The sequence below is a fragment of the Streptomyces sp. NPDC005752 genome (assembly GCF_040630715.1).
Lineage (GTDB): Bacteria > Actinomycetota > Actinomycetes > Streptomycetales > Streptomycetaceae > Streptomyces.
Genome location: NZ_JBEXYB010000027.1, coordinates 1 through 55837, shown reverse-complemented (window position 1 = coordinate 55837; position 55837 = coordinate 1). Strand labels below are relative to the sequence as shown.

Annotated in this window: 51 protein-coding genes and 6 pseudogenes (1 of these 57 cut by a window edge); 28 read left to right on the top strand and 29 right to left on the bottom strand. The window is 70.3% G+C overall.

Features of this window, described 5'->3' with window-relative positions; all coding sequences use genetic code 11:
- Both ABZ441_RS22860 and ABZ441_RS22855 read left to right on the top strand, forming a co-directional pair.
- A protein-coding gene (locus ABZ441_RS22860; RefSeq protein WP_358977243.1) for a Gfo/Idh/MocA family oxidoreductase crosses the window boundary here: on the top strand, positions 1-266 show its 3' portion. It extends 898 nt beyond the left edge of the window; 266 of the gene's 1164 nt are visible here — the last part of the coding sequence; its start codon lies beyond the left edge, outside the window; it ends in the stop codon at positions 264-266.
- Complete coding sequence (locus tag ABZ441_RS22855; RefSeq protein WP_358977240.1) at positions 263-1192, top strand: PmoA family protein; 930 nt, start codon at positions 263-265, stop codon at positions 1190-1192. Before ABZ441_RS22860 ends, ABZ441_RS22855 begins: the two co-directional genes overlap by 4 nt.
- Before the next feature lie 69 nt (positions 1193-1261).
- Here the strand turns inward: ABZ441_RS22855 and ABZ441_RS22850 are convergent, their stop codons facing one another.
- Positions 1262-1705 carry a nitroreductase family deazaflavin-dependent oxidoreductase gene (locus ABZ441_RS22850; RefSeq protein WP_358977237.1) on the bottom strand — a complete coding sequence of 148 codons (444 nt, stop codon included), beginning with the start codon at positions 1703-1705 and terminating at the stop codon, positions 1262-1264.
- Between the two features lie 322 nt (positions 1706-2027).
- On the opposite strand from ABZ441_RS22850, the gene ABZ441_RS22845 reads away from it, so the two are divergent.
- The 5 genes and pseudogenes from ABZ441_RS22845 (at position 2028) to ABZ441_RS22825 (ending at position 6010) form a co-directional block, all read left to right on the top strand.
- On the top strand, positions 2028-3389 hold the full coding sequence (locus ABZ441_RS22845; RefSeq protein ID WP_358977234.1) for an FAD-dependent oxidoreductase: 1362 nt from the start codon (positions 2028-2030) through the stop codon (positions 3387-3389).
- Positions 3390-3584: 195 nt separating this feature from the next.
- Positions 3585-4205, top strand: coding sequence for an L-threonylcarbamoyladenylate synthase (locus ABZ441_RS22840; protein ID WP_358977231.1), 621 nt, complete (start codon positions 3585-3587; stop codon positions 4203-4205).
- A 113-nt stretch (positions 4206-4318) separates the two neighbouring features.
- Positions 4319-4510 carry a DUF6381 family protein gene (locus tag ABZ441_RS22835; protein WP_358977229.1) on the top strand — a complete coding sequence of 64 codons (192 nt, stop codon included), beginning with the start codon at positions 4319-4321 and terminating at the stop codon, positions 4508-4510.
- Positions 4511-4712: 202 nt separating this feature from the next.
- Positions 4713-5324: pseudogene (locus tag ABZ441_RS22830) on the top strand (sigma factor-like helix-turn-helix DNA-binding protein); the annotation flags it as partial.
- 284 nt (positions 5325-5608) lie between these two features.
- Positions 5609-6010, top strand: coding sequence for a DUF2267 domain-containing protein (locus tag ABZ441_RS22825; RefSeq protein WP_358977359.1), 402 nt, complete (start codon positions 5609-5611; stop codon positions 6008-6010).
- Here the strand turns inward: ABZ441_RS22825 and ABZ441_RS22820 are convergent.
- Together ABZ441_RS22820 and ABZ441_RS22815 are read right to left on the bottom strand one after the other, a co-directional pair.
- The gene (locus ABZ441_RS22820; RefSeq protein WP_358977225.1) at positions 6003-7010 is read right to left on the bottom strand and encodes an MsnO8 family LLM class oxidoreductase; all 1008 of its coding nucleotides are present in this window, start codon (positions 7008-7010) and stop codon (positions 6003-6005) included. The two genes, ABZ441_RS22825 and ABZ441_RS22820, sit on opposite strands and share 8 nt — an antisense overlap.
- 49 nt (positions 7011-7059) lie before the next feature.
- Positions 7060-7446: a metalloregulator ArsR/SmtB family transcription factor gene (locus ABZ441_RS22815; protein ID WP_358977222.1), complete on the bottom strand. Its 387-nt coding sequence runs from the start codon at positions 7444-7446 to the stop codon at positions 7060-7062.
- Between the two features lie 97 nt (positions 7447-7543).
- Here ABZ441_RS22815 and ABZ441_RS22810 point away from each other — a divergent pair, with 97 nt between their 5' ends.
- Entirely contained in the window at positions 7544-9571 is a 2028-nt protein-coding gene (locus ABZ441_RS22810) for a heavy metal translocating P-type ATPase (RefSeq protein ID WP_358977219.1), read from the top strand.
- Between the two features lie 88 nt (positions 9572-9659).
- Here the strand turns inward: ABZ441_RS22810 and ABZ441_RS22805 are convergent, their stop codons facing one another.
- Positions 9660-10550, bottom strand: coding sequence for an endo alpha-1,4 polygalactosaminidase (locus ABZ441_RS22805; RefSeq protein ID WP_358977216.1), 891 nt, complete (start codon positions 10548-10550; stop codon positions 9660-9662).
- A gap of 221 nt (positions 10551-10771) precedes the next feature.
- Here ABZ441_RS22805 and ABZ441_RS22800 point away from each other — a divergent pair, with 221 nt between their 5' ends.
- A complete protein-coding gene (locus ABZ441_RS22800) occupies positions 10772-11392 on the top strand; it encodes a dihydrofolate reductase family protein (RefSeq protein WP_358977213.1) in 621 nt (206 codons plus the stop codon).
- Here ABZ441_RS22800 and ABZ441_RS22795 read toward each other — a convergent pair.
- From ABZ441_RS22795 to ABZ441_RS22775, 5 genes are all read right to left on the bottom strand, one after another.
- The gene (locus ABZ441_RS22795) at positions 11374-12342 is read right to left on the bottom strand and encodes an adenosine kinase (RefSeq protein ID WP_358977210.1); all 969 of its coding nucleotides are present in this window, start codon (positions 12340-12342) and stop codon (positions 11374-11376) included. The genes ABZ441_RS22800 and ABZ441_RS22795 overlap by 19 nt on opposite strands.
- A 134-nt stretch (positions 12343-12476) precedes the next feature.
- On the bottom strand, positions 12477-13856 hold the full coding sequence (locus tag ABZ441_RS22790) for an alpha-amylase family protein (RefSeq protein ID WP_358977208.1): 1380 nt from the start codon (positions 13854-13856) through the stop codon (positions 12477-12479).
- Positions 13857-14322: 466 nt separating this feature from the next.
- Positions 14323-15084, bottom strand: coding sequence for an IclR family transcriptional regulator (locus tag ABZ441_RS22785; RefSeq protein WP_358977205.1), 762 nt, complete (start codon positions 15082-15084; stop codon positions 14323-14325).
- 306 nt (positions 15085-15390) lie between these two features.
- Complete coding sequence (locus ABZ441_RS22780) at positions 15391-15681, bottom strand: hypothetical protein (RefSeq protein WP_358977202.1); 291 nt, start codon at positions 15679-15681, stop codon at positions 15391-15393.
- On the bottom strand, positions 15678-16496 hold the full coding sequence (locus ABZ441_RS22775) for a phytanoyl-CoA dioxygenase family protein (RefSeq protein WP_358977198.1): 819 nt from the start codon (positions 16494-16496) through the stop codon (positions 15678-15680). Before ABZ441_RS22775 ends, ABZ441_RS22780 begins: the two co-directional genes overlap by 4 nt.
- A gap of 70 nt (positions 16497-16566) precedes the next feature.
- Here ABZ441_RS22775 and ABZ441_RS22770 point away from each other — a divergent pair, with 70 nt between their 5' ends.
- Positions 16567-17361 (top strand): AraC family transcriptional regulator, encoded by a 795-nt coding sequence (locus ABZ441_RS22770; protein ID WP_358977195.1) that lies wholly within the window; start codon positions 16567-16569, stop codon positions 17359-17361.
- A gap of 70 nt (positions 17362-17431) precedes the next feature.
- Here ABZ441_RS22770 and ABZ441_RS22765 read toward each other — a convergent pair whose 3' ends face one another.
- From ABZ441_RS22765 to ABZ441_RS22755, 3 genes are all read right to left on the bottom strand, one after another.
- Entirely contained in the window at positions 17432-18094 is a 663-nt protein-coding gene (locus tag ABZ441_RS22765) for a lysophospholipid acyltransferase family protein (RefSeq protein WP_358977192.1), read from the bottom strand.
- Positions 18095-18551: 457 nt separating this feature from the next.
- Entirely contained in the window at positions 18552-20252 is a 1701-nt protein-coding gene (locus ABZ441_RS22760; RefSeq protein ID WP_358977189.1) for an ABC transporter ATP-binding protein, read from the bottom strand.
- Positions 20253-20414: 162 nt separating this feature from the next.
- Entirely contained in the window at positions 20415-22244 is a 1830-nt protein-coding gene (locus ABZ441_RS22755) for an ABC transporter ATP-binding protein (protein ID WP_358977187.1), read from the bottom strand.
- A gap of 499 nt (positions 22245-22743) precedes the next feature.
- On the opposite strand from ABZ441_RS22755, the gene ABZ441_RS22750 reads away from it, so the two are divergent.
- The 6 genes from ABZ441_RS22750 to ABZ441_RS22725 all read left to right on the top strand — a co-directional run bounded on the left by ABZ441_RS22750 (position 22744) and on the right by ABZ441_RS22725 (position 30583).
- Positions 22744-23643, top strand: a complete 900-nt coding sequence (locus ABZ441_RS22750) for an ABC transporter ATP-binding protein (protein WP_358977184.1) — start codon at positions 22744-22746, stop codon at positions 23641-23643.
- A complete protein-coding gene (locus ABZ441_RS22745; protein WP_358977181.1) occupies positions 23640-24620 on the top strand; it encodes an iron-siderophore ABC transporter substrate-binding protein in 981 nt (326 codons plus the stop codon). The genes ABZ441_RS22750 and ABZ441_RS22745 overlap by 4 nt, the downstream gene beginning before the upstream one ends.
- A 6-nt stretch (positions 24621-24626) precedes the next feature.
- Positions 24627-26693, top strand: a complete 2067-nt coding sequence (locus ABZ441_RS22740; RefSeq protein ID WP_358977178.1) for an iron ABC transporter permease — start codon at positions 24627-24629, stop codon at positions 26691-26693.
- 165 nt (positions 26694-26858) lie between these two features.
- Positions 26859-27206 (top strand): VOC family protein, encoded by a 348-nt coding sequence (locus ABZ441_RS22735; protein ID WP_358977175.1) that lies wholly within the window; start codon positions 26859-26861, stop codon positions 27204-27206.
- Positions 27207-27515: 309 nt separating this feature from the next.
- The gene (locus ABZ441_RS22730) at positions 27516-29012 is read left to right on the top strand and encodes a glycosyltransferase (protein WP_358977172.1); all 1497 of its coding nucleotides are present in this window, start codon (positions 27516-27518) and stop codon (positions 29010-29012) included.
- 74 nt (positions 29013-29086) lie between these two features.
- Positions 29087-30583 (top strand): DUF6056 family protein, encoded by a 1497-nt coding sequence (locus tag ABZ441_RS22725; protein ID WP_358977169.1) that lies wholly within the window; start codon positions 29087-29089, stop codon positions 30581-30583.
- A gap of 193 nt (positions 30584-30776) precedes the next feature.
- Here ABZ441_RS22725 and ABZ441_RS22720 read toward each other — a convergent pair whose 3' ends face one another.
- The 4 genes from ABZ441_RS22720 to ABZ441_RS22705 form a co-directional block, all read right to left on the bottom strand.
- The gene (locus ABZ441_RS22720) at positions 30777-31898 is read right to left on the bottom strand and encodes an AI-2E family transporter (protein WP_358977166.1); all 1122 of its coding nucleotides are present in this window, start codon (positions 31896-31898) and stop codon (positions 30777-30779) included.
- Between the two features lie 290 nt (positions 31899-32188).
- Entirely contained in the window at positions 32189-32536 is a 348-nt protein-coding gene (locus ABZ441_RS22715; RefSeq protein ID WP_358977163.1) for a hypothetical protein, read from the bottom strand.
- Positions 32533-32712: a hypothetical protein gene (locus tag ABZ441_RS22710; protein WP_358977160.1), complete on the bottom strand. Its 180-nt coding sequence runs from the start codon at positions 32710-32712 to the stop codon at positions 32533-32535. Before ABZ441_RS22710 ends, ABZ441_RS22715 begins: the two co-directional genes overlap by 4 nt.
- A gap of 27 nt (positions 32713-32739) precedes the next feature.
- Positions 32740-33174 carry a hypothetical protein gene (locus tag ABZ441_RS22705; RefSeq protein ID WP_358977157.1) on the bottom strand — a complete coding sequence of 145 codons (435 nt, stop codon included), beginning with the start codon at positions 33172-33174 and terminating at the stop codon, positions 32740-32742.
- A 54-nt stretch (positions 33175-33228) separates the two neighbouring features.
- Between ABZ441_RS22705 and ABZ441_RS22700 the strand changes: the two genes are divergently transcribed.
- Entirely contained in the window at positions 33229-33516 is a 288-nt protein-coding gene (locus ABZ441_RS22700) for a metal-sensitive transcriptional regulator (RefSeq protein ID WP_205021521.1), read from the top strand.
- A gap of 20 nt (positions 33517-33536) precedes the next feature.
- Here ABZ441_RS22700 and ABZ441_RS22695 read toward each other — a convergent pair whose 3' ends face one another.
- From ABZ441_RS22695 to ABZ441_RS22685, 3 genes are read right to left on the bottom strand one after another with little or no spacing between them, the layout of a single operon-like run.
- Positions 33537-34280: a sulfite exporter TauE/SafE family protein gene (locus tag ABZ441_RS22695; RefSeq protein ID WP_358977154.1), complete on the bottom strand. Its 744-nt coding sequence runs from the start codon at positions 34278-34280 to the stop codon at positions 33537-33539.
- The gene (locus ABZ441_RS22690) at positions 34277-34642 is read right to left on the bottom strand and encodes a rhodanese-like domain-containing protein (RefSeq protein ID WP_358977151.1); all 366 of its coding nucleotides are present in this window, start codon (positions 34640-34642) and stop codon (positions 34277-34279) included. Before ABZ441_RS22690 ends, ABZ441_RS22695 begins: the two co-directional genes overlap by 4 nt.
- 34 nt (positions 34643-34676) lie before the next feature.
- Positions 34677-36041, bottom strand: coding sequence for an MBL fold metallo-hydrolase (locus ABZ441_RS22685; protein ID WP_358977149.1), 1365 nt, complete (start codon positions 36039-36041; stop codon positions 34677-34679).
- Between the two features lie 307 nt (positions 36042-36348).
- Between ABZ441_RS22685 and ABZ441_RS22680 the strand changes: the two are divergent.
- Positions 36349-36668: pseudogene (locus tag ABZ441_RS22680) on the top strand (hypothetical protein).
- Positions 36669-36835: 167 nt separating this feature from the next.
- Here ABZ441_RS22680 and ABZ441_RS22675 read toward each other — a convergent pair.
- Positions 36836-36955 (bottom strand): annotated as a pseudogene (locus tag ABZ441_RS22675) (IS5/IS1182 family transposase); the annotation flags it as partial.
- 25 nt (positions 36956-36980) lie between these two features.
- Entirely contained in the window at positions 36981-38012 is a 1032-nt protein-coding gene (locus ABZ441_RS22670; protein ID WP_358977357.1) for an alcohol dehydrogenase catalytic domain-containing protein, read from the bottom strand.
- Between the two features lie 459 nt (positions 38013-38471).
- On the opposite strand from ABZ441_RS22670, the gene ABZ441_RS22665 reads away from it, so the two are divergent.
- From ABZ441_RS22665 to ABZ441_RS22640, 6 genes are all read left to right on the top strand, one after another.
- Positions 38472-38939, top strand: a complete 468-nt coding sequence (locus ABZ441_RS22665; RefSeq protein WP_358977146.1) for a hypothetical protein — start codon at positions 38472-38474, stop codon at positions 38937-38939.
- A gap of 66 nt (positions 38940-39005) precedes the next feature.
- Positions 39006-39689 carry a CBS domain-containing protein gene (locus ABZ441_RS22660; RefSeq protein ID WP_358977144.1) on the top strand — a complete coding sequence of 228 codons (684 nt, stop codon included), beginning with the start codon at positions 39006-39008 and terminating at the stop codon, positions 39687-39689.
- Between the two features lie 488 nt (positions 39690-40177).
- Positions 40178-41536 carry a nicotinate phosphoribosyltransferase gene (locus tag ABZ441_RS22655; protein ID WP_358977141.1) on the top strand — a complete coding sequence of 453 codons (1359 nt, stop codon included), beginning with the start codon at positions 40178-40180 and terminating at the stop codon, positions 41534-41536.
- Between the two features lie 79 nt (positions 41537-41615).
- A complete protein-coding gene (locus tag ABZ441_RS22650) occupies positions 41616-42506 on the top strand; it encodes a universal stress protein (RefSeq protein WP_358977138.1) in 891 nt (296 codons plus the stop codon).
- A gap of 23 nt (positions 42507-42529) precedes the next feature.
- Positions 42530-43525: a nitroreductase gene (locus ABZ441_RS22645; RefSeq protein WP_358977136.1), complete on the top strand. Its 996-nt coding sequence runs from the start codon at positions 42530-42532 to the stop codon at positions 43523-43525.
- 186 nt (positions 43526-43711) lie between these two features.
- Positions 43712-44158, top strand: coding sequence for a universal stress protein (locus ABZ441_RS22640; protein WP_358977133.1), 447 nt, complete (start codon positions 43712-43714; stop codon positions 44156-44158).
- Between the two features lie 95 nt (positions 44159-44253).
- Here ABZ441_RS22640 and ABZ441_RS22635 read toward each other — a convergent pair whose 3' ends face one another.
- The 3 genes from ABZ441_RS22635 to ABZ441_RS22625 all read right to left on the bottom strand — a co-directional run bounded on the left by ABZ441_RS22635 (position 44254) and on the right by ABZ441_RS22625 (position 47725).
- Positions 44254-44919: a CBS domain-containing protein gene (locus ABZ441_RS22635; RefSeq protein WP_358977129.1), complete on the bottom strand. Its 666-nt coding sequence runs from the start codon at positions 44917-44919 to the stop codon at positions 44254-44256.
- Positions 44916-45818, bottom strand: a complete 903-nt coding sequence (locus ABZ441_RS22630; protein WP_358977126.1) for a universal stress protein — start codon at positions 45816-45818, stop codon at positions 44916-44918. Before ABZ441_RS22630 ends, ABZ441_RS22635 begins: the two co-directional genes overlap by 4 nt.
- A 158-nt stretch (positions 45819-45976) precedes the next feature.
- Positions 45977-47725 (bottom strand): GAF domain-containing sensor histidine kinase, encoded by a 1749-nt coding sequence (locus tag ABZ441_RS22625; RefSeq protein WP_358977123.1) that lies wholly within the window; start codon positions 47723-47725, stop codon positions 45977-45979.
- Between the two features lie 237 nt (positions 47726-47962).
- Here ABZ441_RS22625 and ABZ441_RS22620 point away from each other — a divergent pair, with 237 nt between their 5' ends.
- Complete coding sequence (locus ABZ441_RS22620; RefSeq protein ID WP_358977120.1) at positions 47963-48658, top strand: response regulator transcription factor; 696 nt, start codon at positions 47963-47965, stop codon at positions 48656-48658.
- 54 nt (positions 48659-48712) lie between these two features.
- On the opposite strand, the gene ABZ441_RS22615 is transcribed toward ABZ441_RS22620, so the two are convergent.
- Positions 48713-49792 (bottom strand): alcohol dehydrogenase catalytic domain-containing protein, encoded by a 1080-nt coding sequence (locus ABZ441_RS22615; protein ID WP_358977117.1) that lies wholly within the window; start codon positions 49790-49792, stop codon positions 48713-48715.
- A 384-nt stretch (positions 49793-50176) separates the two neighbouring features.
- Here ABZ441_RS22615 and ABZ441_RS22610 point away from each other — a divergent pair, with 384 nt between their 5' ends.
- Positions 50177-51052, top strand: a complete 876-nt coding sequence (locus ABZ441_RS22610; protein ID WP_358977114.1) for a universal stress protein — start codon at positions 50177-50179, stop codon at positions 51050-51052.
- A 405-nt stretch (positions 51053-51457) separates the two neighbouring features.
- Here ABZ441_RS22610 and ABZ441_RS22605 read toward each other — a convergent pair whose 3' ends face one another.
- Positions 51458-52021, bottom strand: coding sequence for a hypothetical protein (locus tag ABZ441_RS22605; RefSeq protein ID WP_358977111.1), 564 nt, complete (start codon positions 52019-52021; stop codon positions 51458-51460).
- Between the two features lie 319 nt (positions 52022-52340).
- Positions 52341-52505: pseudogene (locus tag ABZ441_RS22600) on the bottom strand (pirin family protein); the annotation flags it as partial.
- Positions 52506-52600: 95 nt separating this feature from the next.
- Between ABZ441_RS22600 and ABZ441_RS22595 the strand changes: the two are divergent.
- Entirely contained in the window at positions 52601-53755 is a 1155-nt protein-coding gene (locus ABZ441_RS22595) for a site-specific integrase (RefSeq protein WP_358977109.1), read from the top strand.
- 51 nt (positions 53756-53806) lie between these two features.
- Here the strand turns inward: ABZ441_RS22595 and ABZ441_RS22590 are convergent, their stop codons facing one another.
- On the bottom strand, positions 53807-53992 hold the full coding sequence (locus ABZ441_RS22590; protein WP_358977106.1) for a helix-turn-helix domain-containing protein: 186 nt from the start codon (positions 53990-53992) through the stop codon (positions 53807-53809).
- A gap of 274 nt (positions 53993-54266) precedes the next feature.
- Here ABZ441_RS22590 and ABZ441_RS22585 point away from each other — a divergent pair.
- A pseudogene (locus ABZ441_RS22585) lies at positions 54267-54388 on the top strand (3-hydroxyacyl-CoA dehydrogenase family protein); the annotation flags it as partial.
- A gap of 623 nt (positions 54389-55011) precedes the next feature.
- Here the strand turns inward: ABZ441_RS22585 and ABZ441_RS22580 are convergent.
- Positions 55012-55837, bottom strand: a pseudogene (locus ABZ441_RS22580) (hypothetical protein); the annotation flags it as partial.

Sequence of the window (55837 nt, the reverse complement as noted above, 5' to 3'; positions counted from 1 at the left end):
TCGGGCCCGATGTGCCAAGCTCGCACGAGGCACAGCTCAAGGGCCTGCTGGCGGACCTGCGGGCCGGACGCAGGCCGCGGAGCAGCGGCACGGACGGCCGCAAGAGCCTCGAACTGGTCGCCGCGCTGTACAAGGCGGCCTTCACCGGGTCGACCGTGCGGGCCGGGGAGATAGGTCCCGGCGATCCCTACTACGGGGCGCTGCACGGCAACGCTCCCGGCTGGGCCCCGGAGCACCGGGAGCGGTCGGCGGAGGTCCCGGCATGAATCGGACCGTGGAGCTCGCGCACCGGCACGGTGACCACCTCTCCGTCACGGCGACGGGAAGCGGGGTGGAACTGCTGCGCTACGTCTACCGGGCCGAGGACGCGTGGGAGGCCCCCAAGCCCTACATCCATCCGCTGCGCACACTGTCCGGGCGGGTGGTGACCGGGTACCGGCCCAACGACCACCGCTGGCACAAGGGCCTGCAGATGACAGCCTCGCACCTTTCGGGCGCGAACCTGTGGGGCGGCAACAGCTATGTGCACGGCGAGGGGTACTTGGCACTCCCGGAGCGCGTCGGGTCCATGGCGCACGCCTGTTTCGACGAGGTGTCGGTGCACGACGACGGGGTCAGGTTCTCGGAACGGCTGACGTGGCATCCGCACGGCGGGGAACTCTGGGCCGAGGAGACGCGTCGCATCGAGGTCCACGACGTCGATGCCGTGACCGGCAGCTGGGCACTGACGTGGTCGTCCGCGGTCACCAACCGGCGCGGGGAACCGCTGCGGTTCGGCAGTCCGACGACGCACGGCCGGCCGGCCGCGGGGTACACCGGCCTCTTCTGGCGGGGGCCGCGCGCCTTCCGGGACGGACGGATCATCGCCCCGGACGCCGAGGGGCCGGAGATGATGGGGCAGCAGGCGCCCTGGCTCGCGTACAGCGGTGAGCACGACGAGGCGGACGGGCACGCGACGCTCGTCTTCGTCCACTCCCCCGAGAACGACCACACCGGCGCACACGGCACGCATCCGGCTCACTGGTTCGTGCGCAACTCCAGCTTCGCGGCTGTCGCCCCCTCGTTCGCCTTCCACGAGGAGCTGGTGCTGGCCCCGGGGGCGACCCTGACCCGCCGATACCGGGTGCTGGTCGCCGACGGGGCCTGGGAGCGCGACCGGATCGCCTCCGCGGTCGGGGGCCTGTCCTGGTAGCGGACCGGACCCGGGCAGCAGGTTCCCCCGCATGCTCCGGCTCCGGCCGATCCGCTCCCGGGAGTGCCCTCAGTCCTTCGCGGCCGCGGAGAGCACGAAGACGGGAATCTCCCGGTCGGTCTTGTCCTGGTAGTCGGCGTAGTCGGGGAAGGCCTCGACGGCCCGGCCCCACCAGAGGGCCTTCTCCTCGCCCGTGACCTCGCGGGCGACCATGTCGTGCAGCGCCGTCCCGTCCCGCAGCTCCACCTGCGGGTCGGCCTGCACGTTGTGGTACCACACGGGGTGCTTGGGGGCTCCGCCGAGGGAGGCGACCACGGCGTACTCACCGTCGTGCTCGACCCGCATGAGCGGAGTCTTGCGGAGCTTGCCGCTCTTGGCACCGCGCGTCGTGAGAAGGATGACGGGCATGCCGCGCAGGGTGGTCCCCTGCGTACCGCCTGAGCTCTCGATGAGCTCGACCTGCTCACGGACCCACGTCGTCGGGCTCGGCTCGTACTCGCCCTCGATCGGCATGGCAACTGTCCTCTCGTCGGAGTGGTGCGGTCGTGTGCCCATCATGGCTGCGCCGTGGACCGGGAGCCTGCAGAGACACCGGCGTACAGCCTGCCCACCAGCCGTCGTCTCATTCCCTGGACCTGCGTGAGACGGCGGGGGCGGCCTCCACTCACGGAATCCAGCCCCTTACGGGCCGATACGTCCATATATTTTCGTAAAATCCACTCGCCCCGCCCCGGAGACTCGCGCGCACAGGCCGTACCGTAGGGGCAGCGGAGTAAGCCAAGCCTTACCCCGCTGTACTCTGCCCTTGGTCGTCCGCCCTAAGGAACAACACTCCATGACACGCCCCGTCCGCGTCGCCATCGTCGGAGCCGGTCCCGCCGGAATCTACGCAGCGGACGCGCTTCTCAAGTCCGAGGCCGCCCAGGAGCCGGGCGTATCGATCGACTTGTTCGAGCGCATGCCCGCTCCCTTCGGCCTGATCCGGTACGGAGTGGCTCCGGACCACCCGCGGATCAAGGGCATCGTCAAGGCGCTCCACCAGGTGCTGGACAAGCCGCAGCTGCGGCTCTTCGGCAACGTCGCCTACCCGGACGACATCTGCCTGGACGACCTGCGGTCCTTCTACGACGCCGTGATCTTCTCCACCGGCGCCGACGCCGACCGCGCCCTCGACATACCCGGTATCGAGCTCGGGGGTTCCTACGGGGCGGCGGACTTCGTGGCCTGGTACGACGGGCACCCCGAGGTCCCCCGCACCTGGCCGCTGGAGGCCGAGAAGGTCGCCGTGCTCGGCGTCGGCAACGTGGCCCTGGACGTGGCGCGCATCCTCGCCAAGACGGCGGACGAGCTGCTCCCGACCGAGATCCCCGCGAACGTCTACGACGGGCTCAAGGCGAACAAGGCCCTGGAGGTGCACGTCTTCGGACGGCGCGGGCCCGCCCAGGCGAAGTTCAGCCCGATGGAGCTGCGCGAGCTGGACCACTCGCCGAACATCGAGGTAATCGTCAACCCCGAGGACATCGACTACGACGAGGGCTCGATCGCAACCCGGCGGGAGAACAAGCAGGCCAACATGGTGGCCTCGACGCTGGAGAACTGGGCGATCCGCGACGTGGGCGACCGCCCGCACAAGCTGTTCCTGCACTTCTTCGAGTCCCCGGTGGAGGTCGTCGGCGAGGACGGCCGCGTCGTCGCCCTGCGTACCGAGCGCACGGAACTGGACGGCACCGGCAACGTCAAGGGCACGGGCCGCCACACGGACTGGGACGTTCAGAGCGTCTACCGTGCGGTCGGTTATTACTCGGAGGAGCTCCCGAAGCTGCCCTTCGACGTGGTCTCCGGCACCGTCCCTCACGCGGCCGGACGTGTTCTGGCCGGTGACGAACCGATGCCCTCGGTGTACGTCACCGGGTGGATCAAGCGCGGTCCGATCGGCCTGATCGGCCACACCAAGGGCGACGCGAACGAGACCGTGGCCTGCCTGCTGGAGGACCACGCCGCAGGACGACTGCCCGCCCCCGCGCAGCCCGGGCCGGACGCGGTCGTGGACTTCCTGGAGCAGCGCGGTATCCGGTACACCACCAAGGAGGGCTGGCACCGGCTGGACGCCCACGAGCAGGCGCTGGGCGCCGAGCAGGGCCGTGAGCGCGTCAAGGTCGTCGAGCGCAGGGCGATGCTGGACGCCTCCGGGGCCTGACCCCCGGCCGCAGGCACCGCGCCCCCGTACCCGCGTCGAACGGGCACCGGGGGCGCGGTGCTGTCCGGAGCAGAAAAGCGCGCCTTGGGTGCCGGCGCGGTCGGCCGCAGACCTGACCGGTCCTGCGCGCCATGCCGCCCTGCACCGGCTCCCGGTGAGCGGGAGGCTGACACTCCGAGGCCGTAGACTCGCCCAATGGCCAAGTACTTCGATGTGCACCCCGAGAACCCGCAGCGCCGCACCATCACCAACGTGGCCGAGAGCATCCGGTCCGGCGCCCTCGTCGCGTATCCGACCGATTCCTGCTACGCCCTGGGATGCCAGCTGGGCAGCCGTGACGGGATCGACCGCATCCGGTCGATCCGTAACCTCGACGACCGGCACCACTTCACCCTGGTGTGCCAGAACTTCTCGCAGCTCGGCCAGTTCGTCCAGGTCGACAACGACGTGTTCCGCGCCATCAAGGCGGCGACGCCCGGGAGTTACACCTTCATCCTCCCCGCCACCAAAGAGGTGCCGCGCCAGTTGCTGCACCCGAAGAAGAAGACCGTCGGCGTCCGCATCCCCGATCACACCGTCACGCAGGCGCTTCTGGCCGAGCTCGGTGAGCCGCTGCTGTCCAGCACGCTGCTCCTGCCGGACGAGGAGGAGCCGCTGACGCAGGGCTGGGAGATCAAGGAGCGTCTCGACCATGTCGTGGACGTCGTGCTCGACTCCGGTGACTGCGGGACCGAGCCGACCACCGTCATCGATTTCTCCGGTGGCGAGCTGGAGGTCGTACGCCGGGGGGCCGGCGACCTGACGCGGTTCGAGTAGGACACCGCTCCTCACGGTCACTCCGCGCTCGCGGCGTCCTCGCTGAGATGCGCGCACCCCCGGGTGCCTGGTTCGGTGGAGGGGTCCGCTCCGCCCAGCGCCAGGGAGTGATCATGAGCGAGTCAGAAGATGTCCGGGGCCGTCTCCAGCAGATGCGCGGCCGGGCCAAGGATCTCGAGAAGGCCGCCGAGCAGGCCACCGACCCTGCGGAACGGCGGCGTCTCAAGGACGAAGCACGCCGACTCGAATCTCAGAGCGTGCAGGTCAGCGGCATGGCGAGCGGGGACATCTACCCCATGGAGTAACCAGCGGCGCGGCTTCGCGGTCGACTCCGAACTCCTCGGGGAGCCGGCTTCCACGCCGACCGTGACCGTGTGTGCCACGGCTAAGTGACGAGCGGTGACCGGCGCGGTCCGCTTCCGGTGGGGCTCGTGGCCAAGTGGCCGGGGCCTGATTCTGCTCGTCCGGGGTGGTGCGGGTGCGATGGTGCGCGGGGGCGGCGCCACTGCGGACCCGGTCTCCATGGCCCTGCTGGTCGTGCTGGAGACGCTGAGCCCGCTGGAGCGGGCGGTCTTCGTGCTGAAGGAGGTCTTCGCCTTCAGCCATGCCGAGATCGCGGAGGCGGTGGAACGTACGGAGCCGGCGGTCCGGCAGGCGGCGCACCGCGCCCGCGAGCACGTCCGGGCCCGTCGGCCTCGTTTCACCGCGGATCGCGCCGGCCGGCGTGAGGTCACCGAGCGCTTCTTCGCGGCGGCGACGGGCGGCGACATCAACACCCTCATGGAGGTGCTCTCCCCGGACGTGACGCTGTGGACGGACGGCGGCGGCAAGGTCCGCCAGGCCCTCAAGCCGGTCGTCGGGCTGGAGACCGTGGCCGGTTGGTTCGCCGCGCTCGGCACCGTGACCTACCAGGGCGTCGATCCCGGGCAGATGCGGGCGGAGATCACCTGGATCAACGGCGGCCCGGGGGTGGTCTTCCGCGGACCGGACCGCGTGATCGCCACGATGACCTTCGACTTCGACCCCGAGGGCCGCATCTCGACCATCCACAACGTGGCCAACCCGGACGAGCTCCGCGCCGTCGCCGTCGCCGACGGCACTCGGCACGAACTCTGGTGAGCCGCCCGATCGTTGTCGTCCACCGGCCGGACTCGACCGGTACACGGCCGATCACCCGCAGGAATGCCCTGTTGCGCCGGCCCCCATGATCAACCCCCGGGAGGGCTTCTGGAACCCACACTCGGGAGGCCGCGGGACCGCGCCCCGCTTGCCCTCTCCGCCGACCGATGTTAAGACCGGAAATGAGGCGACATGCGGTGGATACGCGGAGGGCGGGGCAACGGGCTTCCCCTCCCCCGTCCCGCTCTCCGCTCGCGCTCCGCGAAGGGGGCCCGGTGACGTACATGAGATGGCAGGCGTTCCTGGAGGCCGTGCAGGAACGCGGCGCCTATCCATCGGCCCTGGAGGCGGAGCGCGCGTCACGCGTGGTGCTGGCACTGCTCGGAGCGCATCTGGTCGGCGAGGAGCGCAACGAACTGGCCGCCCGGCTCCCCGAGACGTTCGCGCTCGTTCTCCTGAACCCCCTGCAGGCCGCCGAACCACTCAGCTCCGAGCGGTTCGTACGCGCGGTGTCCGCCTGGATCGAGGGCGCGAGTGAGCGGACGGCGGCCTGGGACACCGGCGCGGTGCTCAGTGTGGTGGCCGACGCCTCGGGTGAGGAACTGCTTCAGCGCCTCCTGCTGCAACTGCCCCCGGGGTACGACCTGTTGTTCGGGCACCCCGGAAGCGACCGCTCACTCAGCTGATACCCGCGATACCCGCGAGCCGCCGCATCGAGTCCACCAGCGCCTCACGGTCGTAGGTGCTTGTGGTGACCAGCACCTCGTCCGCACCGGTCTCCCTGACCACCGCCTCGATTCCTGCGGCCACCGCGTCCTCGGTCCCCGCCAGATGTCCGCGCAGCCCGTCCTCGAACAGCGCGCGCTCCTTCTCCGTCATGGCCAGAGCTTCGATCCGCTCGGCCGGGGCCAGCGGCGGGAACGTGCCGTGGGTGCGCGCGTACGCCATGGACCAGGCTTCGGGAATCAGCAGTCGCCGCGCCTCCTCCTCGGTGGCGGCGACCGCCACGGTCCCGGCCACGATCACATAGGGCTCAGCGCCCCACACCGAGGGCCGGAAGTCACTGCGGTAAGTCTCGACCGCCCGGATCAGCTTGTCGCGGCCCCGGAGATCACCCACGACGAGCGGCAGACCTGCCCCGGCGGCGATGGCGGCGCCCCGGCCGGTCGCCAGGACGTAGGGAGGGATGCGCAGCCCCTCGGCCGGAAGGGCATGGACCTGGGGGTGGGTCTGCTGGGTGCCGTCCAGCCATCCGAGGACCTCGGCGAGCTGCCCGGCGAAGGCGTCGGCGTCCTCCTTGTCCCGGCCGAGGGCCCTGCGGATCCCGTCGGTGAAGCCGACCGATCGCCCCAGCCCCATGTCGATCCGGCCCGGGAAGAGAGAAGCGAGCACCCCGAACTGCTCGGCCACGACGAGAGGCTGATGGTTCGGGAGCATCACCCCGCCGGTCCCGACCCTGATGGTGCAGGTCGCGGCCGCGACGGCGGCGGCCAGCACCGTCGGCGCCGAACCGGCCACGCCGGGAACGCTGTGGTGCTCGGACACCCAGAAGCGGTGGTAGCCGAGAGCCTCGGCCGCGCCCGCCAGTGCGACGGTGTCCCGCAGCGCCTGCGGGGCGTCGTGACCCTCGCGGGTGCGGGAACGGTCCAGGAAGGAGAAGCGGGTCGATGCGTTGGAAGAGCTCACACACGGTTCAACGCCGCGGGCGCGGCCAGATTCCCGGGCCGCCCGGAACTCAGCGTCCCGAGGCCGCCGCGGAGGTCTCGGCGGGCATGTCACGAAGTCCGAGCCGCAGGTGCTCGACGTGATAGAGGGCCTGGTCGAGGAGTTCGGCTACGTGATGGTCGTACAGGGAATACACGATGGAACGCCCTTGACGCTCGCCCGCGACCAGCCCCAGGTTCCGCAGGAGACGCAGTTGGTGGGAGCAGGCCGAGGGCTCCATCTCCACCGCCTCGGCAAGGTCGCCGACCGCGCAGGGCCCCTCCTGGAGGCGCGCCAGAATCCGCAGCCGGGAGGGCGTGGCCAGTGCCTGGAGGGTCGAGGCGACACCCGCCGCTCCCACGGCGTCCAGGCGCTCCCGGGTGGTGGCGGTGCTCTGCTCGTCGCGTCCGTGACCCATGACGCCCATTCTACGGATGACACATGAAGACCTGTTCATATATTCCTGTACGGTGAGGACGTTGCCGTTCCCACCGCCTGTGAGGGGTCGTTCCCACATGCCCGCTGATGTCCTCCCGCGCCCCTCGCGCAGCGCCTCGGCCACGCCGGGCGGCGTGCCCCGGCGCCGCACGAGCGTTCTCGCCCTGTCCGAGGCCCGGTGGGCGGGAGCCGCTCTGGCACTGTTCCTGCTCGCGCTCCCACTGGAGCTGGCCGGCGCCCCGGCCTGGGCGTGGGGTCCGCTGTACGCCCTCGCCTACGCCGCCGGAGGCTGGGAGCCAGCCCTGTCGGGCCTGCGGGAGCTCCGGGAGAAGGTCCTGGACGTGGACCTGCTGATGATCGTCGCGGCGCTCGGCGCGGCCTCGATCGGGCAGGTGATGGACGGGGCGCTGCTGATCGTCATCTTCGCGACCTCCGGCGCACTCGAGGCGCTGGCCACCGCGCGCACCCAGGACGCGGTCCGCGGACTCCTCGACCTCGCCCCGGCCACGGCCTCACGCGTCACCGCGGGTGACGAGGAGGAGAACGTCGCCACCGAGGACCTCGTGGTCGGTGATGTCATCCGGATCCGGCCCGGTGAACGCGTCGGCGCCGACGGCCGGGTCCTCGCCGGTGCCAGCGACGTCGACCAGGCCACCATCACCGGCGAACCGCTGCCGGCACCCAAGGAACCCGGGGACGAGGTGTTCGCCGGGACGCTGAACGGTACGGGCACGCTGAAGGTCGCCGTCGAACGGGACGCCTCCGAATCGGTGATCGCCCGCATCGTCGCGATGACCGAGGAGGCCTCCCGGACCAAGGCACCCACCCAGCTGTTCATCGAGAAGGTCGAGCAGCGCTACTCGCTCGGAATGGTGGCCGCGACCCTGGCCGTCTTCCTCGTACCCCTCGCATTCGGCGACGACCTGACAGGCAGCCTGCTGCGCGCCATGACGTTCATGATCGTGGCCTCCCCCTGCGCCGTGGTCCTCGCGACCATGCCGCCCCTGCTCTCAGCCATGGCAAACGCGGGGCGCCACGGCGTCCTCGTCAAGTCCGCAGTCGTCATGGAGCGCCTCGGACAGGCCGATACGGTAGCCCTGGACAAGACCGGAACCCTCACGGAGGGTGCCCCCCGCATCGCCGCCGTCCGCTCCCTGCCCGGAGCGGGACTCACCGACGACGCACTGCTGGCACTGGCCGCCGCGGCCGAGCACCCCAGTGAACACCCCCTGGCCCACGCCGTCGTGAGTGCGGCCCGGGAGCGTGGCCTGCCGCTGCTCCCGGCTTCGGAGTTCATCTCGGCCCCGGGCACAGGTGTCACCGCCACCGTCGGCTGCCACCGCATCGCGGTCGGCTCCCCCACCCGGCTGCTTCACGACACCGGATCGCCCGCGGCGTCCCGAGCCGCAGCCGAAGCCGTCGCACTGGAGGAGACCGGGTGCACGGCGGTACTCGTCCTGCGCGACGGCCTGCCGGTCGGTGTCCTGGGCATCGCCGACCGCATCCGGCGCGACGCGGCGGCCACCGTCACCTCACTGGCCCGGCTGACCGGCGGCTCCCCCATGCTGCTGACCGGGGACAATCCGCGCTCCGCCGCCCGGCTGGCCGTCGAGGCCGGCATCACCGACGTGCGGGCCGGGCTCCTCCCCCAGGACAAGGCGGCCGTCGTCCGCGAGCGTGAGCGGGCCGGCCACAGGGTTCTGGTCCTGGGCGACGGAGTCAACGACGCACCCGCGCTGGCCGCCGCGCACGTCGGGATCGCGATGGGGCGGGCCGGGTCCGATCTCGCCCTGGAGACCGCGGACGCCGTCATCATCCGCGACGAACTGGCCGCCGTGCCCACGGTCGTCGCCCTCTCCCGGGCCACCCGCCGGCTGGTCGTGCAGAACCTGGTCCTCGCCGGTTCGTTCATCTTCGTCCTGGTCGCCTGGGACCTTTTCGCCCACCTTCCGCTGCCGCTGGGCGTGCTGGGGCACGAGGGCTCCACCGTCATCGTGGGCCTCAACGGCCTCCGCCTGCTGCGCGAAACAGCCTGGAGCCGCGCGGCCGGTCAGGGCAGGGCCGGAGCACCGGCGGTAGTCGGGCCGGCCTCGGCCACCGGCTGACGCGACCCCACCCACGGTCAGGAGCTCCGCCCAACACCTCGGGTCGGATCGGGCGCGCCCGGGGCCCTACGGTGCGCGGGTGCCGGAGTCAGCAGGTCCGGAACACATGCCCCTTCTCACCGGCGGGGAGCACATCGAGGTCGCGCAGGACGAGGGAGATCCTGTCGCCCCAGGCGGCACAGCTCTCGTCGAAGCCCACATCGCCCTCTCCCTCGTATTCGATCGCGAACACACGGTCGTCGTACGCGTCGGCGTACGCATCGCATTCGTCGTACTGCGCGCATTCCTCGGTCACCGCGAAGTCGAATCCGATCGCGGCATGCCGGTCGAGCAGGTCGGTGGTGTTCTTCTGGCCGATCGCCAGGCCGTCGCGGTGGGCACGCGCGGCAAGTGCCTGCGCGAACGCGGCGTTGTGCTCCTGCGTGAGCTCGCCCTTCGACCGTTCGAAGGAGTCGAGGTTGTCCGGCTCCACCGCCTGGAAACCGTTCTTCGCGCAGCCGTCGATCCACTCCCCGACGATCTCCGCGAGTTGGGTGCGCCGGTCGGCCGTGGAGGTGTCCAGGAGAGCTTCGCCCCACCCCTCGTCGATGATCAGTTCCCCCTCACCGTCGTGCAGCAGGAGGTCCGGGTGGGTGTCCTTCCACCAGTCCAGTGCGCCGGGCTGGACCTGGAAGGCGTTGACGTAGCAGACGTTGTACTGGCCGGGTACCGGCTCGTCCTCGCGGTCGCGGGACACCGCCCGCACCCCGTCGGGCGGCGTGTAGCCGCCGCCGATCTGATAGTCGAACACCATGCCGGCCGTCGGCAGAAGAACCTCGGCGGCCCTGGTCCGGTGCGGAAGTCCGGCGGCGCCGGAGTCTCCGCCCTCGGCGGAGCAGCCCGCCAGCACGCCCACCGCGAGGGCGGAGGCGAGGCCCGTCGCCACACCGGCGACCACGCGCCTGCGTCGGAAGAACAGGGAAGGGGCGCGGCCGGTCACTCTTGTCTCCAGGTGTCAGGGATCCGGAAGGAAGATCCATTGCTCATCTTCCTTCACCGGCCTGGAGGCCGGGCCGCCGGGTCGGCCGGTTCCGACATTCTTTCGAAGCGGCGAGTTCGCGCGCCCGGGACGGCTCGCCTTCGATAGTGAACACATCGGCAGTGAACGGATCGGCGGCCCACCGCGAGGGCGGCCGAAGGCCCCACGATGAGGACGGCACAGTGACAGAGCGTCCGAGCAAGGTGATCTGCGACCTCTCGGTTTCCGTCGACGGATACGCGGCCGGTCTCGACCAGACCGAGCAGCGCCCGTTCGGTGACGATGCGAGCGATGGGTGGGGCGGCAGACTGCACGCCTGGATGTTCGAGACCCCCGAGCGGCGGCAGGCCGAGCTCGACCGCCTGGCCACGGTCGGCGCCTTCATCATGGGACGCAACATGTTCGGCCCCGTACGCGGCGCATGGGACCGGCAGTGGAAGGGCTGGTGGGGCGATGATCCGCCGTACCACACACCGGTCTTCGTGCTCACCCACCACCCGCGCAGTCCACAGCCGATGGATGGCGGCACCACGTTCCACTTCGTCACCGACGGCATCGAATCCGCGCTGCGGCAGGCCCGCGCGGCGGCCGGGGACCGCTACGTGTCGGTCCACGGGGGTGCGACGACCGTCAACCAGTACCTGGCGGCAGGCTTGATCGACGAACTGCGGCTGCACATCGTGCCGTTCACCCTCGGCGTCGGCACACGGCTCTTCGCCGGGGTGCCACCCCTGGACCTTGAGCAGGTGGAGTCGCGAGCAGCGGAGTCCGTGACCCACGTGACCTATCGCGTGCTGCGCTGAGGGAAGGGCCCTTGGGTGTCCTCCCCCAGGTCCGCCGTCCGCTCGCTCTCGATCCCGGTGACCCTGGCCAAAAGCTCCTCCCGGCCGATGGCGTCGGTACGCGTTGCGGAGACGGTGCAGGCGTGGGCGCCGGCCACGGTCCCGTACAGAGCGCAGCGTCCGGGGTGTTCGCCGTTCAGCAGGCCGAGGACGAACGCGGAGGCGAAGGCGTCGCCGGCACCGTTGGAGTCCACCACCGGAGCGGGAGGTGTGACGGCGGGTGTGTGCGTCACATCGCCGTCGTACAGCAGGTAGGCCCCCTCGGCACCCGCGGTCGCGACGACGATGCGGGCCCGTCCCCGTGCCGCGATGTCACGCATGGTGCGTTCGGGATCGGACAGTGCGGTGGTGGACAGGAACACCAGGTCCGCGTGGAGGGCGAACGCTTCGTGGTAGGGGTCGATGCCGTCCCAGTTGTGCAGGTCCGTGGAGATGGTCACACCGGCCTCGCGGAGCACCGGCAGGGTGTCGGCGCACGGATGCGTGATGACGACGTGGGCATGGCGTGCGCCTGCGGCGAGCTCGCGCACCGTCGACTCCTCGAAGCGGTCCGCGTCGCCGGACCGGGCGGCGTCGTAGAGGGACAGCCGTCGCCCGTCAGGACCGACGAGGTTGACCGCGCGTCTGGTGCCGCCGGGCAGGAGGACCTCCGTCAGCGGGATGCCGCGGTCACGGTGGAAGGCGCGGACGAGGTCGCCCTCGTGGTCGTCGCCGATCATGTCGAGGTGGTGCGTACGCAGGCCGAGGGAGTGGAGCCCGAGCGCGACGAAGTCCCCGCTCTGTCCCGCGCGGGTCTCGATGCCTGGCCGGATCATGTAGCTGTCGGCGAAGGGCAACGGCAGTTCGGGGACATGGACGATGGTGTCCACCCCCGCACCACCCAGCACGAGAACGTCGGTCGCCTTGCGCATGAACTGGTCGCGCCTTTCGGTTCGGGGATGGTGGCGGGGCTCCGGTTCCGGGGCCCGGTCCGGCCACGGCGCGCAGGGCAGAGCGTGCCCGTCCTGCGCGCCGTCGTCCGTGTGGGGTGTGTCCGGGTCCTGTGTCAGTCCGTCCGGGCTCCGGTGTGCAGGGCCAGTGCTGCGCGGGCCGGCACCTCCGCCTGGAGGGTGCCGTCGGAGCCGACCGTGACGGTGTCGGCGTCGCAGTCGTCCGGCGCCGCCGCGGCGACGTTGCAGTACGTGCCACCGGGCAGGGAGGTCGCGAAGGTCTCGGCGAGGGCACCTTCCCCGTTGTTGACGGCGACGAATCCCTTGTCACCACGGCCGAAGGCGATCGCGCTCCCGCCGTTGTCCCACCAGTCGGTCAGCTCGGCCGGGCCCACCTCGTTGCGGAAACCGACCAGTCCGGTGATCGCCTGCTGAGCGTGTGTGTCCGTCCAGCCGTCGGCGCCGCTCGGCGGTCCGGCGTCCTTGTCGGACCACTCGTAGCCGGAGTACACGTTCGGGGAACCGTACGGTGAGGCGAGCATGAAGACGTTGGCGAGGGTGTACGCCGCGCCGTCCTTGTAGGTCAGCGTCGACCCGTTGCGTTCGGTGTCCCAGTTGTCGACGAACGTACGCGCCGAGGCGCTGCTCAGCTTGCCCTCGGCGACGGACCTCAGCTGATCGAGGCCGCCGCCCTGGAAGGCACTCCTGAGGTGTCCCCCGTACCGGAATTCGTCCACGTCACCGATACCCGCGTACTCCTCGGGCTGCACGGCTTCGCCGCCCCCGTGGATGACCTCCGACACCCAGAATCCCGGATCGCTCATCTTCCCCTTGATGGCGGCGACATCGTCGGCGGCCATGTGCTTGGCCGCGTCTATGCGGAAGCCGTCGACTCCCATGGACCGCAGGTCGTCGAGGTACGCGGCGATGGTGGAGCGGACCTCGTCCTTCCCGGTGTCCAGGTCGGACAGCCCCACCAGTTCGCAGTTCTGTACGTCGCCGCGGTTCGCGTAGTCCTTGATGTCGGTGCGGCAGGTGTGGAAGTCCGCATCCTGGAAGTAGCCGGGGTAGTCGTACTTCGTGTAGGCCGTTCCGCCCGTGCCCGTCCCGGAACCGGCGGCCATGTGGTTGACGACGGCGTCGGCGATGACCTTGACGCCTGCGGCGTGACAGGCCTCCACCATGGAGGCGAACGCGTCGCGGTCACCCAGGCGGCCCGCGATCCTGTAGCTGACCGGCTGGTACGAGGTCCACCACTGGTCGCCCTGGATGTGCTCGGTGGCGGGTGACACCTGTACGTAGCCGTAGCCTGCGGGGCCGAGCCCGCCGGTGCAGGCGGACGCCACTTCCGCGTACGGCCGTTCGAACATGGTGACGGTGACGGTCCTCTCGCCCGGCGGTGTCGCCTGTGACTGCCAGGGGGCGAGCGTGGCGAGTCCGGCGACGGTCATGACGCCGGCCAGTGTTCCGCCGATCAGGCGGGATCGGTGCTGCATGTGCGGCTCCTTCGACGACAGGGCACGGCTGTGCCCTCGAAGACAGCCACGCGCCGGGCTGCCGTGGGGGGAACGGTTGGGAGCCTGCCGCTCCGCATGTGCTGTCGTCAAGGATCTCTGCAAGTTCTTCCAGACTTTTGCGCAAGCCCGGTGTTCCCGCCAACTCCTCTCACCCGGTGGGCCGTCGGAGGTGGCCACGGAGCGCCCGCCCATGCCGCACGGCTCGTCGGCAGTCGCACAGGGGGTAGCGCGAGAGCGGCCGGACCTGTGACGGGGAGAGGTCGGACCCATCACGTCGAACGTCACTGCGACGCCGGCCTCGGAGGAGGGGCCGGCGGGAACGGCGCCCGCATCGAGTCCGGCCGGCCGTCTGCCCGGAGGGAGCGAGGACGCGTGCCCGTCGAGCGGTTCTTCCTCGGGTGCGGTGAAGGCAGAGGTGGACGCGGCGGATGCGCCTGGCCACGGGTCAGGCGGGCGGGGCCGGCAGCAGCCCCGCCGCACTCCGCAGTGCCACGGCGTGCCGGGCCAGCTCGGATTCGCCGCCACGGTCCGCCGGCATGGTCGCCATCAGGGCGAGCCTGTCGCGCCAACTGCTGCCGGCGAGCGGCACCGCCACGGCGTTCATCCCGCGCACCGACTCGCCGGCACTCTCGGCCCGGCCCAGAGCACGGACACCGGCGAGTTCGGAGAGCAGCGCGGTACGAAAGGTCTGGGTGCGGCCGGTGACTCCGGGCAGCCGCTCCTCCGGGTAGAGGGCGCATACCTGATCGGTGGTCAGCTGGGCGAGCAGGACCTTGCCCGCCGAGGTGGCGTGCGCGGGGTGCGCACGGCCGGTCTCCAGTACGGAGCGTACGGGGTGCGGCGACTCACGGCCGTCCGTGATGATCACCTGGTCGCCGATCAGGGCGGCGGCACTGATCGTCTCCCCGGTCGCCGCCGCGGCCGCGTCGAGCACCACCTGGAGCCGGGCCCTGATCCCGGGGGCGTATCCGGCCGGGCGGCCCAGCGTGACCAGCTCGGGTCCTGCGGAGTAGCCCCGGCCCGAGGTGTCGCGGGTCGCGAAGCCGCGCGACTCGAGGGTGCTGAGCACGCGGTGCGCGGTGGAGCGGGCCACTTCCAGCTCACGTGCCGCGTCGGTGACCGACAGGGTGTCATGGGTGAGGAAGAGCCGCATGAGCCGCAGCCCGGTGTCCAACGACTCGATGATGTAGTTCCTGGGGTCGGCCACGGGGACCTCTCCTTCGCGTCATGGGGCCGTGTTCGTGGTGCGGCGCCGGTACCCATGATCCCGGAGCCTGCCGACGCCGTGAAAGCCGCCGTCCACGACGCGTTCGGTCCGGGAAAGCCGAACTCGCTTCGTTCCTGGGCAACATGCTGTCCGTGAACGGCCGCAGCCGGGTCGCCGCCCCCGGCCTCCGCCGCTGTCGATTCCGGCCCGTCTCGCAGGCACCTCCGGTGTCTTCCACGGTGGCAGGTCCCACTTGTGCGACGGGGCGCCCCAGTACCGCGGGGCCCCGTCGCACGACCCGCCCTTCTACGACCAGACCTCCTCCGCCGCGGGGTCCTGGTGCAGTTTCTCGAAGATGAACTCGTGCTTGAGGAAGGAGGTGTCGTACTCATGTCCTGGATGCGGCGGGATCAGCTGGGAGGCCTGGATCAGGCGCCAGCCGTCCATCAGGGCGTCCAGGCCGGTCTCGTAGGGCGGCTCGTCGCCGTCGCCCGTGGTCGGACGGGTCCGGCCGGTGCCGTCGTAGGCCGACCAGCCGACCACGTCCGCGTCGAGCGCCGAGTTGGCCAGGAAGAGGATCAGGACCTGCTGTCTCATGCGTGCCTCCCCAGGGCCGGCCGGTTGGTGACCCGCGTGACCCAGTAGTCGATGTCGAAGGTGTCGTCGCCGGTGAGCGCCCGCCAGAGGAGAACCCGGTTGTGGACCTCCAGACGGCCGGCGGCCGCCTCGTACCAGCCGAAGCCGGCCCGGAGTTCGCTCTCCACCTGCGGGGCGCCGAGGTCGTCGGTGTTCCAGAGCCGGACCTGCGGAACCGTCGGGTTGAACCGGATCTTGAACATGTACCGGGGCACGTCGCTGTCGTTCCGGCGCCCGCCGTGCCAGATGCCGTGGTGGAGGAGGACGACCGTACCGGCCGGGCACACGAGCCGGGTCTGGCCCCGAAGGTTCTGGTAGCGGCCCGTGTCGGTCTCGTTGGTACGGCGCAGGTGGCTGCCGGGCACGCTCAGGGTGCCGCCCATGTCCGCGGTGACCTCGTGCGGGTAGTACATGAGCTGGATGTCGAAGGCGTCCGGGCGGACGTCGATGATGGCGTCGCCGTGCAGCGGCTGGGCGAAGCCCTGGTGCGGTTCGCGTACGTGGACGGCGTGGTGGTCGACGGTCGGTTCAGGACCCACGAGGCTCCGGATCGCGCCGGCCACGGCCGGCAGCGAGGTGAGCCGCTGTGCGAAGGATCCTGGGGGGAACGCCTCGGCGAGCGGCGTCCCGTGGGGCACCGGAGGTATCCCCGCGTCCAGGACCCCCACCGCCCGCTCGTTCATCTCGGGCGGCACCACTGCGTCCATGCGCAGGGATCCGCTCGCGACGAAGCGTGCGACCTGGACCGAAGTCAGAAGGTGTGCTCTGGTCGTCATGTGCCAACCGTAGGATCACGCTGCGGTCAGGACATGGGTTCTGTTCGCCCTCCACTGGTAGATTTTCGTCATGGATCGGGTTTCGCTGTCCCTGGCCGAACCTCCCGTCGTGGTGAACATCGGAGTCGGCGTACACGGCGTCAGCGGTCTGCGTGACGTCTTCCGGCTGCCTGACCTGTGGCAGTTGCACCTGTACGGGTACACCGGACACCTCACCGTCGGCGGCGGGCGGCATGCCATCGCGCCAGGCCGGGTGAGCCTGATCCCGCCCGGCACCGAGGCGACCTTCGACTACCGCGGCCGGTCGGAACACCTGTACGCGCATCTGCAGGTGCCGGACGCCGGAGAGTGTCACCGGGTACCCGTCATGCAGGACGCCGGAACGGAGGCCCCGGTCGTCTCGGGGCTGTTGCGCCGGGCGCTCGCCGCCATGCCGGGGGCACCGGCCCAGGCGACGGCCGAAATGTGGACGGTGCTGTGGCGGGTCGCTCGGCTTGCCGGACGTGAGCGTCCGGGCGGCGCACACGGAGCGGTCGCCTCGGCCATGGCTCACATCGAGGCCAATCTCGCCGCCCCGCTGACGGTCCCGGAGATCGCCCGGCGCAGCGGCGTCTCCCACAGCCATCTGACGCGCCTCTTCCGCGCCGAGACCGGCTCGACCGTTGCGGCCTACATCCGGCATCGCCGCCTGGACCACGCCGATCACCTGCTGCGTGAGTCGACGATGTCGATTCAGGCGATCGCCTGCTCGGTGGGCATCAGCGACCTCCAGGCCTTCAACAAGGCGTGCCACCGCGAACTCGGCGGGTCCCCACGCGCGATCCGCGGCCGGATGCTGCCCGGCCGGAGCGACCCGCCGAGGTGACGCGACGACGCCTCGTCCGAGTTGCCCGGAGCGTACCGGCCGTGGGCAGCTCTCCGCCGCTGTCCCGCCGTCACGCGGCGAGGGTGATGGGCTCGCCGAGACGCTCGGCCGCCTCCCGCCACGCAGCGGTCACCGCCGCACGGGCGTGGACGGTGCGGTCAGGCAGGTCGCCCTTCAGCGTGATCGGCGCCCCCACGTGGACATGGAGGCCGGGCCTTCGCAGCGGGGCGGTGCCCAGGCCCGCGATCTGCTTGGCCCAACTGCCCGACGTGATACGGCGGGAGCCGGCCTGCCCCAGGGGAATGACGGGGGCCCCGGTCCGGTGCACGAGTCGGGCCAGTCCGCTGCGGAAGGCTTCCGGGGCGGCCTCTCCCGCGTCCTTGCGGAGCGGGATGCCGCCCTCGCCGTAGATCAGGACGAGGCGGCCCCGGGCGAGGGCTTCGGCGGCGCCGTCGAGGGCGTCACCGGCGCGTTCGTCGTGCCGGTGCACGGGGATGTGTCCCTCACGGGCCAGCGCACGGCCCAGCAGGGGGATGCGCCAGAGACCCGCAGCGGCCAGGACGGCCGGCTCGACGCCGAGGCGGCGCAGGGCCGCGAGGACCACGGCGGGGTCGGCCAGGGAGCTGTGGTTCGCGGCGATGATGCTCCCCTGCGCGAAGGCGGCACCGCTGTCGGTGGTGACCGTCAGCCGACCGACGGCGGGTACCAGGGCATGGGCGAGGCGACTGAGCATGCGACACGTACTCCCGGACTCGGAAAGTGGTGACCCCCATCGTGGTCCGTGAGTGCGCCGCGGGCCTGAGTGCCCGTACTCAGTCGGCGTACCCGCAGATGGGGTGAAACCGCACGAACGACCGGACGATCCTTTGAGTCGTCACACCGCACGGCACCCCTCGTCCGGGGCGACAGCTCCGACAGCGGTGAGTGACCCGAGCCCGGTCCGCCCGCGCGAGCGCACTCCTGAACTCGACGGTGGCAGCGGAGGGTTCGGCCGGCACATGGGACCGCCACCTCGCCACCCGGCTGACCCCGACCCGCGGTGCAGGCCCCCGGCAAGACCGTTCGCGCCCGGTTTGCCTTCTGAGGGAAGCATGAAGCCCGGCCCCCGGGTCACCGCCTCCCCGGCTTGAACCGCTCCGGATCGCCGACGGCTTGGCGTGAGGCCTCCGTGGCCGTTCCGTCGGGGCCGTTCACCGCGCCACCGCACGACAGTAGGCCTCGTCGGTGGCAAGGAGGGTGCGGTGGGTGCCCTCGGTGGTGATGACGCCGTCGTCGAGGACGAGCACCCTGTCGGCGGCATCCAGGACGGCAGGACTGCTGGTGATCACGACGGTGGTGCGGCCCCGGCGCATCTTGGCGAGATTGCGGGCGATGAGCTGTTCGGTGACCGCGTCGACAGCTGTGGTCGGGTCGTGGAGAACCAGCACGTCGGTGTCGGCGGCGAGGGCGCGGGCGAGGGACAGCCGTTGGCGCTGTCCCCCGGAGAGATTGGCGCCGCGGTCGCGGACGCTGTGGTCGAGTCCTTCGCGGTGGAGGGCCACGACGTCGGTCAGCATGGACGCCTCAACGGCCTCGGGGACCGCCCGGCCGGTGCCCGACGGGTCGATGTTCGTACGGAGGGTGCCTGCGAAGATCTCCGCGTCGTACGGGTTCACCAGCATGTGCTCGCGGACCGCCTCGATCGCCAGGTCCGCGATCTCCTGCCCGCCGACCCGTACCGCTCCCCCGTAGGCGTGGGGCGGAACGTTCACGGCCAGGATCGACGCGAGGTCGGCCGCCGCTCGCGGCTGGTAGGCGGCGATCGCCACGAACTCGCCCGCGGTCACGTGGAACTTCAACTCGCGCAGGGACCCGTGACGCACGCAGTCGATCTCCAGGTCCCCGCCCCCGGAGGGGCGGCCCCGCCCCGGTGCCGACATCTGCGGGGCGGACAGGACCAGCGCCATGCGCTCGGCTGACGCGCGCGCCGTCATCACGTACTTCGGCATCTCCGAGAACAGCTTGAGCGGTTCCATGACGAACTGCGCCAGTCCCACGGCCATGACGAGTTCCCCGATCGTGATCCGGTAGTCGAAGGCGAGCGAGCCCGCCGTCAGCGTGACGGCGGCGGCCAGGGCCGCGTTGAGGGCCAGTGCGGTACCCGCGTACGCGCCGTTCACCTTGGCGACGGTGACCGCCTGGTGCTTCGCGTCCGTACTGACCGCGCGGTAGGACGTGAACGCGGCATGGTTGCCGCCGAAGCCGTGCAGCGGGCGCAGGCCGGTGATCAGGTCGGCGACCTTGGCGCCGGCCCGTGCCACGCGGGCCTGCTGTTCCCTGGTGCCGGTGCCGATCCGCTTGGACATCACGCTCAGGACCGAGAGGATCGCGACGGTTCCCACGATGACCAGCAGGCCGAGCCGGATGTCGGCCAGGCCCAGCGCGACCGCCGCGACGAGCACCGCGACCAGCGAGCTGATCAGCAGCGGCACCACCTCGATGATGTCGGCGGTCTGGTCGGCGTCCTCGGTCGCGATGGTCAGCACCTCGCCGGACTTCAGAGCGACGTCCCCGGCCACCGGCTGGAGTCCGCAGGCCGCGACCCGCACCCGCCAGCGGTGCGCCTCCGTCGTGTTGGCCTCCTGCAGGACGCGCATGCCGAACCGCCACGACAGGGACACGGTCGTGATGATCACGGCGAGCGCACCGATGGACAGGCCGAGCGAGCCGAGGCTGCGCTCCTGCAGGGAGTGCTCGACGATCAGGCCGAGCGCGATGGGGAAGGCGGTCTCACCCGCCTGGTAGAGGCCCATCAGGACGGTGCCCCGGGTCATGGCACCGACGTTGCGGCGCAGTGCGGTCCGGAGGATGTCGGCCCCCTGGCGGGGCCGCTGCGGATAAGGAGTCGTCATCAGAGTCGCCGGCAGTCGCTTCCGGGGTTCGCGGGGTGAGCGGGTCTCGGATCGCAGGACCGCTTCGCAGCGGCCTCCGTCCGCCCGCGGGGGCCGTCCGGGGGCGTGCGGGACGGCGGGGCGGAGCGAGCGGTGGCATCCGTCATCGAGGACACATCGTCCTCACAGCGTAGGAGAGTTGGACCGGCCCGAGCCCGGCGGAGTCTCGCTGCCCTCGCGCCAGGCACGCCACAGGCGCGCGTACGGTCCGCCTCGGGCCACCAGTTCCTCATGGGTTCCCTCCTCCACCAGGCGTCCCGCGTCCAGCACGGCGATCCTGTCCGCCGCCGTCGCCTGGGTCAGCCGGTGCGCCACGAACAGCGTGGTCCGGCCCGCGCACGCGGCCCGCACGGACCTCTCCAGTTCGGCGGCGCCCTCGCTGCCCGCCTCCGCCGTCGACTCGTCGAGCACCACCACCGGTGCCCGGTTCAGCACCAGCCGGGCCAGGGCGATCTGGGCGACCTTCGTGGTGTCCAGGCGCTGACCGCCCTCGCCGACCACGGTGTCCAGGCCGTCGGGGAGTGCGTCGGCCCACTGATCGGCGCCGACCGTCCGCAGCGCGTCCGTCAGTTCGGCATCGGTCGCCTGCGGCGCGGCCAGCCGCAGATCGTCCGCGAGCGGCCCGGAGAACACGTACGTCTCCTGCGTCAGAATGCTCACCAGGGCCCGCGCGCCGGCCTCGTCGAGATCGGCGAGGTCCACCGGCCCGACACGCACCGAACCGGCCTGCGGGGCGCCGATGCCCGCGATCAGCGCGGCCAGGGTCGACTTGCCCGCGCCTGACGCGCCCACCAGGGCGAGCGAACCGCCGGCCGGGATCGTCAGGCTGACGTCCCGGAGAACCGGTTCCTCGGAGCCGGGATAGCGGAAGGTGAGCCCCTCCACCTTCACCGGGTACTCGGTGGCGTCCGCAGGCGCCACCGAGGTGTCGCCCACCAGCCGGACCTCTGCGGGCTCCCCCAGCACCCCGACCAACCGGGTAAGGCTCGCGCCCGATTTCTGCGCCTCGTCGAAGGTGAACATGATGGCTCCCAGCGGAGTGAACAGCCGGTGGAACATGAGCGGCGCCGCCGACACCTCGCCCAGGGTCGCGGCGCCGGTCTCCAACAGGGCGTACCCCACCACGAGAATCAGGACGAGCCCGATGAACTCGGCCCGGTTCTCCCTGCCTACGAACCGGCCGAAGATGCGGAAGACGTCGATGCCGAGATCACGTACGCGCCACGACCTGGCCGTGACCTGCTCGCGGAAGTACCCCTCGAGTCGGTACGCCCGGACGGTGTCGATCCCGTTCAGACCGCTGATCAACACCTGCGCCCGGTCGCCCTGGGCCGTCCGCTGTCGCCGGTAGAGCGGGGCCGACCGGGGCAGATACCAGCGCAGGGCCAGGGCGTAGGCGGGCAGCGCGCCGGCACCCGCCAGGCCGAGCCGCCAGTCGAGTCCGAACATGCCGGCCGTGGCGATGGCGACCAGCACGCCTGCCGTGAACACCGTGGGGACGGCCGTGCGGATGCCCCTGGACAGCACGGCCACGTCGTCGCCGACCCGGGACAGCACGTCACCCCTGCCGACCTGCTCGACTCTTGCGCTCGGCATCCCCAGAACCGCCCGGACGGCAGCCTCCCGCAACTGTGCGAGCAGCTCCGCACCCAGCCGCCCGATCAGGTAGGTCGACATCGCGGTGGCCGCCGCGCCGAGCAGCGCGGCCGCCATCATAAGAGCCCCGGTGGTGACCAGGACCGAGTGCCCGTCGCCCTGGACCACGCCGTCGACCACCCGGCCGAGCAGGAGCACCGGAATCACCTGGAGGGCCGCCCCGGCCACCGTGGCGAGCACGGTGGCTGTCGTGAGCCACGGCGCCTCACGACACCGCGCGGCGAGCCACCGGCCGGACTCGCCGCCCGCCGCCGTGCGCAGGGTGGCCGGGGCGAGGCGGGTGTCGGTGCCGCTCACCGAGGGCCCGCTTCCGGCCGGCGTCGGGGCAGGGCGGTAAGGGCAGAGGGCCTGCGGTGTGACGCAGGTGGTGCGCCGTCAGGCGGAACCTGTGACATGTCGCTCCCATCGTGTGGGTAATCCGCCGGAGGACGCGGGGGAACCGGGGGCCGGGTAAGTACGCCGAAGAAAGCGGCTGCTCCAAGACGGAGGCCCCGACGCCTTGTTGCGCACTCAGGTTAGCCTCACTTCACTGAAGGTTCGTCAGCCCCCGCCCCGAGACCAACCCGCGCGGGTCGCCCTGTCCGGGCGCCGGAGCCGGCTGCGCCGCACCCACTGTCCCTGGCTTCCCCGAGCGCTCGGCCGACGACATCCGTATCGACCGGAGCAGGCACGCCGAGGGCCTCGAACGCCTGGTCCGAGCCCCGACCGGGCGTCATCACCCCCACACGGGAGCCTGACCTCCCCGTTACGGGAGGGCAGCGTCGACCAGCTTCTAAGGGCAGGCTAACCTAAGGTCATGAGAGCTGGTGAGAGCACTTCCAGTGCTGTGGCTGCCCCCGTGGCTGCCGGTGTGCCCCGTGCGCGTGGCCATGGGCTGACCGCCGAGGGGGTGACCGTGGCGTACGGCCGGGTCGACGTCGTCCACGCTGCGGGCATCACCCTGCGGCCCGCCGAGGTGACCGCACTCGTGGGACCCAACGGCAGCGGGAAGTCGACGCTGTTGCGCACGCTCGCCCGGCTCCAGACGGCGCGCCACGGCTCGCTCACGGTCGATGCGGGAACGGATGAGGCCACCGACGGCTTCGCGCTCGGCGCCCGCGAGTTCGCGCGGCGCGTCGCGCTCCTGACGCAGTCCCGGTCCACGCCGGGCGGACTGACCGTCCGGGACGTCGTCGACTTCGGCCGCTACCCCTACCGGGGCCGTTGGGGCCGGCCGGACCCGCGCGGCACCGCCGCGGTGGACCGGGCGCTCGGCCTCACCGGCGTGGAGGACCTCGCCGGCCGTGGTGTCGAACAGCTCTCCGGCGGACAGCTCCAGCGCGTGTGGCTCGCGAGCTGTCTCGCACAGGAGACAGGAGTGCTGCTCCTCGACGAGCCGACCACCTACCTCGATCTCCGTTACCAGGTCGAACTCCTCGACCTGATACGCGATCTCGCCGACGACCACGGGATCGCCGTGGGCGTCGTCCTCCACGACCTCGACCAGGCCGCGGCCGTCGCCGACCGCGTGGCCCTGCTGCACGCCGGACGCATCGTCGCCGACGGTGTGCCCGAGGACGTGTTCACGCCGGAACTCCTGTCGGACGTCTACGGCATCCGCATCGACGTGGGCACCGACCCCTCCACCGGCAGGCTGCGCACCCGCGCGATCGGCCGCCACCACTCCAGATCCGAAAGGCTCAGCACCTCCTCATGAGACGCCACCTCCTCGCCACGGCCACCGTCGCCGTCGCCGCCCTTTCCCTGGCAGCCTGCGGGACCACGGAGCCGTCCTCCGACGACGCCGCGGCTTCGAAGAAGCCCGCAGGGAAGATCACCCTCACCGACGCCAAGGGCACGAAGGTGACCCTCGACGGTCCCGCCACGAAGGTCGTCGCCACCGAGTGGAACGTGGTGGAGGACCTGGTCGCCCTCGGGGTCACCCCCGTGGGCGTCGCCGACGTGAAGGGCTACACCGCGTGGAACACCGCGGCCCCGCTCACCGGTGACCCCAAGGACATCGGCACCCGCGGCGAGCCGAGCATCGACACCGTCGCCGCGCTCGCACCCGACCTCGTGGTCGCCACCACCGACCTCGCCCCGGCCGTCGTGAAGCAGCTCCGCAAGGTCGCGCCCGTCCTGGAACTGACGGCCGCCGACGGCGCCGACCAGATCGGCTCCATGACGGAGAGCGTCGACCTCATAGCGAAGGCCACGGGCAAGGAGACCGAGGCGGACGCCCTCAAGAAGGACTTCGAGGCGAGTCTCTCCGACGGGAAGAGGGCCCTCGAGGACGCCGGTCTCGGCGGCGCCGAGATCGCCTCCGCCGACGGTTACGAGGCGTCAAACCAGGTCTCCATCCGCGCTTACACCGGCACGTCCCTCCTGGGCGCCGTCAACGAGAAGCTCGGCCTGAAGAACGCCTGGAAGGTGAAGGGCGACGCGAGTTACGGCCTCGCCACCACCGACGTCGAAGGCCTCACCGGTCTCGGCGACGTCCAGTTCACCTATGTCGCCAACGACGCCGACGGTGACACGTTCACCGGCCCGCTCGCGAAGAACGCCGTGTGGAAGTCGCTGCCCTTCGTGAAGGACGGCAACGTGCACCGGCTGCCCGACGGCGTCTGGATGTTCGGTGGTCCCCGCTCGATGGAGGCGTACATCGACTCCCTCGTCGACGCGCTGACGAAGTAGCGCGCCGTGGCCGTCATCGACAAGACCGCGGTCGGCCGTGACCGCACCACCGCGGCCACGGCGGGCGCGGTCCCCGTGGCGGCCACGCTCGTGCTGCTGGTCATGGTCCTCTCCGCCGTCGACATCACCCAGGGCACCGCGGATGTCGGCGCGTCGGAGGTCTGGAACGCCCTCACAGGCAACGCCGACGCCGGGGACGCCTCCGTCGTCATCGCGTCCCGGCTGCCCAGGATGGTCGCCGCCGTCCTCGTCGGACTGGCCCTCGGCATGGCCGGCGCCGCCCTCCAGGCGGTCAGCCGGAACGTGCTCGCCGCGCCGGACACCCTCGCCGTGAACGCCGGCTCCTACCTGGCGCTCGGGGTGCTCGCCGTCACGGGAACCACCCTCCCGCTCCTCGCCTCGTCGGGCGCCGCGTTCGTCGGCGGGCTCGCCGCCGCGGCCGTCGTGCTCGGGCTGTCCGGGCTCGGCAAGGGCACCGTCCGCCTGGTTCTCGCGGGAACCGCCCTCGCTCTGGGGCTGAACGCGGTGACCGATGCTCTGCTGCTCCTCTTCCCGCAGCAGACCGAGGGGCTCTACCGGTGGAACCAGGGGAGCATCGGCCAGAACGGGTTCGACGGCGTCGTCCAGATGGCACCGGTCATCGTCTTCGGCCTGGTCGGACTGCTGCTCGTCGCTCGCCGCGTCGACGCTCTGGCCCTGGGCGACGACGCCGCTCGGGGGCTGGGTGTCCCCGTCCGCGGGACCCGGGTCACCACAGTCGTGCTGGCCACGCTGCTCTCCGCGGCGGCGGTCACGCTCGCCGGTCCGATCGGCTTCGTCGGCCTCTGCGCGCCCGCGCTCGTCCGCCCGCTCACCCGTCGGTTCCGGGGACTCGTCCGCTCCCGGGTGAGCATGCCCGTGGCGGGTCTCGTGGGTGCCGCGCTCGTCCTCCTCTCGGACGTCGTGCTGCGCGCGGTCGTGCCCGCCGACACCGCCGTGGAGGTGCCGACCGGCGTCGTCACGACCCTGGTCGGCGGAGTGTTCCTCGTCGTGATGGCGCTCCGCACCCGGGACACCGCCTCGGCGGACGCGCCGGACCGTCTGCGGATCCCGGGGCGGAGGGCGTTCCTCGTCACCGTGGCCGTGCTCGCCGTCGTCCTCGTGGGGGTGCTGCTCGCGGCCGTTCTCCTCGGCGACTCGAAGCTGCTGCTCGGTGACGTCGTGAACTGGGCCCAGGGCCGCGCGGGCCGGATCGTCACCTTCGTCCTCGACACGCGGGTGCCCCGGGTGACGGCCGCGCTCCTCGCCGGTGCCGCACTCGCCCTCTCCGGCACCCTGGTGCAGGCGGTGACCCGCAACCCGCTCGCGGAACCGGGCATCCTGGGGGTCTCCGGAGGCGCCGGTCTCGGCGCGGTCCTCCTGGTCACCACCGCGCAGTCCCCCGGCTCGTGGGAGGTCGCGGGGGCGGCGTTCGGCGGGGCGGCGGTCACCGCGACGCTCGTCTTCGGACTGGCCGCGCGGGGTGGGTTCCGTCAGAACAGGCTGGTCCTGCTGGGATTCGGGGTGTCCTCCGCCGCGGCCGCGCTGATCAGCCTGGTCATCGTGCTCAGCGACCCGTTCGACACCACGAAGGCCCTTACCTGGCTGTCGGGCTCGACGTACGGGCGGACCATGCCCGATGCGGTGCCGGTCGCCGTCGTGCTCGCCATCGGCATCGTCGTGGCGGTGACACGCCGCCGGGAGCTGGACCTCGTCGCGCTCGACGAGGACACCCCGAGGCTCCTCGGCCTCGGTCTGCCCCGGGCGCGTCTCGGCTTCCTCGTGGTGTCCGTCCTGCTCGCCGCGACCGCGGTGGCTGCGGCGGGGACGATCGCCTTCGTCGGGCTGGTCGCCCCGCACGCGGCGCGCGCCCTCGTGGGGCGACGGCATGTACGGGTGGTGCCGGTCGCCGTCCTCCTCGGAGGGCTCCTGGTCTGCCTGGCGGATCTGGCAGGGCGCACGGTCATCGCACCGGCGCAGCTCGGCGCCGGCCTGATGACGGCCGTCATCGGTGCGCCGTACTTCGTCTACCTGCTGGTCCGCACACGGCGCTGACACCGGGCGGGGCCCGGCCCGTCGCCGTACCCGTGGTGCCCGCCTCGCCCGCCGGGCACCAGTCACGGGGAACCCTGCTCCGAGGCGCGTTGCGACGGGCTCGGCGCGGCGCCTCTCCGGAGAGAATCAGCCACGTACACGCGCACCCGTCAGAAGGAGTCTCCCGTGTCCGTCCGCAGGGTCGTGCCCGACTTCCGTTCGGAGGCCATGGAGGAGTGCCGGGACTTCTACGAACTCCTCGGGTTCGAGGAGTTCATGAACCACGGATGGGTCATGACGATGGCGTCTCCCGCCAGTCCCACGGCGCAGGTCACCTTCATGAGCCATGACATGACCGCACCGGTGGTGCCGGACATGAGCGTGGAGGTCGACGACGTGGATGCGGCCTATGCCGTGCTCCGCGAGAGCGGCGCGGAGATCGTGCACCCCTTGCGGGACGAGGAGTGGGGCGTACGCCGGTTCTTCGTCCGTGACCCCGACGGCCGGGTCGTCAATGTGCTGAGCCACCGATGACCCTGTTCGACGGACGCGGTCCTGTCCGCTTCGGCGTCGCTGCGGCCCCGGCCCTCAGCCGCCGGGCGTGAGCCCGAGCGGGCGCACCCTGCCAGGGTGTTTCCGTATCGGTGCAGGCTCGACGAACCGTTCCCCCACCCATCCCGCGCACTGCATTCGCCCCACCGGTCCGCCGTTCGTGCGAAAGAGTGCGGCGGTCCGCGCGTTCGGAGCGGATGGAGAGGGGCCGCGGCCTTGGATGGGCGAGGGGTGGTGGAACTGAGCGATCCGCAATCGAGGTCCCGGGACGGGGACGTCCGGAGGTGTCGCGTGACCGACCTCCAGCTGTCGGTCGTCGTGCCCTGCTTCAACGAAGCCGAGGGCATCGGGTCCTTCCACGCGGCTCTGGTCGCCGTCCTGGAGGGGCTGGGAGAGACCTTCGAGATCTGTTACGTGGACGACGGCAGTCTCGACCGCACACGCCTGCTCCTCAGCTCCTTCGCGGCGCAGGACGAACGGACCCACTACACGGCGTTCAGCCGGAACTTCGGCAAGGAAGCCGCGATACTCGCCGGTCTCCGCATGTCGCGGGGTGACGCCGTGGTGATCATGGACGCCGACCTCCAGCACCCACCCGAGCTCATCCCCCGCATGCTCGAACTGCACCGGCACGGCTACGACCAGGTCATCCCACGCCGCGACCGCTCGGGTGAGGGCCTGGTCCGCAGCACACTGAGCCACGCGTATTACGCGGTCGTCCGCCGCTGCGTGGACGTGGAGCTCCTCGACGGATCGGGTGACTTCCGCCTGCTGTCCCGGCGGGCGGTGGAGAGCGTCCTGTCCCTGCCGGAGAGCAACCGATTCTCGAAGGGGATCTTCTCCTGGATCGGCTTCGACACGGTCAGCTTCCGCTACCGCAACAGCGAACGCGTGGCCGGCCGGTCGAAATGGGGAAACAGGCGGCTGCTGAACTACGGCATCGACGGGCTCCTGTCCTTCAACAACCGTCCGCTCCGCCTGGCCATCTACACCGGCCTGTGGGTGTTCCTGTCGGCGCTGGCGTACGCGGTGTGGACCGTGGTGACCGTCGTCCTGCACGGCGCCGACACGCCCGGTTACGCCACTCTGCTGACCGCCGTGGTGGCCCTCGGTGGCATTCAGCTGGTCACTCTCGGGGTCATCGGCGAATATGTGGGGCGCATCTACCAGGAGGCGAAGCACCGCCCGCCGTACGTGGTGCGGGAGACCGACGGGAACTGTCCGGCGCCGTCGCACCGCCCTCCTCCCCCGGTCACCCCGGAGCTGCACGAGCTCGCCCCCGTGCGGCCCGGCACCGCGCGCCAGTTCGGCAGTTTCGTCCTGGTGGGGTGTGTGAACACAGCCGTCTACTTCGCGGTGTACGCCGTTCTGAACCGATGGATTCCCTATCTGACGGCGCATGTCCTCGGGTACGGGGTCGGTATCGTGTGTTCGTTCCTGCTGAACTCCTACGTCACCTGCCGGACGAAGCCGACCTGGCACGCGTTCCTGCGTTATCCCGTGTCGAGCATCGTCAATCTCGTGGCATCGGGAACCCTCCTCTACGGGGCTGTCACTGCTCTCGGCGTGGACAAGAACCTGGCCGCTCTCGTCGCCGGTGTCCTCGTCACCCCGGTCTCCTTCCTGCTCGCCCGGTGGGCCATCCTGTCGGGCCGTCCCCAGGCATCCGCGTCGTCCGGGGCAGCCACGTCGGCCGTGGCAGCCGGGGTCGCCCGACAGCCAACTGAACGCGCGGTCGGCGTGCCTGTCCCCGCGCACCCCCTCCCGTCCTCCGAGAACCGCCGGTGAGCGCGGTGTCCGGCCACACACCGGACTCCGCGGTCCCTGACCCTCCGCACACGGCGGCGGAGCGCCCGGGCGCCGTGCGACGGAATGACGTCGAGGGCCCGCAGGGCGTACCGCCGCGGCCGGAACACGCCACCCGGCCGCGCTCGCGGACCTCGCTCTGGGTGACCGCGCTCTCCCTGCCACCCCTCGTTCTGCTGGCCGCGGCAGTGTGGTTCGGCCGGTGGGTCCGGCCAGGGGCGGACGACTGGTGCTTCCTGCCCGTGGTGCGGGACGACGGCGTCACCGGTCTCGTCAGCCGGTTCTACTTCGAAGACAACGGCCGGGTCACCAACGCGGTGCTGGTCGGCGCCTACGCCGAGTTCCAGGTCGCGGGCCACCAGTGGTTCGGCCTGGTCAGCGGTGTGCTCACGCTCGCAGTGCTGTGGGGGGCGACGGTGGCCGCGCTGCGACGCGGGCGGCTCACCGTGCCGCGCGGGCTGCCGCTGCTGGTGGCGGGCATGGCGACCGCCCTCTTCCTGTTCGCCACCCCCAACACGTACAAGACGTTCTACTGGCCGGCCGCATCGGTCTCGCACACGATGCCACCGGTGCTGGCCTGCGCCGCGCTGATCCCGTTCCTGACGGCTCGCTCGCGCCGGAGCAGAGGTGCGGCCGTCGCTCTCGTGCTCTGCGCCGGTCTGGCCATCGGCACCCTGTCGGAGGAGACCGCGATCGTCGTGGCGGTGCTGCTGGTCACCGCCCTCCTTCTCAGCGGCCGCGGCACCGCCGGTCCGTCCGTGCGCTTCCTCCGCCTCTGGTGCGCGGCGGGTGTCACCGGCGTCACGGCCGGGATGCTCGTCCTGATCACCTCGCCCGGCTCGCACACCCGGCGGGAACGGTTCGGGGCGGGTACGACGTCGTTGATCGCGCCGGAGAATCTCGCGGCCTCGCTGCGTGGGTTCGCGGAGATCGCTCTCAGCGTGGTCACCAACGGGCAGTACGCCGGAGCGGTCGGAGTGGGCGTGCTCCTGGGGCTGCTGGCCCGGCGTCCGGACCGGAGTGCGGTCGTCCTGCCCTCCCGGTGGCCGCTGACGGCCTGCGCCTGCGTAGCCGCGCTCCTCGTGTCCGGCTACCTCTGCACGGTCATCGCGTATCCGGTGTTCCAGGATCGGGTGAGTGCTCCCAGCTCGAACCGGGTCTGGAACGATTACCTCCTGGTGTACGTGGCCCTGCTCGTCGGCCTGGGTGCGCTGCTGGGGGTGGCGGCCCGGCGGCGTGCGCGGCGGACCGGTCTCCTGAAGACCGCGTGCGGGGTGCTCTGCGTCGTGGTCTGCTTCGGCCAGGCCGTCACGTTGCTCGACCTCGACGCGAACATGCGTGCGCGGGCCGGGAAATGGGATGCCCAGGACCGGCGGATGCGCACGGGGGCGAGCACCGGTGCCCAAGTCCTTCCGTACGAGCGGCTCGTGATCAGCCAGATGCTGGAGCCGTTCAGCAGGCGGGAAATCTCCTACTGGCCGGGCGGCTGCGTCGCCGACTACTACCGGATCGACCGCATCACGGACGCCACCCTGTCCCCCGGCCGGAGGTAGGCCGGACGTTCCGTGCTGCGGTGGGCCGGGTTGCCGCCTGGCCCGACGGTCTCCTCAGTGCCTGTCGCCATCCTTGCGTTGATCAAGCTCCGCACGGCTCATCCCGTCCGCTCCCCCATCCCAGCGGCGTCATCAGCGTCTGTGCGGGAAAGGGGCCGGCGATGCGGCGACCGGGCCGCGGGCGCGGGCGGCCTCAGGAAGGAGAGCCCCCGACACCCGTCACCGGCGAGGACTCCGGCTCCGGCAACGGCAACGGCTCGCTGAGCTGCTCGCGCATGTAGTTCCAGACCACCCCGACAAGCGCGGCGACGGGGACGGCGAGCAGGCTGCCCACGATCCCGGCCAGACTCCCGCCCAGCGTCACCGCCAGCAGGACCACCGCGGCGTGCAGGCCGAGCCCGCGACTCTGGATCATCGGCTGGAACACGTTGCCCTCCAGCTGCTGCACCACGACGATGACGGCCAGGATGATCAGCGCGTCGGTCGGTCCGTTCGACACCAGGGCGATGAGGACGGCGACGAAGCCGGCGAACAGCGCTCCCACGATGGGCACGAACGCCGACACGAAGGTCAGCACCGCCAGCGGCAGCACCAGCGGCACTCCTACGATCCACAGACCCAGGCCGATGAGGACGGCGTCGAGAAGACCGACGTACGCCTGGGAACGCACGAACTCGCCCAGGGTCGCCCAGCCGCGCTCGGCCACGGCGGGTACGTCACCGGCGAGCCGGCCGGGCAGCTGACGCGCCAGCCACGGGAGGAAGCGGGGGCCGTCCTTGAGCATGAAGAACATCAGGAAGACCGCCAGGACGGCGGTGACCACACCGTTGACCACGGTGCTCACGCCGGTGACGACCGTGGTGACCATGCTGCCGACACTGTCCTGGATGCGAGTTGTCGCGGAATCGAAAGCACCGGTGATCTGGTCGTCGCCGATGTTGAGCGGCGGCCCCGAAGCCCATTCCCGCACCTGCTGGATGCCCTCGACCACGCCGTCGGCAAGCTCCCCGGACTGGGAGGCCACCGGTACCGCGATCAGCGCCACAGCTCCTGCGGCGATCAGGAGGAAGAGCACGGTCACGAGCGAGGCCGCGAGGGCCGGAGGCCATCCGCGTCGGCGCAGGAAGCGCGCGGCGGGCCACGTCAGCGTGGTGAGCAGCAGGCCCACTATGAGCGGCCAGATGACCGACCACATGCGACCCATCAGCCACACCGCCACCGCAGCCATGACAAGGACGAGAAGCAACTCGCCTGAGACACGCGCCGAAGTGCGGAGTGCGGCGCGTGTCTTGGTGGAGCTCAGCGTGACAGACATGCGGGTCACCCTATTAGCCACCGGTGACTCTCCCGGACCACTCCCGCCCCGGCACAGCGGGACGGCCCGCGGTCGCAGGTGACCGTTCCATCCCGCTTCTCCGCCGCCCCGACGAGCTCTCCGCCCCCTCCGGACGAGTCGCGGTCCTGGTGGCTCAGCGCCCCCACGGACTCCAGCGGCCGTGAAAGGCAGGCGGCGCGGAGCGGCGACACGGACCGCCCGGCGGCGCCCGACGACTCGGTGCCACGCCGCAGGTCGGAGGGTGACGGTGTGGCACCGAGGGAGGCGAATCAGAGCAAGCCGGTGACGGTCACGGTGATGCGGGCCTGAGCCGTCGGCACCTCGGGGCACATCGCCGCCAGGCATGCCTCGACCGCCAGGCGGGTGGCCCTGGCGACATCCACGGCCCGGGCCTCGCGCAGGGAGACGATCTGGACGTCCACGTTCCAGGGGGAGTCGCTGTTCTTCCGCTTCATCCTCAGACCGCTGGTGCGCACACTCGCGGACTCCGCGGTGGGCGCCAGCGCGGTGCGCAGTTGCCGGGCCACCCCCGGTTTGAGGAAGGCCACGCCCTCCACGGCCAGCACTGCCTCGGCGACCTCGTCGGTGAGCGCCCTGTGTTCGGCGTTCCGCGTCATCGGCTGCGGCCTTCCTCGGGCTCGTCGGTCGCATCGGTCAGATCGGTGATCCGGATGTCGATGCTCGTCAGGACCATCCACAGCCGGTCGTGGACCCGACGGAGCACGCGTCGGCGGACTTGTTCGCCGAGCTCCTGGAGTTCCGCTGTGACGGGAGCATGGATCTCGAGGAGCACGTCGATCCGGGAGGGATCCGAAGCCGGTTACTGCGCGGGAGTGATCCTGCAGGATCCGGCTCTCACCCCGGCGACGGTCTCGGCTGCGGCACGGACGGTTCGGGCTGCCACCGCCTCCATGATCCAGAGGTCCTCGTCCGGTTCACCCAGCGGCAGTGGGTGTCCGGGGAGCAGTTCCAGGCGGACGACGTCCATCACCCTCTGTGTCAGGGCAAGGGTGTCGTACGGCTCGGTCACAGGCGGTTGTGCGCTCAGGCGTCGCACGGAGGACTGCAGCGCATCGAGCTCCTCCACAGCCTCGCGGCAATGGGGCAGCCCGGCGTGTGCGGATCGGCCGTCCCCTGTTCCCAGGTGTCCCGCGTCGAGGAGCGAACGGCCGCAGGGCAGATGTTCGTCGCGGCCGCTCAGGACAGCTGTCCCGGCGGCGTGGTCGTGGCGGGTGCCATTCTTGTCCTCGACCATGCCCCGAATGGGGAGTACATTACCCCTGGGGGTATTTCATGAGGAGTTGTCGTGGTGGAGCTTGACCTGGCGGGAGCCGAACTGAAGTCGGTCCTCAACCGGCTGCGCAGGGCACAGGGCCAGATCTCCGGTGTGATCCGGATGATCGAGGAGGGGCGGGACTGCGAAGAGGTCGTCACCCAGCTTGCGGCCGCTTCGCGTGCGCTCGACAGGGCCGGGTTCGCGATCATCGCCACCGGGCTGCAGCAGTGCCTGACCGGCGTCGAGGAAGGCCTCCGCTCCGAGGAGGACCGGGACGAGATGCGCGCCCGGCTGGAGAAACTGTTCCTCTCCCTGGCCTGAGGTTCGGGCGGCCTCCGTGGTCAGACGAGCACGTCGACGAGCATGAGGGCCGCCACCGCCAGCAGCACACAGGCGAAGATCCGCTGCAGGGCCGTGCCGGTGATCTTGGCTGCGAGCCGTTTGCCGTCCCAGGCACCGAGGATCGCGGCGCCGGCGAAGGGCGCGATGACCTCCCAGCGCAGGTCGCCGCCGGTTCCCGCCCTCGCGGTGAGAGCGGCGAGGGAGTTGACCGTAATGACGAGCAGGCTGGTGCCCACCGCCTGCCTCATGCGCAGTCCGAGGACGCCAACCAGGGCGGGCACGGCAAGGAAGCCCCCGCCCACCCCGAGGAAGCCCGTCATCGCACCGAGCCCCGCCCCCGTACCAACCGCCTTGACCGGCGCGGTCCTCTCCGGCGGCTCGTTGCCGGACGGCTTCAGCATCCGCAGAGCCGCGAGGGCGGCGACCGTCGCGAACGCCGCGGTGAGCGCGGTTTCGGGGACACGGCCGGAGACGGCACCGGCGAGGAACGCCGGAACGACGCCGGCCGCTGCGAACAGCGCTCCCGTCCTCCACGCCACGTTCCCGTCCCGGGCATGGGTGTAGAGGGCGGTGGCCGAGGTAGCCGTGATGATGATCAGACTCGCGGAGGCGGCTGACACGGCCGAGAAGCCGAGCAGATAGATCAGGGCCGGAACGGCCAGGACGCTCCCACCACCGCCGAGCGCTCCGAGGGCGATACCGATGACGGCTCCGGCGAAGAGCGCGAGAATCAGGGTGCTCACGTTATCGAGCCGCGGTTCCCGCGCTCGTCGACGACGGGGTGCCCGGCGGCGGCCCAGGCCCTCATGCCGCCCCTGACGTCCACGGCGTCCGCACCCCGCCCTGCGAGAAGCTTCGCCGCCTGCTGCGAGCGGTGCCCGCTCCGGCAGATCACCACCAGCGCGCGGCGCCGCGCCACCCGAGGAAGCGCTGCTCCGGCGACCAGCCCGGTCAGCGGGGCGTGCACCGCCCCCGGAGCGTGGCCGGCCCTCCATTCGGATTCCTCCCGCACGTCCAGCAGGATCTCGCCGTACCGATCGCCATCGGTACGGCTGCGTGCCTCGTCGGCCGAGAGGCGCGCGTCGTTCTTCCGGAACAGGGACATCCCGTCCGTCTCCTTTCTGATGGGAACGTCGGACTCAGGCGGTGACGACGGCGAGGCCCGCGTTCTTCGCGGCGTCGAAGCCGTCGTCGACGGCGACCACGTCCCGCCCCACCGCGTCGAGCAGCGACGCGGCGATCCCGGCGCGCATGCCTCCGGCGCAGTGCACCCACACCGTGCCCGAGGGGATCCCGTCAAGGCGGCCGTGCAGTTCGTGGACCGGAATGTGCACCGAGTCCTTGATCCACCCGGCAGCCCGTTCGGAGTCGCGGCGCACGTCCAGCACCACGATCGGACCCGGCCTCGAGATCTCCTGCGCAAGTCCCGCGAACGTGGACCGCGCGAAGGAGCCCGGTCGCTCCCCCGGTCGCAGCCAGGCCTCGGGGCCGCCGGTGGCACCGGCGGCCGGACGGTCGACACCGACCCGGACCAGCTCCCGCTGTGCGGCGGCCAGTTGATCGGCGGACTCGGCGAGCAGGGTGACCGGCTTGCCCCACGGGATCATCCAGGCCAGATAGGTGGCGAGTTTGCCGTCCGCCTCGAAGTTGAAGGAACCCGCCACGTGGCCCTCGGCGAAGGCGACCCGGTTACGCAGGTCCACGACCCACTCCCCCGCCGCGAGCCGTCCCGCGATCTCGTCTGCGTCCGCGAGGGCGGGGGGCGTCAGGTCGACGGGCGCGGGCCCGCCCGCGTTGGCCGGGCCCATGTACGCGTAGTACGCCGGCACGGCCTCGAGGCCGGCCAGCAGGTCGATGACGAAGGTGTCGACGTCCGTGGTGAGAGCGGTGTTCGCGAACTTCTCCCTGCCGATGGTGGTGGAGTCACCGTCCGCCTGCGCGGAGGAGCAGAAGCTGCCGAATCCGTGCGTGGGCAGCACCGCGGTCTCGTCCGGCAGCCCGGACGCCAGGCGGCGGGCCGAGGCGTGCTGGGCCCGGGCCAGGTGTTCGGTGAGCCGCGGCTCCACCAGATCGGGGCGGCCCACGGTGCCGATCAGCAGCGATCCGCCGGTGAACGCCGCCACCGGGCGCTCTCCGTCCCGCAGTACGTACGAGGTGTGGTGCGGCGTGTGCCCGGGCGTGGCCATGGCCGCGAGCGTGAGACCGGCATCGACGTCGAAGGTGTCCCCGTCGGCGACGGGCACCCGCGCGAAGGCGACACGGGCATCGGCCGGGACCAGATAGGCGGCTCCGGTGATCCTCGCCAGCTCCGGGCCGCCCGTCACGTAGTCGTTGTGGATGTGGGTCTCCACCACGTGGGAGATCCGCACTCCCCGACGGGCAGCGGCGGCCAGCACGCTGTCGACGTCCCGGGGCGGGTCCACCGCGACCGCCGTCCGCTCACCCCCGGCCAGGTAGCTGCGGTTGCCGAGGCCCTCCAGCTCGATGGTGTCGATGAAGAACACGCCGATACTCCTTCCGCTCAATTTACCCCCCGGGGTATTTAAATCACCGTAACACTTGTACCCCCGGGGGTATATTCCAGCCAGGGGTCGACCGCCTCGGCCGCCGCCTGCGCGGCGGCGCTGCAGGAATCGGTCGAGCTGACGACCTCGTGCGCGATCGGCATCGCCGCAGGTCAGCAACTTGCCCCGTCACCGTGCACGAGCTCGACAGACCTGTCCCGTAGCTACTGGTCGCAGGTGAGACGATCTTGCGGCGTCTTGTGTGATCACGGCATCGGAGCCGTCCCGGACAGCCCCGATCACGTAGCTGCGCCCGGCTTCGGCAAGCTGGTGACGGCCCTGCGCCGCGAAGGTGCAGATCCGGTCCGCAGGGGCCGCCCGTGGACGCCTCCGCTGAAGGACCGGGTGCCGGTAGGCGTACTGTCGCACGGACCTGACGCTGCGCCGGCTCGCCCCGCTCTTCGGTATCTCCAAGGCTCGTGATGCCCCCACCGCCGCAATGGCGAAGAGCTGTCCGACTGAAAACAGGCCCACAAACAGGTCCGCGCCCGCATCGAGCCCGTCGTCGCCCGTATGAAGACCTGGAAAATCCTTCGCGACTGCCGCCTCCAGGGCGACCGAGGTTGAGGTTGAGCAGGGCGATTCCGGGCAAGGCGTGGTCCATGCCTTCACCGGACCGAGCAGGAATTCGATGCCACGCATCTGCCGGTGGACCCGCCGGCGAATGGCCGGCCCCTGCGGGAGGCGGCCGAGCGCGAGGACGACGCAGAGGCGTGGGATGAGCTGGGGTGCTAATGAGCTCGACAGGAGTTGGAGTCCACGCTGACCATGCTCCATTCGCTCCGGCCATCGGCATCGGCGCCTGCTTGGACGGCCCGCAGGGGTGGCTCCAACCGTGCCCATTCGCCGTCAGAGAGAGGAATCCGGTTGCCGGGTGGACTACGCGGGCAGCAGGACCGTCTTCAGCGCGCCGTCCTCGACGGCCGTGGAGAGGATCTCGTAGGCGCGACCGACCTCGGCGAAGTCGAGTTTCCGCGTGATGAGCTGCGACAGGGAGTCCAGGTGCTTGGGCGCGAGCGCTTTGAGCAGCCAGGGCGTGGAAGACGTGTCGACCTGGCCGATGCTGATCGTGACGTTCTTGCGCCACAGTTCTTCGAGATGCAGGGTCACCGAGGCGCCGTGCATACCGATGTTGGCGATGTGACCACCGGAACGTACGGCTCGGGTGCACAGGTTGAAACTGTCGGGACTTCCGGCCGCCTCGATGACCACATCGGCTCCAGGCCCTTCCGCCAGCTCCGCGATCAGTTTTCCCGGAAGCTCCGCCGCGTCGGCCCCGAGGCCGGCGGCGATGTCGAGGCGGCGGGGCGAGAGGTCCACCACGACGGCCCTGGCGGGGGTGTACATCCCGGCGATGACCAAGGCTGCCAGTCCGACGGGCCCTGCCCCGATCACGGCGACCACGGCGCCGGGGCCGACTTCTCCGTTGCGGACCCCGAGTTCGAAAGCCGCGGGCAGGACCTCGGAGAACAGGACGGCGGTGCTCCTGTCCAGGGTGTACGGCAGCTTGTGCGTGGAATGGTCGGCAAAGGGAACGCGGACGAACTCCGCCTGGGTGCCGTTCACCTCGTGGCCCAGGAGCCACCCTCCACCGTACGCGCACTGACCGTACGCTCCTTCGTTGCACCTCACGCAGTGACCACAGGCGGAAATGGACGACACGATCACTTCGTCACCCGGGGCCACGGCGTGTACTTCGGGGCCGGCTTCCACGATCTCGCCGACGGCTTCGTGCCCCAGGACCGTACCGGGCTTCACATCGGCTGCGCCCTCACGGAGCGTGAGCAGGTCTCCCGTGCACACGGTGGTGGCTTCGACCCGTACAAGGGCATCGGTCGGCTGTTCGATCACAGGGTCGTCGACGGACTCCCAAAGCCCCCGGCCAGGGCCGTGATAGACGAACGCGTGCACCACAATCACCTCTGCAAACCTCGTCGGCCGAAAGTGCCGCAGCGGATCTCTCTTCCAGTCTCGGTGCGTCGTGCGTCTCGTGCGAGAGACGGACGGGGCAACCCGCCGGGTCGTTCGGACCCCCTCCCGTCAGGGGACGGCCCGGTGCTGTCGCCCGGCCGCGGAGGAGGGGTGGGCCGGTCGGCCCATCTCCGTGCGTCGGACGGCCCTTCAGGGTCTTTGCCGCCGCGCGCAGACTCGGGAGAGACCGTCGGCCAAGGCATCTGCAAGGACAACGGCATCTCGGAATGGTGCCTGTCGCGGACGCGGAGACCGGAGCATAGCCGGAAAGACCGTGACGCCATGTCTTCAGCGATCTGGAAGCGGGGGTGGAGCGCTCACCCGCTTCGTCGGCGGATCGACGTCCTCGAAGCGAGGCTACTGCTGGTCCTGTGTGCCGTGGTCGTCGGCTGCGCCTCGATGATCGGCGTGGCACAGGGCTGGGCGGCCTACGACCACCAGAGGTCGGTGGCTTCCGAACAGCGGGCCGACCGCCATCTCGAACGGGCCCTGGTCCTGAGGGACGCCGCCCGCCCTTCTCCCTGGGCGGACGAGTCGGGCCGTACGGAGCGCGTGCCGGTGCCGGTCCGTTGGACCGGTGCCTCCGGCGCACCTGTCACACAAGACGCGCCGGTGCCCGTGGGCACACAGCGCGGGGAGCACACGAGCCTCTGGCTGGACCGTCAAGGTCGCGTCACCTCCGCCCCTTCCGGGAACGGTGACGTGTGGACCGGGGCGCTGGCGGAGGGAGCGGGCAGCGCGGCCGTCGTCGCGGGTGTCGGAGCCCTGGCGGGGCTGGGCGTACGTGGCGTGTGCAACAGGCGCCGCGCAGCCGACTGGGAGACCGAGTGGAGCAGGGTGGAACCGCAGTGGAGTCGACGTGACTGAACTACGGCCGGTCGAGCCGGACGACGCGGGGGCCGGACCGCGCGTGCCCTACCAGGGGAGCCTGTAATGACTGTTTCGCCTCACACCGTGAGCGATCTCATGACACACACCGCCGTCGCCGTCGGGAGCCGGGCCTCGTACAAGGACATCGTCGAGCTGATGAACCAGTGGAAGGTGAGCGCCTTGCCGGTGCTCGTCGGCGAAGGGCGGGTCATAGGTGTGGTGTCGGAGGCGGATCTCCTGCCCAAGGAAGGCAACCGTCCTGCCGCGACGTCGGCGCCCGGTGACCCGGCGTCCATGGACGCCGGCAAGGCCGACGCCTTGTTCGCGGAACAGCTCATGTCCAGCCCGGCCGTCACGGTCCACGCGGACGCGACGATAGCCGAGGCGGCGCGGATCATGGCACGACGGCATGTGAAGCGTCTGCCCGTGGTGGACGGCAGCGGGCTGCTGCAAGGAGTCGTCAGCCGAGGTGATCTGCTGAAGGTCTTCCTGCGGTCCGACGAGGAGATCGCCGCCGAGGCACTCGGCGTGCTGGGCGGGATCGAGGCTGCCGCCGGTATGGGCGTACAGGTGTCCGACGGCGTGGTCACCCTGGGTGGAACCCTGTCCGATCGTTCACTGGTCCCGCTGATCGCCCGTGCCGTCCGTGCGGTGGAGGGCGTCATCGACATACGTCTCGACCTCAGCGACCGTGACGGCCACGACCGCGCGCGGGGGGCGTGGCACGCAGCCGGGAGCGCGGAATGAGCGGCAACGCACCCACGGACTCGGCACCCAGCCTGCGGCGCACGACCTCAAGCACGACGTCGACTTCACCCAGCTCCGCGACCAGGTCCTGCCCGCCGGCGGTCTCGGCCGGGCGGCGGGATCCCGTGTCACCTGCGCCCGGTAACTCCCGTGGGCGACGTCCTCAGCAGTCAGCACCCTCCTGGCGACCAGTATCTGTCCGACGTGGTCCGCGATGTCGTTGCCCAGATCAAGACCGGCGGCCTTCGGGCTCACCTCCGCGCTGCCCCTGACCGGTCGGATGGTCGTCGGCCCCGAGTGACCTGCGGACTCCGGAGCGCGAAGAGCCACCGTCACCGGAGCGGGGCAGACCGCTTTTCCCGAGGGTGCCCCGATCGGCCCTTCACACGGGCCGCGGCCGCGCGGAACGCTGGAGGGTGAGCAGAACCCTTCTGCCGGGACAGCCGCTCCGTCACCGTGCGTGACATCGCGGAGAAGGGACGAGCGTCGTGTCACACGTGACGACCACGGATCTGTACGAGGTGTCGATGGCCCTCTCCTATCTGCGGGAGGGACTGACCGAGGACGCCACGTTCAGCCTCTTCGTACGCGGGCTGCCTGAGGGCCGCGGTTTCCTGGTGAGCGCGGGGCTGGAGCCGGTTCTCGACTTCCTGAGCGGTTTTCGCGTCACCCCGGACGACGCGGAGGACTTCGCCGCGGCTCTCGGCTGCCCGCCCGACGATGTGCGACCGCTGATCGGCCTCGGCTTCGACGGGGAGGTCCGTGCCGTGCCGGAAGGTAGGACGGTCCTGTCCGGGGAGCCGCTGCTGGAAGTCACCGCGCCCCTGCCCCAGGCACAACTCGTGGAGACCTGGCTGCTGAATCAGATCAGCCATCAGACGGCCGTCGCTTCCAAGGCGGCACGATGCGTGCTCGCGTCGGCCGAGCACCCCGTCATCGATTTCTCTCTGCGCCGCGCGCACGGGCAGGACGCCGGGATGCAGGCGGCCAGAGTGGGGACGATGGTCGGCTTCGCCGGCACGAGCAACGTCGCCGCGGCCCTCCGCTGGAAGACCCGGGCCTCCGGCACCATGGCGCACTCGTACATCGAGGCCTTCGGCGACGAGGAGGCAGCGTTCACGGCGTTCGCGCGAGGCCGTCCCGGTCCGGTCACCTTCCTGGTCGACACCTACGACACGGCCGAAGGCGTCGTGACCGCCGCTCGGGTCCTGAACGCCCTGCGGCGGGGCCCGGGCTCGGCGATCCGGCTCGACAGCGGTGATCTCGCTGACCTGGCCCGGCAGTCACGCGACATCCTGGACGGTGCGGGACTGTCGGATGTCGCCATCATCGCCAGTGGTGGTCTCGACGAGTACCGCATCGACCACCTGGTCCGTTGCGGCGCGCCCATCGACATCTATGCCGTCGGGACCAAGGTCGGGACCTCGGCCGACGCCCCGTACCTCGATACGGCGTACAAGTTGGTGGAGTACGCCGGCCGGCCGGCGATGAAGCTCTCCGCCTCCAAGGTGACCGCGCCCGGACGTAAGCAGGTTCTCCGCTCCCCGGAGGCGGCGGATGTGATCGCGCTGGCGGACGAAGAGGTGCCCGAGGGACGGGAGCCGCTGCTGGTCCCGGTCATGTCCGCAGGGCGCCGCACCGGTGCCCCCGACACCCTGGCCGCGGCACACGAACGGTTCGTGGCCGATCTGGCCGCCCTCCCCCGGTCCGCACGCAGCATCGACGAACCGGAACCGCCCGTGCCCGCCGTGTCCGCTCGCCTCTCGAACCTGACCTCCGACGTCCGCCTCCGGCTGGAGGAGGGCGTCGGGAAACGGAGAGCGGCCTGGGCGCAGGGGGGCACATGAGCCTCTACGGAACTCCGCAGGAGGCCGAACCGCTGCGGCATCTCCGCGGCACCCCCTCCACCACTGCGAGGCGATCACCATGACGGGCAATGTCACAGCAGGACTGAACGGAACGCCGGAGAGTTTCGCAGCCGTGCGATGGGCCGCGCGTGAGGCCTGGCTCAGACAGTTGCCCCTCCGGATCATTCACGTACGGGAGTGGCCCCTCACACCTGAGGTACCGGTCCCGCCGCAGCAGTCCGAGGAGGACCAGGCGCTGCTCGAGAAGGCGGCTCGGACGGCCGGGCTGGACCGGCCGGGCCTGGAGATCACCACGGACAACCTGTCCGGCGACAACCCCACTCGGACGCTCATGGCCGAGGTCGACGCACCCGGGAGGGTGGAGCTGCTGGTGCTCGGCTCACGGGGGCTGAACGCCTTGGCCGGCTTCCTCGTCGGTTCCACCTCGCTGCCGGTCGTCGCTGCTTCCGAACGGCCGGTCGTGCTCGTCCGCAGCGAGGACCCCGCCGACGCGGTGGACGAGGGCGCCGCTCCCGGGAGCGAGGAACTGGTCCTCGGTGTCGACCTGAAGGAAACAGGGGCCGACGAGGGGCTGCTGGCGTTCGGTTTCACCGAAGCGGCCCGGAGGAACAGCCGCCTCCGGGTGGTGCACGCGTGGTCCCTGCCGGCGATGTACTCGTACGCCCAGACCGCCGATCCGGGGCTGGGGGACGAACTCCAAGGCCACATCACGGACACGTTGGAACGCACCGTCGCGCCGTGGAGGGAGCGCTTCCCAGATGTGACGGTCCAGGCCAGGGCCGTGGTCGGGACACCGGGCGCGGAACTGGTGTACGCGTCGCCCGGCGCCGGGCTGCTGATCGTCGGCCGTCGTCGGCGCAGGCATCCGATGGGTCCCCGGCTCGGACACGTGGCGCACGCGGTGATCCATCATGCCGCCTGCCCCGTCGCCGTGGTGCCTCACGTATGACAACCGGTCGGGAAGGAACACCGATGCCGACTCGACATGCCGATGTCGCGGCAGTGAGCGCGTGGATCGGCGACGCCACCATGGCACCGTCCATGCACAACGCCCAGCCCTGGCGGTTCAGGTACTCACCGGCCGTGAACGTGCTGGATGTGCGTATGGACCCGACACGCTCCATGCCCCGCACAGACCCCGCCGACCGCGGCATGCACATCAGTTGCGGCGCCGCGCTGTTCAACCTCCGCGTGGCCGCCGCACACGCGGGATGGTCGGCGCGCGTCCGGTTGCTGCCCGATCCCGCCGATTACGGTCTGGCCGCGACCGCGGTGTTCACCGAGCACGACGGGCCGGACACCCTTTCGACGCTGTACCCGGCGATCGTCCGCCGGCACAGCAGTCGCGAGCCCTTCACCGACGAGTCGGTCCCCGAGGCCCTCCTCGACGGTCTGCGGGGTGCGGCGCGGTCCGAGGGCGCGAGCATGTCCGTCCTGAGTGACTGGCAGGTCGACGCGGTGCTCGACGTCGTCGAGGAGGCCGAGCAGAACGAGTCGCTCTCTCCTGACGTCAGGGACGAGATCGCTCGATGGACAGGAGCCGGAGCCGATGACTCCGCCGGGATACCCGGTTATGCCTTCGGGCCGCACCGCCACGACGGCAGGGCGCCGGTACGGGACTTCGCCGTGGGACGCCCGGACCCCGGCCGTGCGTCGGCGGTGTTCGAGCGGTATCCCTGCCTCGCGGTGCTCGGAACGTCCGCCGACCGCCCTCAGGACTGGCTGCTCGCCGGCCAGGCCCTGGAGCGTGTGCTTCTGCAGGCGACCCTGGACGGGTTGTCCACCTCGCTCAACTCGCAGGCCGTCGAGAACACGGAGCTGCGCTGGCTGTTGCGGGATCCGGGCGCGCCCGCGACGTCGGCGTTCCCTCAGATGCTGCTCCGGCTGGGATACGGCCCTCTCGTGCCCCCGACACCTCGTCGAGCGGTGAGCGACGTACTCGACATCGAGCGGCAGGCAGCGTCCTGAGACCGGCCGCGCGGCTGAGGCGACGCCGCCTCCGAGGGCCCGGCACCGCAGACCCGGCCGGCACGACGCCGTATCCGGGGCCCGGCACCGGCGCCCCGGCCGGGACGACACCGTCTCCACTGGCGCGGCGCCCGGAGCCCGGGCAGTGTGGACGAGCGGGGACCCCCGAGAAGCGGTGAGGCGGTCATGGACAGCAGCAGGGAAACCACCCCTCGTGTCGTAGTCGGCGTCGACGGCTCCGTCCCCTCCCAGGAGGCCCTCCGCTGGGCGGCGGACCATGCCCAGCTCACCGGCGCGGTAGTCGAGGCCGTGTGCGCCTGGGACACCCCCTCCGAGATCGGGTGGGCCGGGCCGGCCACGGAAGCCGGCTTCGACCTGGAGCGCGCACGTCTCCGCTTCGCCGAGGGGATCCGCGCGGTATTCGGCGACGTACAGCCTGCCGAGGTGCGCGAAATGCTGGTGCAGGGCGACCCGTCGGAGGTCCTGGTCAAGGCTTCGGAAGGAGCGGAACTTCTTGTCGTCGGCAACCGGGGGCGTGGCGGCTTCGCGCGGGCCATGCTGGGATCAGTGAGCCAGCGTTGCGCTCAGCACGCCAGGTGTCCCGTCGTGGTCGTCCGAGCCAAGGCCACTTGAGCCCACTGATCCGGCCGGTCGCCGCAGGCCCGAGCCTCGGCAGCAGGGCCGCCGCGGGCCCGGTCGGCGGAAGCGGGCGACCGCCGTGGGTCAGGTCAAGGCGTCGTCGCCGTCGTAGGACCGCTGAGGTGGCACTGTGCGTCCACCACACCCTCCACCGCTCCGGCGAGCCGCTCGGCGACGGGAATCAGCGCGGCGTCACGGACGGATCCGGTGATCACGACACGTCCTTCGGTCACCTCGACCCGGATGTCCCCGTGCGAGATGGGGAACAGGCGGTCGACGACCTCATGGCGCACCTCTTCCGCGAGCTCCTCGTCCGTCCGCAGGAACACCTTGAGCAGATCCGCCCGGCTCACGATTCCTTTGAGGACTCCGTTTCCGTCAACGACCGGAAGCCGCTTGATCCCGTGGTGGGCCATGAGCCGGGCGGCTTCGGGGAGGGGGGCGTCCGCCGGAACGGTGACGGCGGGAGACGACATGAGGTCGCGGGCGGTCACGGCTCCTGCCTTCGCGTAGTCCGCCAGGCGCTCCCGCTGGCCGATCATGGTGGCGTCCGTGTCCCGGAGTTCCTCCTTGGCCAGCAGGTCCGCTTCGGACACCACCCCCACCACCCTGCCCTCGCCCTCCAGTACGGGCACAGCGGTGACCTGCCACTGGTCGATGGCGGTGACGATCTCCTTGAATCGGGCGTCAAGTCCCACCGCGACGACCGTTTTCGTCATCACATCGTCCACACGGTGGGGAGACCGGCGGTTCATGGCATTGTTCCTTCCGAAGCGCTCTCGCTTTCGGGAACGACGGCTACGGGGCAGGCCGCGTGATGCAGGACCGTGTGGGCGACCCTGCCGAGTTGCATGCCGAACTGACGGTGCCGCCGGTGCGCTCCGACGACCAACAGGTCGGCCACCGCCGAACGGCTGGTGAGGACCTTCCGCGCGGGCCCCTCCGTGACGACTCGCCGCACCGGCACTCCCGGGTGAGCGGCCACAGCCGCGGCCAAGGCCGCGTCGAGCAGTTCGGAGGCCTGCGCCTCGTGGTACTGGGCGGAGTCGTCGGCCAGGAGCGGATGGTCCGCCGTGTCGTGGGACGGACAGCGCCACGCACGCACCACGTCCAGCTCGCACCGCCTCAGCAGCGCCTCGGCGAAGGCGAATCGCACGGCCGCCGAATCGATGTCGGTGTCTCCGACACCGAGCAGGATCCGTCCGTGTGCCCCGTCCAGTCCGGCCTTGTCACCGCGCACGACGACGGCGGGTACACGGGCTCTCGCCGCGACTGCGAGACTCACCGATCCCAGCAACAGATCGGCGAACTCGCTTCGCCCTCGTGAGCCGGTGACCAGGGCGAAGGCCTCCTCGCCCTCTCTCAGCAGCGCGTCCACGGCGTCCTCGTGCGGGACGTCGGTCGTGACGCGCAGGTCCGGCGTGCGAAGGCGTATGCGTTCCACCGTGGCGCCAAGGATGTTCTCGGCCATCACCTGTCCGTCGGGACGCGAGAGCCGGGCCGCGAGCGCGGCACCCTCGTAGCGCTGCCACAAGGACGCGTACACCAGACGCAGGGGCAGTCCGTGGCGCGTCGCTTCGTCCGCCGCCCACTCAGCGGCACGGATGCTGGGCTCGCTCCCGTCCACACCGACAACCAGAGGGGGAGATGCCATGGTCCTCACGTCCCTGTCCGCGCATACCTTCCACTCCTGCCACGGTCCCATCGGCACCGCGGCCGGTCACAGGGCCGACCGGACCCCAGGGGTGCCCGGGCGGCCCTCCGCCGCCGTCCGGGCGCCGGCTGCGGCCGGCGTCGAAGATGTCGGCGGAGTCACCGGTCGGGCCGGTCGTGGGCCGATCCCGGAGCAACTGGGGCGGTCCATGTCAGTCTGGTGCCACCGCCGTCCGGGGCACCGATGTCCAGGCCGCCCCCTGCTGCCCGGGCACGTTCGCGGAGATTGTCCAGCCCGCTGAACACCGCGCCCACCGGAATGCCCACACCGTCGTCGGTGACCGTCAGCGTGAGCCGTTCGGACGTGACGCTCAGGTCCACGTCGATCGAGCCGGCCCTCGCGTACCGCGCGGCGTTGCTCAGCGCCTCCACGAGTACGGCCACCACGTGGTCGGCGAGAGGTGCCGGAACGCGGGTCTCGACGAGCCCTTCGATCCGCAGACCCGGTGCGAAGCCCAGAGACACCGTGGGTGCCTCGACGGCTTGCGCGATTCTGCTGCGCAGGCCCGGCGGGGCGGCGCCGCCCGTCTCGTGCGTGCGGAGTCCGAAGATGGTGGAACGAATGATCTTGATGGTCGTGTCCAGATCGTCCACCGCCCTGCGGAGCCGTTGCTCCGCCTGCGGATGCGTCACGAACCGCTGAGCGCCCTGCAGCGTCATTCCGGTGGCGAACAGTCGTTGGATCGCCAGGTCGTGCAGGTCACGGGCGATGCGGTCCCGGTCCTCCAGGACGGCCGTCTGTTCCGCGTTCTTCCGGCGCTCAGCCAGTTCCATGGCCAGCGAGGCCTGGCGTGCGAACGCCGTCAGCGGCTCCGACTCCTCAACGGAGAAGGGTGTGCTGCCCTTCTTGCGGGCCAGCAGCAGCACGCCTCGGACAGCGGCTCCCGACCCGATGGCGACCGCCACCGCCGGGCCGAAGCCGGCCCAACGCGCGACCTCGTCCCGGCTGCGCGGATCGTTCTCGATGTCGGTGGTCTCCGACGCCCCCGCACGTGTGAAGGAGGTACCGAGGTAGCCGGCACCCATGGGCACGAACGACCCGTGATGTCTTTCCGCCTCGGCACCGGTGGCCAGCGCGATCCGCAGTTTGCCCGCGCCCTCGACGGGAATCGCGATCAGCCCCAGGTCCGCGGACACGTTCGCGCGGGCGCGCCTGAGGATCAGGGCCATCACCTCGGCCCGGGGGCAGTCCGACAGCAGGCTGTTCGTGACTTCGGAGCCCGCGGCCAGCCAGCGTTCACGGCGGCAGGACTCCTCGTAGAGTCGAGAGTTCTCGATGGCGATGCCCGCGGCTACGGCCAGAGTGAGCAGCAACGACTCGTCCTCCGCGTCGAACTCCCGGGCACCGCGCTTCTGCGTGAGGTAGAGGTTGCCGAAGACCTGCCCTCGCACGCGGATCGGGACGCCCAGGAAGGAATGCATCTGCGGGTGATGCGGCGGGAGGCCGTACGACGACGGGTGCTCGGCCAGTTCGGCCAGCCGGAGCGGTTCCGGGTGGCGGATCAGTTCTCCGAGGAGGCCGTGCCCCACGGGCAGCGCGCCTATCGCCGCCCATTGCTCGTCGTCCACGCCCACCGGGATGAACTCCGAGAGGCGGTGGTCCTCACCAACCACACCGAGGGCGCCGTATTCGGCGTCGACGAGGACGGTGGCCTCCTGGACTATGCGGTGCAGTACTTGCGAAAGCTCGAGTTCACGGCCTACGGACAGGACCGCCTCGAGGAGGCTGTGGATCTGGTCCTGGGAGACGCGGGCGGCATCCAGGCGGGCCTGGAGCCGGCTCAGCAGCTCATGTGTCCGCGACTCGGCGTGTGTCGACGAGTCGGCGCCCGGATCGCCTTCACTCACGACGGCCACCCTTCTGTGACGCCGGCGGACGAACTGCCTCGCCTACCACCGTATGACCGGCAGCGGGAAGCCGCGCCTTCCCGCGCGGACCGGAAGGCAGGGGCAGAGGCAGAGGCAGAGGCAGGAAGGAACCGTGCCTCCCGGCGTGCCGAGCCGAACGGGCTCCGCGGAGGGATACTGGCCGTGCAACGGGTTCACGTGGCGCGTCGTCGTGCCACGACGGGTACAGGGGCAGCAATGACAGACGAACGGGCCGGTGTCGCTGGAGAGGGGCTCACCCGGGTCTTCGTGCTGGACGACCATGAGGTGGTGCGCTGCGGACTGCGTGACCTGCTCGACTCCGAGCCGGATCTCACCGTGGTGGGTGAGGCGGAGACGGCGCAACAGGCCGTCGCCCGGGGTCCGGCGCTTCGGCCCGATGTCGCCGTACTCGACGTCCGGCTGCCGGACGGCGACGGGATAACCGTCTGCAGGGAGCTGCGTTCGCGCATGCCTGATCTCGCCTGCCTCATGCTGACGTCGTTCGACGAGGAGGAGGCCCTGCTCGACTCGATCATGGCGGGCGCCGCGGGCTACGTGCTCAAGGAGATCAAGGGAGTGGATCTCGTGGCGGCCGTGCGAACGGTGGCAACCGGGCAGTCGATGCTGGACCCGACGACCACGGCACACCTCATGCGCTCGCTGCGTTCCCCCGCCTCGTCGAACCCGGAAGGCGACGAACGGCTGTCGGTGCTGTCCGACCGGGAACGCGCGGTCCTGGACCTCATCGGTGAAGGGCTCACCAACCGGCAGATCAGCAAGAGGCTCTACCTCTCCGAGAAGACGGTGAAGAACCACATCTCGCGTCTGCTGGCGAAGCTGGGCGTGGAGCGCAGGGTGCAGGCCGCGGTCATCGCCACACAGGCGCACGACCGCGAGCAGTCGGAACGCTGATTCCGCTTCCCGGGTTCGCCGCCGGGGCCGTCATCCCGGCCGAGCAGCGCTGCTTCAGGCAGCCTGGGCGGGCAGTGAGACGGCGGCGTGCGAGGACGCGCCGAGTACCACCTTCAGCGCACCTGTGCGGGCAGCACCGGAGAAGACGTCGTACGCCTCTTCCATCTGTGGAAGCGTGAAGCGGTGCGTGACCAGTGCGGGTGCCGCGGGGAGTCGGCCGGCTGCCATCATCTCCAGCAGCAGCGGAGTGGAGCGGGTGTCCACCAGGCCGGTCGTGATGGTCACGTCCTTCGACCAGAGGCTCTCCAGGTGAAGTGCCGCCGGTTCGCCGTGCACGCCCACATTGGCGACCCTGCCGACGGGTCGCACCATCCGCATGCACTGCTCGAAGGTCTCGGGGACCCCGACCGCTTCGACGACCACGTCCGCACCCAGACCGTTCGTCAGGTCGTGGACCAGAAGCTCGGGGTCCTCGTCGGCCCCGGCGGTGACGTCCGCGCCCACGGCGCGCGCGGCCTCCAGCCGCGACTGTGCGACGTCGACCGCGATGATTCTGCGCGGGGTGTACAGGTGTGCGGTCGCGATGGTCGCGAGCCCGATGGGCCCCGCCCCGACGACAACGACCGTGTCGCCCGGTCCCACGCGCCCGCTCAGCACGCCCACCTCGTACGCCGTCGGGAATATGTCCGCGAGCAGGACGGCGTCCTCGCTGCTCACGGCGTGGGGAAGTGGATGGACGGAGAGGTCGGCGAAGGGCACGCGGACGTATTCGGCCTGTGTGCCGTCGATCAGGTGCCCCAGAATCCAGCCGCCTCCGCCCAGGCACTGCCCGAAGCGGTTCTCACGGCAGAAGCGACAGCGGCCACAGGCGCTGATGCAGGAGACCAGCACCCGGTCGCCCGGCCGTACGCTCCGCACGTCGCCTCCTGTCTCCACCACCTCGCCCACCGCCTCGTGCCCGAGGACGGTGCCCGGGGTCACCTCAGGCACGTCTCCCTTCAGGATGTGCAGATCCGTTCCGCAGATGGTGACCGCGTCGACACGGATCACCGCGTCGCCGGCGTCCTGGATACCGGGGTCGGGGACGTCCTGCCAGGACTTCTGCCCCTCGCCGTGGAAAACCAGTGCCTTCATGACCTCGTCCCTCTCCGCTGCTCGAAGCGCCTGTCACCAGACTCGCAACGGGGAGGTCGCGACGCTTGGGCCGGTCGGCACCCGACCGGGACCACCCTGTCCCCGGCGCACGCGACCGGGGTGCCATCGCGGTCGCGTGCGGACGGGCCGTGGCCGAACAGGCGGGTGGGGCCTCGTGGCCCGTGTTCCCGCAACCGGTCACATGACGCCGGGTACAGCAGTCAGCCGCGGCCTCCCGGCCCTGGAACGGGTCCGCACGGCCCTTCCCCCGCCCGGTCCGATTGCCGACAGTAGGGGTGACCGGGCCGCCGAGGTGCGGGCTCCCGGGGCACGCACTGGTCCCGGACAGCTGAGCCGGTTCGGCAGAGGGCGAGGAGGCCCTTCATGAACCAGAGCATCGCCGTCGGTCTGGACGGATCCGCCGAGAGCGCCGCTGCGGCTCACTGGGCCGCGCGGGAGGCGATCCTCCGGGAACGGCCCCTCCTTCTCGTCCACTGCGAGGAGGGGCCGTCTCCCGTCGGCTTCCGCGTCGGCGAAACCGAGGCACGTGAGCGGTGGGCCGAGGCGCTCCTTGTGGATGCCTCGGACGCACTGCGCGGGGCTCATCCGCACCTGCGGGTCAGCACGATGGCGGTCGACGGTCCGCCGGACGTCGCGCTCACCGAAGTGGCCCCCACATCCGAGATGCTCGTCCTGGGGTCGCGGGGACTGGGAACCGTCTCCGGTCACGTCCTCGGTTCCGTCGGCCTGGCGGTGCTTCGCGGGTCGGAGCGGCCCGTCGTACTCGTACGCGGGACGGAAGAGGCGGAGCGCGAGACGCGGGGTCACGGTGCGTACGGTCCGGTCGTCGTCGGAATCGACACCGACCGGCCGAGCGACGCCCTCCTCGCATTCGCCTTCGAGGAGGCGGCTCAGCGCGCATGCCCGCTGTGTGTGCTGCACAGTGCAGCGACTCCCCCGCTGTACGGCTCCGGGATGGCGTATGAACCCGCGGTCACGGAGCAGCTCACACGCAAGGTGGAGGCGAAGCTGAACGACCTGATGGCGCCCTGGCAGCAGAGGTGGCCGACCGTCGGTGTCGACGTGCGGGCGACGATCGGCCGAGCGGCGGACCAGATCCTGGAGAGCGGAGCCGGCGCGGGCCTCGTCGTCGTCGGACGACGCATCCGCAGGTCCTCGGTGGGCGCGCACATCGGACCTGTCACCCACAACGTCCTCCGCCACGCCTCTTCCCCCGTCGCGGTCGTAGCCCACCACTGACCGCTTCACGGCCAACGGCGATCTGGACTCGACCACGTCAACGCGCCTGTTCCAGCCTCGCGGACCTGACCGTGAAAACGGATGCCCCCGCGCAACGGCGAAGCCTTCCATGCGAGTGAACTCGGCCAAGATCACCGTGTCCCCCCGGGAGTTTTTCGCGTGCTTGCCATGGCTTCGCCAATCGTTGCGCCCGGCTGCACCGTGCGCACCTGAGCAGGCAACTCGTCGCCCGGTAGCGCGAGATCGGGAGGTGGCGGCATCGACGGCACCCCTGCCGCTGTCGACTCCGGCGGAAAGTCCTTCATGACCACGAAAGGTCCGTTCTCGGACTCGCGCACGAAGCCCCTGCCGAGACGGCCGCCGCCGGTCGGAAACCCGTCCACCAGGGGCGTCATCCGCCGGGGATCAGTAACCGTTGCCGGTGTCACTCGTCGGCTTGGTGGTGATCTGTTTTCCTTCGGGACTGACGACGTACCACTTGGCACCGAACGCGTCGACGGCCTGCCCGTTGGTCTCGCCGGCCTTCTGATCCTCGTCGAACCGGTACAGCGGGTGACCGTTGTAGGTCACCTGCTTCTTCCCGTCGCCGCGGGTCGTCGTCTTCAGCAGGTTCGACTTGACCCCGCTGCCCGCGGTGGGCGCTGCCTTGATGAGCAGCGGCGGCCACGCCTTGGGACAGGCGTCGGCACAGTTGGACTTGTTCTTGGTGTCCTTGTCGAAGACGTAGAGCGTCATGCCCTTGTCATCCACGAGTGACTTGCCGTACGTGCCGTCCTTGACGGAGACGGTCGTGGTGGGGGAACTGGACGGAGCAGCGGGCACATCGACCTGTCGGCCGCCGTTCTGGACACCCCTGTCCGTACCTCCGGAACTGCCGCTGCCGGACCCGTCGTCGGAGCATCCGGCTGCCGTGGCCGCCATCAGCACTGTGGAGGCCAGCGCTGCGGCTGCCTTGGTGTGGAGTCTCATCAGGGAGTCCTCTGTCCTCGGCCACCCGGGCGGGGCCACCAGCCCAGTGGACAGCGGGCCCCGGGAACCGGCCACCTGGGCGCGGCCGTCCGGTGCCGTCCCCGACGCCCACAGTGCCCGGCACGGGGGCAGCTCGGAACCGGAGGGCAGGTGCCGCACGGTGGTCAGCCCATTCCCCCACCGTCATCATTCGCAGGCTGCGGACGGGCTTCTGGGTGTGGCCGATGCTCAGAGAACGACGTAGAGGCACCCTCGTACCGGCGGGGGGACGCAGCAAGGCACTCGATACGGGAAGCGCCAAGCGGCACATCACTTCAGGTCAGCGCACCCGCCCTCGCGGTTTCAGCGCCACCGGCGGCAGTGCGGGAGCAGACAGCCGACCGCCGTCGTAGCCGTGCACCTCGCCGAAGCGGGAGCCGTCCGCCCACGCCTGCCGGGCCTCCTCGACCTCCTCGTGCGACCGTCCGATGAAGTTCCACCACATATCACGGAATTGCCGTTTCTCCCCAGGTCAGGGGGCTCAGGCACCATCGCTGGTCAGCAAGAGGTCAGCATTGGACGCAAGGGAGCTTTCACGAGATGGCAGCACGCACACTCGCTCACGGCATGGGGTCCTTCTTCAAGGAGTGCGAGCACCCACGGCATCGCTGGTCAAAGTGCCTCCACCCATACAAGATTCGCTATCGCAGCTCGACAGGAAAGCAAGCGGAGGAGGGAGGCTTCGCCACTCAGGACCAAGCGATCTCGCGGTTGACAGAAATCTACAAGGAGAAAAAGGCTCGGCCCTCCTCACAGGCAAGGGCTGACCGCATCCAGAAGTACGGATCCATGCGCTTCCAGGAATACGCCACCGAATGGATGGCAGGGCAGCGGCACCTCGCAGCAGCTTCTGTCCGCCACCTCGAGTCACTCCTGGAGCACCACATCCTGCCGGCACTCGGCAGCCGACGGATGAACAGCTTCGACCACAAGGTGGTCGATGGCTTCATCCGGACCATGGAGAAGGCACACGCGGGTCTGGCCACTCAGGCAAACGCCTTCGACAAGCTGCGGGCGATACTCCTGGATGCGCATCAACTCGGCCTCTACGCAGAGAGCCCACTCACCGGCGTCAAGCCTCCGCAGTACGATCCGTCCCGCGCAGTCATCCCTTCCCTGCCCCAGCTCCGATCCCTGCGTGAAGCCGGAGACGACGCGTTCAAGTTGATCGTCGACCTGATGAGCGGCTGCGGACTCCGCAATGGTGAAGCCGCAGCCATCAACCTCAACAACCTCGTCGCGGACGACGTCTACCGCGTCAAGGAGCAGGTCGTCATGTCGACAGGGAAGTACGGGCCTTTGAAGCACCGAAAGGCGTGGCAGTATCGCGACGTACCGCTGCCCTCCAGCGTCAGGGTAACGATCGAGGAATACGCGGAGAAGCGTGGCTCGATCGACGGCTATCTGCTTCGCCGACCGACGGACCCCACGCAGCCGTACCCTCATTGGGGTGTGTCGAACCAGTGGAGTCGGCTGAAGACCGCAGGCGCGGCGGACATACCGGAGGGGATGGTGCTGTATGGACTGCGCCATTTCTTCGCTTCGAACTGCCTCAGCCACGGGATTCCAATCACAGACGTCGCCGACTGGATGGGCCACAGGAACCTCGATGTCACCTTCAAGATCTACCGCCATCTAATGCCCGGCTCCATCGGACAGGCGGCCAAGATACTGGACATGGCCCTAGTTGCATAACACTCGATCAGGGGCGGGGCATCTGACACGATGCCCCGCCCCTGATGACGCTCAGCCGACGTACTGCTGACTGACCCACTTCTGGATGTCACTGATCTTGAACTGCAGCTTGGCGTTACGACCACTGCCGAACTTGTACGCCACCAACCCATGACGAGGTGCGTCACGGTAGAGCCAAGTCAATGACACGTTGAGATATTCGGCGGTCTGTTTGGCATTCAGGAAATGCGCAGCCATGGTGACCACTCCTCGGATAGACATGGCAGTGATCCTCCCGACGGTTCCCGTTTTGGCCATGCCCCCAGTCAATGATATGAACAACTCGCGATCAGTGAGCTGTTTGCAACCTGCAGACGTTGAGCGCAAGTTGGGCAGCCCTGCGCGGAAGCGGACCGAAACTACAGATCCTCAAATGGCTGGCGCAACAGAGGGTCCGTTGCACCTCATTCAAACTCGATGTCCAAGCCGCCCCATAGCCAACGAAGACGAAGGTCACAGAGGTATCCGCGGCGCCGATGAGTTGTACGCGGAGTACAAGGAGCCCCTGTACGCCGCTCCCCGCTGCTCCAGCGGATGGTGGACGCGGGCCGGCTGGGCCACAGGACGGGGTCGGGCTTCTACCCGTACGGCTGACCGTCCTACGGGCGGGCCCGGCGTTCACGCCGGGCCCGCCGGGCACGTTGCTCGAGGTCAGGACCGTGTGTGGCCCCCAAGAGCCTCGTCTTCTACTGCCGACCCGACGCCGTGCCGGAGCGCTATGGAGCGACGGCGCGGATGCGCGGGCCCGATGCCCTGGGCCTTTCAGCGCTGTCACAGCCTTCCGTGCTTGTACTGCGAAAACTCCCTCGGATGTCCCTCCGACAGAGCTGAAAGTCCCTGAAAAGTCCCTGTCGACTCGGCCCCCGGACTACGCATTACGAGACCGAAAGCGACTAGGTTGCGGGGTGCCGTCTCCCGCTGCGTACTGACCTTCTTCCTGATCAGAGCACGTGCGGTTGGGCGGCCTGTGCTGCACCGCCCAAAGGCGTCTGTTCACCGGTTGTCCACCGGTGGAGCTGCCAGCGACCCACCGGGGCGACTCAGTTGAGCTGGCTGCGCCGCGTCACCCCATTCCAGGCGACGAGCACCGGTGGCTATCGGACCTCTACAAAGTGTTCCACCGTCATTGTTGAGTACCCTGCCCACCTCTAGCCTCGACATTCACCGTGAACAGGGTGATCGCAGGTTAATCCGGGCGGAGCTGCGCGGTTAGAGCATTAATCGTGAACCGTAGCGCCGCTGAACCATTCGCGTGCCACTGCTTCACTTCGAGGGCTAAGCGGAGTCACGAAGACGACGGCGAGACGACTGATAGCTCGGGAACAGCAGACGTAGAAGAGATTGCGGGAGCGGGTGGCCCGTTCTTTGCGGTGGTCGTCTCCCGTGAGCATGCGGTCGACGTTGAACTGGTTCCACGCGCTGTCGTCGATCATGACCACGACGTTCTCGTACTCGTCACCCTTAACCCCATGCTGGGTGGAGAAGGGAGTGAGCTCGTTGCGGTATTGGGTGAGCCGGACGACCTCCTGGTAATTGACGGCGCGCAGGCTGGCCGCGAAGTCGGCGTCTCTCTGAGCACGTTCATCGAGGCCCTCCGCGCCGATGGTGCGTTCGATGGACTTCACCCTGCCCGGCGGAGCGATCAGCTTGGCGCGGGTAACAACGTCGAGGACGTCGCCTACGGTTCCGGTGGCCCGGACTGCGGTGATCTTCTGGAGTATGCCGTTGATCTTCGCTTTGTCCGAGTGCTTGCGGATGGTGAGGGGCCCTGTGCCGAGGAGGGTGGTGAGGTGGGCGTACTCCTTAGCTTCATAGGCGGCGCAGAGAGCCTCGATGGCCTTCATGAACTGGGCGTAGGGCTCAGTTCCCTCCAGAAGGTCGTCCCTCCCATGACTTCCACGTTTGCTGTAAAGCTGGAGAAGGTTGGAATAGCCATGGGCCGCTGCGATGAGCTGAACCGGGTTTCGTAGCGGCCCTGAAGCCGGGCATGATTGATCCGGCAGATGGGAAGCACAGGTCTGATGCCTGCACCCCGGAAGTATC

Excerpts from the sequence above, each read along its gene's own strand:
- ABZ441_RS22605 (WP_358977111.1), bottom strand. The coding sequence starts at position 52,021 with ATGAGACTCCACACCAAGGCAGCCGCAGCGCTGGCCTCCACAGTGCTG.
- ABZ441_RS22850 (WP_358977237.1), bottom strand. The coding sequence starts at position 1,705 with ATGCCGATCGAGGGCGAGTACGAGCCGAGCCCGACGACGTGGGTCCGT.
- ABZ441_RS22720 (WP_358977166.1), bottom strand. The coding sequence starts at position 31,898 with ATGTCTGTCACGCTGAGCTCCACCAAGACACGCGCCGCACTCCGCACT.
- ABZ441_RS22665 (WP_358977146.1), top strand. The coding sequence starts at position 38,472 with ATGATCGGCGTGGCACAGGGCTGGGCGGCCTACGACCACCAGAGGTCG.
- ABZ441_RS22775 (WP_358977198.1), bottom strand. The coding sequence starts at position 16,496 with ATGACGACCAGAGCACACCTTCTGACTTCGGTCCAGGTCGCACGCTTC.
- ABZ441_RS22615 (WP_358977117.1), bottom strand. The coding sequence starts at position 49,792 with ATGAAGGCACTGGTTTTCCACGGCGAGGGGCAGAAGTCCTGGCAGGAC.
- ABZ441_RS22645 (WP_358977136.1), top strand. The coding sequence starts at position 42,530 with ATGCCGACTCGACATGCCGATGTCGCGGCAGTGAGCGCGTGGATCGGC.
- ABZ441_RS22790 (WP_358977208.1), bottom strand. The coding sequence starts at position 13,856 with ATGCAGCACCGATCCCGCCTGATCGGCGGAACACTGGCCGGCGTCATG.
- ABZ441_RS22590 (WP_358977106.1), bottom strand. The coding sequence starts at position 53,992 with ATGGCTGCGCATTTCCTGAATGCCAAACAGACCGCCGAATATCTCAAC.
- ABZ441_RS22620 (WP_358977120.1), top strand. The coding sequence starts at position 47,963 with ATGACAGACGAACGGGCCGGTGTCGCTGGAGAGGGGCTCACCCGGGTC.
- ABZ441_RS22840 (WP_358977231.1), top strand. The coding sequence starts at position 3,585 with ATGGCCAAGTACTTCGATGTGCACCCCGAGAACCCGCAGCGCCGCACC.
- ABZ441_RS22855 (WP_358977240.1), top strand. The coding sequence starts at position 263 with ATGAATCGGACCGTGGAGCTCGCGCACCGGCACGGTGACCACCTCTCC.
- ABZ441_RS22635 (WP_358977129.1), bottom strand. The coding sequence starts at position 44,919 with ATGAACCGCCGGTCTCCCCACCGTGTGGACGATGTGATGACGAAAACG.
- ABZ441_RS22845 (WP_358977234.1), top strand. The coding sequence starts at position 2,028 with ATGACACGCCCCGTCCGCGTCGCCATCGTCGGAGCCGGTCCCGCCGGA.
- ABZ441_RS22610 (WP_358977114.1), top strand. The coding sequence starts at position 50,177 with ATGAACCAGAGCATCGCCGTCGGTCTGGACGGATCCGCCGAGAGCGCC.
- ABZ441_RS22640 (WP_358977133.1), top strand. The coding sequence starts at position 43,712 with ATGGACAGCAGCAGGGAAACCACCCCTCGTGTCGTAGTCGGCGTCGAC.
- ABZ441_RS22770 (WP_358977195.1), top strand. The coding sequence starts at position 16,567 with ATGGATCGGGTTTCGCTGTCCCTGGCCGAACCTCCCGTCGTGGTGAAC.
- ABZ441_RS22795 (WP_358977210.1), bottom strand. The coding sequence starts at position 12,342 with ATGCGCAAGGCGACCGACGTTCTCGTGCTGGGTGGTGCGGGGGTGGAC.
- ABZ441_RS22750 (WP_358977184.1), top strand. The coding sequence starts at position 22,744 with ATGAGAGCTGGTGAGAGCACTTCCAGTGCTGTGGCTGCCCCCGTGGCT.
- ABZ441_RS22705 (WP_358977157.1), bottom strand. The coding sequence starts at position 33,174 with ATGGTCGAGGACAAGAATGGCACCCGCCACGACCACGCCGCCGGGACA.
- ABZ441_RS22760 (WP_358977189.1), bottom strand. The coding sequence starts at position 20,252 with ATGACGACTCCTTATCCGCAGCGGCCCCGCCAGGGGGCCGACATCCTC.
- ABZ441_RS22780 (WP_358977202.1), bottom strand. The coding sequence starts at position 15,681 with ATGAGACAGCAGGTCCTGATCCTCTTCCTGGCCAACTCGGCGCTCGAC.
- ABZ441_RS22825 (WP_358977359.1), top strand. The coding sequence starts at position 5,609 with ATGAGATGGCAGGCGTTCCTGGAGGCCGTGCAGGAACGCGGCGCCTAT.
- ABZ441_RS22630 (WP_358977126.1), bottom strand. The coding sequence starts at position 45,818 with ATGGCATCTCCCCCTCTGGTTGTCGGTGTGGACGGGAGCGAGCCCAGC.
- ABZ441_RS22715 (WP_358977163.1), bottom strand. The coding sequence starts at position 32,536 with ATGACGCGGAACGCCGAACACAGGGCGCTCACCGACGAGGTCGCCGAG.
- ABZ441_RS22595 (WP_358977109.1), top strand. The coding sequence starts at position 52,601 with ATGGCAGCACGCACACTCGCTCACGGCATGGGGTCCTTCTTCAAGGAG.
- ABZ441_RS22660 (WP_358977144.1), top strand. The coding sequence starts at position 39,006 with ATGACTGTTTCGCCTCACACCGTGAGCGATCTCATGACACACACCGCC.
- ABZ441_RS22745 (WP_358977181.1), top strand. The coding sequence starts at position 23,640 with ATGAGACGCCACCTCCTCGCCACGGCCACCGTCGCCGTCGCCGCCCTT.
- ABZ441_RS22835 (WP_358977229.1), top strand. The coding sequence starts at position 4,319 with ATGAGCGAGTCAGAAGATGTCCGGGGCCGTCTCCAGCAGATGCGCGGC.
- ABZ441_RS22690 (WP_358977151.1), bottom strand. The coding sequence starts at position 34,642 with ATGTCCCTGTTCCGGAAGAACGACGCGCGCCTCTCGGCCGACGAGGCA.
- ABZ441_RS22810 (WP_358977219.1), top strand. The coding sequence starts at position 7,544 with ATGCCCGCTGATGTCCTCCCGCGCCCCTCGCGCAGCGCCTCGGCCACG.
- ABZ441_RS22765 (WP_358977192.1), bottom strand. The coding sequence starts at position 18,094 with ATGCTCAGTCGCCTCGCCCATGCCCTGGTACCCGCCGTCGGTCGGCTG.
- ABZ441_RS22815 (WP_358977222.1), bottom strand. The coding sequence starts at position 7,446 with ATGGGTCACGGACGCGACGAGCAGAGCACCGCCACCACCCGGGAGCGC.
- ABZ441_RS22650 (WP_358977138.1), top strand. The coding sequence starts at position 41,616 with ATGACGGGCAATGTCACAGCAGGACTGAACGGAACGCCGGAGAGTTTC.